The sequence below is a fragment of the Leucobacter chromiisoli genome, from assembly GCF_016522505.1.
Taxonomy (GTDB): domain Bacteria; phylum Actinomycetota; class Actinomycetes; order Actinomycetales; family Microbacteriaceae; genus Leucobacter; species Leucobacter chromiisoli.
The window spans coordinates 1-55,480 of record NZ_JAEHOH010000017.1 but is presented as its reverse complement, the minus strand read 5'-3'; the positions used below and the strand labels follow the sequence as shown (position 1 = coordinate 55,480).

Below are 55,480 nucleotides of genomic sequence, written 5' to 3'. Positions count from 1 at the left end.
GCGCAGGCGCTCGATGGCCTCCTCCACCCGGCCGCCCATGATGAGCGCGCGCGCCAGCACCGTCTCCGAGGTGAGGGTGCGGTACTCGGCGGGAATGCGGTCGAGCCAGTGCAGCACGGTGCTCGGGTCAGATCCCAGCGCCAGCTGCGCGGCCCGCACGAGGGTCTCGGCCTCGTCGGCGGTGACGTCGGGCGCCAGCTGCGCGAGGTGCTCGGCCCGCTCGAAGAGCTCCGCGTGCTCCAGCTGCGCCGCCCTCCGGTGGGCGAGCGCGCGCCGATCCGCCGGCGTGTTCTGGTAGACGCTGTAGCGGATCACGGGGTGCAGGGACTCGTGAGCGCTCGTGCTCAGCAGCCCCCGCTCGGAGAGCTCGGAGGTCGCGGCGTCGAATTCGGCGGGTGTGATGTCGGCCACCTCGATGACGGTCTCGACGGGGCTCGAGCCGCCGAGCACCGCGAGCGTCTCGAGTGCGCGGCGCGAGGGCTCGGAGAGCGTGGCCATGTCGTCGGCGACCGCGGCGCTGAGCACCGCCGTCTGGCTGCCTTCGGCGAGTCGCAGCACCTCTTCCACCTGCTCGGCTCCGGCGTGCCTGCGGAACGCCGCCGTGGCCGTGTGGGCGAACAGCGGGTTGCCCTTCGCCGCCTCGACGACCGCCTCCGTCTGCCGCTCGGAGAGCCCGGAGGCGATGGCCCGGATCGCGCCCGCCGGGAGCGCCTCGAGGGAGAGGTGGTCGTGCATCGCGCCGCAGCGGCGCGCAGCGGCGATGAGGCGATCGGGATCCTGTCCCACGCGGTGCACCAGGATGAGGGTCAGCGGACCGGCCGCCGGTGCCTGCATGAGCGAGATCAGGAATCTGGTCGAGGCGTCGCCGAGCCAGTGCGCGTCGTCGACGGCGACGATCGCTGGCCTCCCGGCGAGCGCCTCGGCGCATCGGACGGCCAGGACCGAGGGGGTGGCCTCGTCGAGGAGCCGCTCCAGTTCGTCGCCGAGCAGCTCCTCGATGAGGGCCCGGTGCGCCGTCAGCGGCGAGTCGGCGTTGAAGGAGTCGCCCTGCGCGAGGAACAGCCTCGGAGCCGACGCCCCGCCGGACGCCCCCGCCTCAGTCGCCCGTGCGTCGGCTCGCGTCTTCATCCGGGAGAGCACGGCCGCGAGCAGCGCGCTCTTGCCGACGCCGATGGCGCCGTCGATCTGGATCAGCCGCAGCTGCCCGTCGGAGAGCGGGGCGCGATCGAGCAGTTCGACGATCGTCGCGGCATCGTCCTCGCGTCCCACCAGCACAAGTCTGCACTCCCCCGTTGTGTCCCCCGTGCGCCGACGGTGAGCCGGCCTTCGCTCACAGAGTGCTCTTCAGCCTAACCGGCGGGGAATGGGAGGGATTGCGTAGGAGGCGAAGCGGAGAAGTTTGCGTAAAAAGATGAGTAAGCGGGCCGTCGTCGCAGAGCAGGCGGGCGAGGCGCCGCTCTCGGCTGCTCGATCCTCCCGCTCCGATCGGGTTCAATGGACGCATGCCGACCTCTCTCGTCCTGCTCGCCGACACCCACCTGCCGAAGCGGGCGAAGGCGCTGCCCGAGGCGGCGTGGGAGGCGATCGAGGCCGCCGACGTCGTCGTCCACGCGGGGGACTGGGTCGACGAGCCGACGCTCGACGCGCTCGAGACCCGTTCCCGACGGCTGATCGGAGTCTGGGGCAACAACGACGGGCCGGGGCTGCGGGCCCGCCTGCCCGAGATCGCCCGGGCGGAGATCGAGGGGCTCCGCTTCGCCGTCATCCACGAGACCGGCGCCGCCCAGGGGCGGGAGAGGCGCATGGACGCCCGGTTCGAGGACGTCGACGTGCTGATCTTCGGCCACAGCCACATCCCCTGGGACACGACGACGCCGAACGGGGTGCGGCTGCTCAATCCCGGTTCCCCGACCGACCGGCGCCGGCAGCCGGTCTGCACCTTCATGACCGCCGTCGCCGATGCGGGGGCTCTGCGAGAGGTGACCGTGGTGCCGGTGCGCCGCTGATCCGCCCCCCGGAATTCCTCGCCCAGAACGTGCGAAGGCGTGTAGGCTACTTACCTCAGCTCTACGCCGCCACCCCGATGCTGCGGAATCGCAGTTCCTTGCGCACGGGTGCTCCGGTTCCGTCTCAGGCGGAACGTCTCCGACGACGTGCATGAGCGCTCCGTTTTTGCGGCGCTCCTCGTTCGTCGCCGTGAGACCGCTCGGAGAGCCCGCACGACCATCACCGCTTCGGCGCTGCTCGCAGCGCTTCGTCTCAGGAAGATCCATGTCTACCACCGAAACCGGATCGACACCGATCCCCACCGGCAGCGCCCAGCCCGGCAGCGCCCAGATCCCCGCCGACGGCATGCGCGTGATCTGGCTGCTGCTCGTCGCCGCATTCGTCGCGATCCTCAACGAGACGACGATGACGATCGCGATCCCGCACCTCAACCACGACCTCGGCATCCCTCCCGAGCAGGGGCAGTGGATGACCAGTGCGTTCATGCTGACGATGGCGGTCGTGATCCCGATCACGGGCTTCCTGCTGCAGCGGCTGACGACCCGCGCCGTGTTCCTCACCGCGATGACGCTGTTCACCGTCGGCACGCTCGTCTGCCTGCTCGCTCCCGGCTTCCTCGTGCTGCTCACGGGCCGCGTCGTGCAGGCCGCCGGCACGGCGATCACGCTCCCGCTGCTCATGACCACCATGATGAACGTCGTCCCGCCGCAGTCGCGCGGCCGCATGATGGGGCGCGTCGGCATGGTCATCTCGCTCGCGCCGGCCATCGGCCCGACCCTCTCGGGCATCGTCCTCGACCAGCTGCACTGGCGCTGGATCTTCGGCATCGTGCTGCCCATCGCCCTCGTCTCGCTCGCCCTCGGCGCGAAGTGGATGCTGAACCTCGGCGAGACCAGGCGCGCGCCCCTCGACGTCTCGTCGGTCGTGCTGTCGGCGCTCGGCTTCGGCAGCATCGTGTTCGGGCTGAGCCAGCTCAGCGGCGAGGGCGAGAGCGGCGCCTCCACGACGACCGTCGTGGTGCTGCTCGTCGTCGGCGCGCTCTCGATCGGGCTCTTCGTGTGGCGGCAGCTCCGGCTGCAACGGTCCGACGAGGCGCTGCTCGACCTGCGGGTGTTCCTCAGCCGCAACTTCACCGCCTCCGTCGCGGTGATGACCGTCGTCGCCCTCGCCATGTTCGGCACGCTCACCCTGCTGCCGCTCTACCTGCAGGACGTCGTCGGCCTCGAGGCGACCGAGACCGGCCTCATCATCCTGCCGGGCTCGGTGGCGATGGGCCTGCTGGCTCCGATCATCGGCCGCATCTACGACCGCGCGGGGCCGAGGGCGCTGCTCGTGCCGGGCACCATCGCGGTCAGCGCCGTGCTGTGGTTCTACTCGACCGTGAGCGAAGACACCTCCTGGGTGCTGCTGATGGTCGCGCAGACGGTGATGTCGATCGGCATGGCCCTGTCGTTCACGCCGCTGTTCTCCGCGTCGCTCGGCTCCCTCGAGAAGCGTTTCTACTCGCACGGCTCCGCGATCCTGAACACGCTGCAGCAGGTGGCCGGGGCCGCGGGCGTCGCGATCCTCATCACCACGATGTCCTCGGTCGCCGTGCATACGACGGGCGTCTCCGAGACGGCGGCCGGCGCCGCGGGCACGCGCGCGGCGTTCCTCATCGGAGCGATCATCTCGCTCGTGGCGATCGTGGGAGCCTTCTTCGTGCGCAAGCCCGCCGACCAGGAGGTGGGCGCCGCGCACTGACCGCGGTTCCAGGTCTCCGAACCCCGGCTCCGGCGCCTGCCCGGAGCCGGGGTTCGTCATAAGCGCCGCCGAGAGTCAAGCCCCGCCCGGCGCCCGGTCGGCGGTGATAGCGTCGGCCTCGGAAGCGCTTCCGATCCGCGCACGCGGCGCGGGAGCGGTGAGGGAAGCGGAAGAGCGAGAAGAACGAGCGGCTGGCAGCGCGCGGGGAGGCGGATCGTGAGCAGGTTCGAGGTCGGGGATCACGTCGGTTGGAACTCCGAGGCCGGGCAGGTCAGCGGCCGGATCGTGCGCGTCCACACGTCGGATTTCGACTACCAGGGGCACACGCACCGCGCGAGCGACGACGATCCGCAGTACGAGATCAAGAGTGACAAGACGGATCACGTCGCGGCGCACAAGGGCGGCGCGCTGAGGCGCCTCTCGGACTGATCCCGGCGAGACGCAGATGACGGAGCGCATCCTCACGGTCGGGCACTCGACGCACCCGTTCGACGAGTTCGTCGAGCTGCTGCGCGGCGCCGACGCGGGCGCGGTCGTCGACGTGCGGAGGCTTCCCGGCTCGAACCGTTTCCCGCAGTTCGACCGGGACGCGCTCGAGGCGGCGCTCCCCGCGCACGGGATCTCCTACCGGCGCATCGCCGAGCTCGGGGGCCGGAGGTCGGCGCAGCGCGAGGTGCCCGAGGCGGTGAACGCGCTCTGGCGCAACCGCAGCTTCCACAACTACGCGGACTACGCGCTCACGGAGCCGTTCGACATCGGGCTTGCAGAACTGCTCGCCCTCGCGCAGGACGAGCAGGCGGCCGTCATGTGCTCGGAGGCCGTGTGGTGGCGCTGTCACCGGCGCATCATCGCCGACCACCTCCTCGCCCGGGGCGAGGTCGTCGCGCACCTCATGCCGGATGGCAGGCTGTCACCGGCGGAGCTGATGCCCGGCGCCGTGGTGGCGGGCGACTCGGTGACGTACCCCGCGACGGAGTGCCGGAGAGAGCTGGAATCAGAACCGGAACCAGGAGAAGAAGGAGGACGCAGATGAGCACCGAAGAGAACACCGGGAACGACGAGGAGCGGCTCGACGATCGGAGCCCCGACGACGTCGAGACGGTGGCGACGATCATGGTCGAGGTCAGGGACACCGCCGGAGCGGCGGCCCCGCGAGACGAGGTCGAGGAGATGATCCGCACGCGCCTCGACCGGGCGGGGATCGACCTGCCGGAGTCCGAGATCGCCGACCTCGCGACGCAGCTCGTGGAGGGAACCGACTGAGGCGACGCGGTTCGGGATCGCCCCGCGCTTGACCCTGACACCGTGACAGGCGCTGGAATGGCGGTCGGAGGTCTTCACCATGACATCGACCGATCGTCTCGCGGATCAGGGTGCGCCGGGGCTCGGGCGCGCGCTCGAGAACCCGAACCCGTCCTCGAGGCTGCGGGCGGCGCTCGCCGCCGGCACGCACCCGGAGCCGGGCGACGTGCCCGTGCTGATCAGGCGCTGCGGCACCGAGCCCGACTTCTTCGTCCGCGACAGGCTGACATGGGCGCTCACCCGCCATCCGGCGGACACGACGGTGCCGCTGCTGCTCGAGGCGCTCCAGCCGGACTCCGCGCCCCAGGCCCGGGCCCAGGCGCTGCATACCCTGTCGAAGGTCGGCGACGATCGCGCCCGGGGCCCGTCGCATCCGCGGCCCTCGCCGCCCGGCTCGCGGATGCCGACGCCGAGGTCGCCGACCGTGCCGCGCTCATCCTCGGCGGGCGCCGGGCGTCGGACATGCCGGACGCGGAGGAGCACACGTCGGAACTGCGCGGACGGCTGATGGCCATGATCGTCTCGGGATCCCGAGACGTCGAAGCGGCCGAGACGCTGGGCGCCCTCGCCGCCCGATCCTCCGAGGCGGAGCGCAGCATCGTCGGCGCGCTCGCCGAGGGGCTGGAGGGGGCTCGATCCGTGACGTTCGCGAGCGGAGCCCGGAGCCGGCTCGCCCAGGCGCTCGGCGAGATCCCCGGCTCCGCAGCCCCCGCGCTGCTCCGCCGCCTCGCGGGCGATCCGGACCCGGCCGTCGCGCGGGTGGCGACATACCTCGTCGGCCTGCGCGGAGCCGGGAATATCGAGGAGCCCGGCGGAAAGCGATCAGGAACCGAGAAGCCGGATGCGCCTCCCCGCGACTAGCCTGGCAGCGAGGGCGATCGCGAACGGAGCGCGCCCCGCGATGGGGAGGGGCGGGCGATGGCCGAGAGGACCGCGGTCGGATTCGAGGGGCGTGCGCAGCTGATCGGCGACCGCCTCATCGTGCGGCTGCCCGACGACGCGAGCGCGGCGCTGCCCTCGCGGGGCCAGGTCGCCGTCGATGGCGCCGCGAACGGGCGTGCATTCGCGACCGTCGTCGAGCCGGACGGCATGCGCGGCCACTGGATCTCGATCGACGTTGAGCTGCGGGCGGCCCTGGGAGTCGGCGACGGCGACGCGGTGGCGTTCGAGATCGAGCCGAGCGGCGAGTGGCCCGAGCCGGAGCTGCCGGACGACTTCCGTGCAGCGCTCGCCGACGCCCCCGACCTCTCCGACACCTGGAAGAGCCTCACGCCGATGGCGCGCTGGGAGTGGGTGCGCTGGATCGACGCGACCAGGAACCCCCAGACGCGGGATCGGCGGGTGCACGTCAGCATCTCGAAGCTGCGGGCGGGCAAGCGCCGGCCCTGCTGCTTCGACCTCTCCGCATGCACGGATCCGGAGCTGGCCAAGAGCGGCAAGCTCGCGGGCTTCCGGTAGCCGGTCACGACGATCTGCACGTGACGCTGTTCTCGCCGAGCCATACATCGACATAGGCCTGCATCTGCGCGCCGACGGCGGTGTACCCGCTGGGCAGCGTGCAACTCGCGTCGAGCCTCAGTTCGCTCGCAGACCAGAGGTCGGTCTTCATTTGCAGCAGTTGCCCCGCCGGGAGTTCTGAGGCCAGCACCACCCGACACGACTGGATCCCCGGTCGCTCCACCCAGCCGATGGCGGGTGAGATCTCCAGATTGAAGGAGCCGCTCCTCCTGCTCAGCGTGATGTCGATGGTCGTCCCCGCGGGGACCGGGTGCGCCTGGGAGGCTTGAAGGAGGAATCCGAGCGGCAACCGGCAGTCGCCCAGGAGTATGAACGCCCCGGCCTCGCCGCCGCCGGTGGCGGCCACAGCGGGCGCGGCGACCGCCGCCGCGATCACCGGCATCGTCCATGCGGCACCCTGCAGGATGCTGCGCCGCGATATGCGTCCGTTCGGTTCGGTCATCGTCTTCCTCGCTCCCAATGACCTGGTGGTCATTTTCAATATACTACTTCAATATTGAATATTGATACATATTTAACTTCGGGCTACGCTGATGCCAGCACGGGCCGGGCGGTCCGCGGAATCTGCACTCCGATCGACGCCCGTGGCAGGGATCGGCGTAGAAGGAGACCACCATGGGAATCGCGGCAGAGCAGCAGAGCCGGGTGCGGGCCGCACGGGGCGAGAGCGCACCCCCGCAGCGGGCGGCCAGGCCCGCCTGGGCCCGCTGGGGCGGTGCCGGTGTGCTGACGGGAGGCGTGCTCCTCCTGCTCGCGACACTGGTCGAGGTGGCGCTTGCAGAGGAACGCGCGCCTGCACTCCTGGCGCTGTTCTCCGTCCTCTTCCTCGGCAGCACCCTCGTCCACGCTGCCGCGACCGTGGCCCTCGCCGGAGGAAGGAGCGGGGCGGACGGGATCGCCGGGAGGAGCGCGCTCGGCCGCCTCGCCCTGCTCGCCTTCGGCGCGGTCTTCATGACCAATCAATTCGTGTACTACACCGTCAGCTACGCGCTCCCGCCCGTGGACGACTACTCGGGCGCGTTCCTGCTGACCGGGGGGCTGGGCATCGCCCAGTTCGTGCTGATGCTGACCGGATCCGTGGGTATCGTCCGCGGAGGAGCCGTCTCAGGGGTGGCGCGCTGGGCGTTCCCGGCACTCACCGTCGTCGCGCTGGGCACGGGGATGATCGCGACATTCACCGACAGCTTCGCCGTGGCGACGGCGGCGCTGCTGGCATCCACGGTGGCGCAGATCGTGGTGGGCGCAGTCCTGTTCACCGCCCGCTCCAGGCGGTGATAGCGTCGAAGCATGGCGCGCACGTATCGTTCTCCTCGTCGTGAGGCCGAGGCGGCCGCGACCCGTGCGAGCATCATCGCCGCGGCCGAGAAGCTCTTCGTCCGAGATGGCTACGCGGCGACCTCGCTGAAAGCGATCGCCGCCGAGGCCGGGGTCTCCGCGCCGACGGTGCAGCTGCAGGGGCCGAAGCACACGCTGCTGATCGCGGCGTTCGAGGTGGCGTTCGCGGGAGACGAGGGATCCCACTCCCTCGCCGAGCGGCCCGTCGTCGCCGAGATCATGGCCGAGCCCGACGACGAGCGGGCCATCGAGCGATACGTCTCGTTTCTGGACGAGGCCAATCAGCGGGCGGCCGGGATCGTGCGCGCGATGGCCGCCGCCGCAGACGCCGACCCCGGGGCCCGCGCCGCCTACCAGGGGCTCGAGACGCGCCGTCGGCGCGATCTGGCCATCGCGGCCGGGTGGTTCGTCGAGCGCGGCCGGATCGCGGAGGAGCAGCGCGCGGTCGCGGCCGACATCCTCGGCTACATCCTGAGCGTCGACGCCTACCTCCACTTCACGCGCGGCCGCGAGTGGACGCGCGAGCAGTGGAAGCAGTGGACGATCCACCAGCTCAGGCACCTCGAAGAGGGGATCCCGCCGCTGAGCGCCTTCTCCTGAGTCCCGGGCGTCCTCCACCTCGAGCCGTCGAACCCCGGCCCGTCGAACCGCCGGGCTCGGTCGAGATCCGGGCTCTCCCGCGAGCGTCGCGATCAGGGCCCTCCGCGCAGCGCCTCCTCGACGTCGTGGACGAGGCCGGGAGCCCCTGACGAGGCCGCGATCGAGCGCCCGATCCGCCGGCTCGTCGCCGCGTATCCCGGTTCGCGCAGCACCGCGTTCACGGCCGTTCGCACCGCCTCGGGTGTGGGGCGTCCGGTCCGCAGGCTGACGCCCGCACCCGACCACTGAACCCTCGCCGAGGTCTCGACCTTGTCCTCCGAGTCGCCCGCGATCACGATCGGCACCCCGTGGCGCATCGCGTGATGCAGCCCGCCGTAGCCGCCGTTGGTGACGAACGCGCTCGTGCGCGGCAGCAGCAGCTCGTAGTCCAGGAAGGGCGCCGCGAACGTATTGGCGGGCAGGGGCGGCAGCGCCGACAGGTCGGCACCGCCCGCCGTGACCACAACGCGCACGTCCTCGTCGGCGAGCGCGGTGAGGGTGGGCTCGACCAGCTCCGAGAAGTCGGTGTTCGCGACCGTTCCCTGGGTGACGTGCACGACCGGTACGTCAGGGCGCAGCTCGTCCCACCAGGGCGGAGCCCCCAGAGCCCGCGAGGGCGGCGCGGTCATCGGGCCGTAGAAGCGCAGCTCGGGGCCGTCGCTCCGCGGGTACTCGAACTCCGGCACCGTGAACTGGGCCAGAATGTCGCTGCGGTCGAGCACGTCCATGAAGAACGCTCCGCCCAGCGGGGGAGCGCCCAGGCGCTCGAGGCAGTCGTCGAGAGCGCGGTGCGCGGGGCCCAGTACCATCCGGGCCGAGCGGTTCAGCGCCGCGTCGCGCAGACGCCCCCACCAGCGGTGGCGCGAGGGGACGATCCCCATGCCGTAGGGCGGGCGGTCCCGGCTCGAGAACCCCGCGGGCCCGATCCCGCACATCACCGTCAACGGCCGTTCCTCCCGCGGCCGCGAGAAGAGCGTCTGCACCCCGAGGAAGGTCATGTCGTGGAAGACGACGTCGGCGGGCTCCTCGGCCAGGAGCTCCTCGACCCGCGCTGCGGCCGGCAGTGCGGGTCGGATGAAGGCCTCCTCGACGCCGCGGTTGATGGTCGCGAGGCCGCGATTGCGCTCGTCCGCGCCCACGTCGTCGAGGGTGTCGGCCTCCGGGGGCAGCGCCGCGAACTCCAGCCCTGCACTCTCGACCTGCTGCCGGTACCGCCGGCCCGTGAGCAGACGCACTCGCCAGCCCCGCCGGGCCAGCTCGCGCCCCACGACCGTCATGGGGCCGACGTGGCCCACCGCCGGCATGCTGCACAGCAGCGCCGACCTCTGCGTTTTGATCCCCACGCTCGCCCCCATTCGTTATGGAGTCATAATAGCGAAATTATGGCGTCCGGCACAGGGCGCCGGCGTCGCCGTCGCGGGGGAGGGTCGATATCGCATCCGGCGAGGAGCCGCAAGCACCTGTCGCGGCCCGGATCGGCCGCCGGATGATGGGGGCAGGGCTCACCCACGATCGACGGAGGTCATCAATGAACGACGACACGGCAGAGTTCTCGGTCGACGACGAGGTCGTTGCGCCGGGCGGTGCTCGGGGCGTGGTCTGCGACGTCAGGGAGATGACGAACGGCGAGCGCGTCTACGGGGTGCACGACATGAACGGCTCCGTGCGGTACTACACGGCGGAGGGGATCAAACGTCTGCTGCAGTGAGCCCCGCGGCGCCCCCGGGCGACCGGGATCCCGCGCGGCTTGCCAGCGCTCGGGACGAGGCGTAGCATAGGTGCTCGCTGCCTGCGGGGAGCGATGAGAAACAGTAGGTGTGCCGGGAAGTCTGGTCGGCGGAGAGACGTGCTGACGATGGAGGACAACCGATGAGCAGACAGGTGCTGAGGCGCGGCGACCCGCTGCCCCAGATGACCTTTCCCCCAGTGCAGAACAGTGAAGGCGCAGATCCGGAGCGGCCGTTCGGCCTGCTCTGGGGTCTCGACCTCACCGACTGCAAGACGAGGAAGCAGGCGAAGCAGGATTGGCGCCGCGCCGTCGACGGGGTCAAGGCCGCGCTCGACCGCTACCCGAGCATCCGCCGGGTGTGCCTGACGTGCCTCCGCCCGCGGGCGTTCCCGGGGTCGGTGACGACGAAGGTGCCCGGTGGGCTCTCGCTGCAGCTCCACAACGATCTCGAGCGCGACCGCGGGCGCTACGTCCAGACACTCGTGCTGGACGCCACCGCGTGTCACGATCCCGCCGCACTGGGCGACAGGATCGAGGAGGTGTTCGAGGAGGGCTGCGACGGCTGGTCCGAGCTCACCCTCTCCTGGGACGAAGTGGCCGAGGACAGCATTCGCGAGGTCTGGGAGTCGCAGAACTTCTAGCCCTGCCGTCCGCGTTCACGCGGCTGCCGGGTGCGCTTCAAGCCAGGCGAGCACCTGCTGCGCGTGGGTGTTCGGCGGGAAGATCGGGTAGAAGGCGTGCTCGACGCGGCCGTCGCGCACGACGAGGGTGAGACGGCTGTACAGCCGGTCGTGCCCGGGTGCAGCGAAGGTGGGCAGCCGCAGCGCGTCGCCCAGGGCGAACGATTCGTCGGAGATCATCGTGAACGGCAGGTGCAGGCGCTCCACCACCTCGGCCTGATAGGCCGGATCCTGGCTCGACATGCCGTAGACCGCCTGTACGCCGGCGCTCTGCAGCTCGGTGAAGTGATCTCGGAAGTCGCAGGCCTCCGTCGAGCATCCGCGCGCGCCCGGTATCGAGTCCCAGCCCTCGGGGAGATCGACGCCCGGGCGTCCGGTCAGGGGGTAGAGGTAGATCACGGCCCGCCCGGGGCCGAGGTTCGCCAGGTCGGCCGTTCCGCCGTCGCTCGTGGGCAGCTCGACGGGCGGCATCTCGAGCCCCGGCAGGTGAGCGGCCGCGCCGTCGTCCTCGGGAACTGGTAGGTCGTCGGGCAGCCGGGTGTAGTCGGTCACGGGGCTCTTCCTCTCGGGTCGGGTGTGCGCGGTGGATCCGGCGCGTTCGGTGCGGGCGGTGCTGTCGGGGCGCTCGGTGCTGTGGTCGTGGTCGGCGCACGCTGTGGGCCCGGTGGCCTCGGCGGGACGCGCGGCACTCTGCTCGAGCCGCTCCTGCAGCGCCTCGCGGTGCGCGGTCAGCGACGCGATCACACGGTCGAGCTCGGCGATCGTGTCCCGGTAGGCCACGAGCGAGCTGACGCACTCGTCGCTGTGCTCGTGGCCGGCGTCGAGGCAGTCGATGAACGGGGCGGCCCGGCTCGGGGCGATGCCGAGGCCGCTCAGCTCGCGGATCTCCCGCACGGCCCGCACGTGCCGTTCCTCGAACTCGCGGTAGCCGTTCTCGCTGCGCCCCGGCGCGATCAGGCCGATCCGCTCGTAGTACCGGACCGCCTTCACCGAGACACCTGCTCGCGCGGCCAGCTCGCCGATGCGCATCTCCCACCTCCGAGAAACACGGTAGACCCTCCCCTCGGGGGCAGGGTCAAGTCCGAGGCACGAGCTGTGGCGATCTCGCTCATCGTCGCCGCGGCCCACTTCTCGCCGCTCGCCGCGCTCCCCGCAGCCGTGTTCTGGGTCTGGCACTACCTCTCCGGTGCGCTCTTCGCGATGATCATGGGGCGCCGACCCGTCACCGACGAGGGGTCGCGGCGCCCTCGGCGCTCAGCCGGAGATGCGCTCCGCCAGGAGCGCGCCGTGGGGGCGGGCCCCCGAGTCCCTGCGCGCGATCCGCTCCCGCACCGCGAACCCGGCGTTCTCGATCCTCCCGGCGAGGGCGTCTGCCGGCCACCGGTAGGCGGTGACCACCGCGTGAGGGAAGGGCTCGAGCTCGGGCCACTCGAAGAACCCGATCAGCAGCCCGCCGCCCGGGCGCAGGATCCGCGCGAACTCCGCGAGCGCCCGGTCGATCTCGGTCGGGGCCGTGTGGATCAGCGAGTACCAGGCGAGCACTCCGCCGAGCGACCCGTCGGGCGCCCCCGTGTCGACCAGGGTGGCCGAGCGGAACGCGGCCCCGGGAAAGCGCGCCCGCGCCGAATCGAGGAACTCGGGCACCAGGTCGATCCCCTCGACCGTCGACCCCGAGCTTCGCAGCAGGTCGGTCCAGTGACCCGGGCCGCAGCCGGCGTCGAGCAGGGGGCCGCGCTGTTCGCCGGCCCAGCGCAGGATGAGCGAGCGATCCTCCGCGTGCATCGCGTCCACCGATCCGAGCGCGTCGACGTACTCCTCCGCTCTCGCGCCGTAGGCCGTCCGCACCGTCCGATCCGTCTCGCTCGTCATTCGAGAATCCTCTCACGCGGGCCGTTCCCGCCGGCCGTCGCCAGGCCGATGGCGGTCGTGATGAGCCGCTCGATGACGCCGTCCGCCTCCTGCGCCCGCCCCCTCGCGAGTGCTCCGCTCGTCGCCCGGTCTTGGCGGTCCGGGTATCCGGTGATAGGGTTCGGCTGGCAGCAGCCACCCGTGCCGACCCGCTCCCGCGGCGGCCGACACGCGTTCCAGCACGACCCCCGCACCCGGGCGGCGTGCGCCCCGAGCGAAGCGAGGTGAGTATTCCGATGACGAGTGACAGTTGCAGTCATGAGCCGGAAACCGCGCTCGCCGCATCGCCCGCCCGCAGCTGACGGCGGCCCATGCACGCGCGCGGCGCGTCCGGCGGTCGAATCAGTAATCCGCGGGCAGCCCGCCGCGCAGCTCCTGTCACGGCGCGCGATCGGGATCGAGCCCGCACGGCGCGGAGGCCTTCGCCATCCGGCGATCCCGCGCGCCCCGAGGCGAAGGAGCGACGCCATGACCATCAACCAGAACCACGATCTCACCGCCGTGATCGACACGATCACCCAGGATCTCTCCGACAAGGATCTCGTGTCGTTGACGCAGACCCTGACCCCGCTGTCGGTCCCCGAGCTCGTGAGGACCTTCGAGCGTCTCGGTCTGCGTCAGCGCGCCGTCATCTTCCGGCTCCTCTCGAAGCAGCGGGCCCTGGAGGTGTTCGAGGAGCTTCCGCCCGCTCTGCAGGGAGACCTGCTCGACGGGCTGCAGGACGCCGAGGTCGCGAGGCTCTTCGCCGAGCTCGACCCCGACGACCGGATGTGGCTGCTCGACGAGGTCCCCTCGGCGCTCGCCCCGCGGCTCCTGCGCGGCCTGCCCGAGGCCGAGCGGCAGCTCGCCGCCGAGATGCTCGGGTACCCGCAGGGCTGCGTCGGGCGGAGGATGACTCCCGAGTACGTCTCGACCCGGTTCAACTTCACGGTCGGCCAGACGCTGGCTCGGGTGCGCGAGCGACTCGACGAGGCGGAGACGGTCTACACGCTGCCCGTGCTCGACGGCAGCCGTCAGGTGGTCGGGGTGGTGAGCCTGCGCGATCTGCTCGGCGCCGACGAGAGCGCGGCGATCGAGGCCATCATGCAACCGGCGCACACCGCGGAGGCCACCGACGAGGCCGAGTTCGCCGCGCGGCGGTGCGCCGATCTCGGCCTGCTCGCGCTGCCCATCGTCGACAGCGAGTCGAGGCTGGTCGGCATGTTCACCATCGACGACGCGGTCCGCATCCTCGAGCACGAGGAGAGCGAGGACGCGGCCAGGCAGGGCGGCGTGGAGCCGCTGCGGCGCCCCTACCTCTCGACGCCCGTGCTCACGCTCGTGCGTTCGCGTGTGGTGTGGCTGCTGGTGCTCGCCGTGGGCGCGACGCTCACGGTGCGCGTGCTGTCGGCCTTCGAGGCGACCCTCGAGCAGGTGACCGTGCTGGCCCTGTTCGTGCCCCTCCTCATCGGAACGGGCGGCAACACCGGCAATCAGGCGGCGACCACCGTGACTCGCGCGCTCGCGCTGGGGGATGTGAAGCCCCGCGACATCCTGAAGGTGCTGAGCCGCGAGCTGCGCACCGGCTGCGCGCTCGGGCTGCTGCTCGGGGCGCTCGGCTTCGCCGTCGCGGGGCTCGTGTACTCGCCGCTGATCGGGCTCGTGATCGGCCTCACCCTGCTCGCGGTGTGCGCGGCCGCCGCGACGGTGGGGGGAGCGATGCCGCTCGTGGCGCGCGCGATCCGCGTCGACCCGGCGGTGTTCTCCAACCCGTTCATCACGACCTTCGTGGATGCGACGGGCCTCGTCATCTACTTCCTGATCGCGCGCGCCGTCCTGCAGCTCTGAGGGGTGCTCCCCGCTCGGATGCCCGCGTGCCTTCCGTGGAGGCATCGGGATCCGAGCGGGTTATCCACAGGAGGATACGGGCGGCGTGATCGGCCTCATCAGGGGAATTACACCGATGTGATTACAGCTGCGTAATTCTGCTCACAGGCGGCGCGGAGACGGAGGCGGCGCTCAGGCGGCCGTGTTGCGCAGGAAGCGCTCGCGCAGGTTCTGCGCCTGCACGATGTCGTTCTCCCAGCTCTCGATCGACTCGCGATCGGGCGAGCTCTGGCCGCGCTCGCGAGCGATCCTCGCCCGGGTGTCTTCGACTTCCCGCTCCAGGCCGGCGATCACGATGGTCTGAACCGCGGTGGGCAATGCGCTGAATCCGGTGGATGTCATTGCTCCAGGCTATAAGCCCTCAGGGGGTGAACGCCAATAACAGACCGTTTCGAAGTCCGCGGAGGACGTTATCGAATCGTGAGGAATCCACGCATCCCGGGTGGTGCTGAGTGTTTCCTGAGTGGCCCGAGCGGGGTGGCGGAGCTGCGCCCGGCGGCACCGCGCACCGCTGTCGGCTCGCGCTGTCACCCCTTGGGGACGGGCGGTCCCAGCCAGAGCAGCACCGTGAAGACCGCGGCCACGGCGACCAGGATCGCGACGACCGAGAGCAGCGGGTGGCGCAGGATCCACGCCTGCACCCGCTCGGGGAGGCCTCGGGGCTCCTCGCCGCCGGGCGCGAGCCTCCAGCCGCCGGCGAGTCCGCCCCGGCGATCGAGCACGATCTCGAACGGCACTGTGGCGAACGGCACGATCGAGAGCAGCAGGCCGGCGACCCCGGTTCCGGCGTTCCAGCGCTGGTTCACCCAGACGAACACCGTGCTCACGCAGTACGAGAGGAAGATGAAGCCGTGGATCCCGCCCGCGATCGGCACCGCGGCCGCGGTGACGCCGGCTCCCCGCAGGATCAGCGCCGCGATGAGTCCGGCCCAGGTGATCGCCTCGGCGGTCGCGAACATGCGGAACAGGAGGCGGGGCGTCATGCGGATCCTTGCGGTCGGGGCGGGCGCTCGGGGTCGCGCCGGGGCAACCGGCGGCGGGCTCCGGCGCACTGCGCCAGGAGCGACGTCTTCGAACCGGCATCCACGCTACCCGGTCGCCGTGGGAGTACGCCGAGGGCGGGCGCCTTCGCGATGAAGACGCCCGCCCTGTGCTCGGTTCCGGTTAGCGGTCGTCGGAGACGACGACCTTGTCGGTGAGGCGCAGGCGCTCGCCGATGAAGCCGCCGAGCGCGGTGAGCAGCGAGATCACGATGAGGATGATCACGCCGGGCAGCGAGGTCGGCACGTCGGAGAGGCCGATCAGCCAGGTGGCGATGAAGGGGAGGAAGCCCGACAGCGCGCCGGCGATCTGGTAGCCGAGGCTGACGCCGCTGTAGCGCAGGCTGGCGGGGAACAGCTCGGTGAGCAGCGCGCCGGTCACCGCGTAGGTGATCGTGAGCAGCCCGATGCCGCTCGCCACCGCGAGGGTGATCGCCCAGGCCGATCCCGAGTCGATGAGCCAGAAGAGCGGGAACGCGGCGGCAGCGGTCGCGATGCCACCGATCAGCGTCACCCGGCCCGGGCCGATCTTCTCGGCGACGCGGCCGAAGAGCAGGATCACGATGATCTGCACCACCGCGGCGACGAGGGTCGCGTTCACCACGACCTGGCGATCCACGCCGAGGGTGTTCGTGGCGTAGCTGACCACGAAGGTGTTCATCACGTAGAAGCCGCCGACGCCGAGCAGCGCCGCGCAGATGGCCACGACGAGGCGGCCGAAGGCCTTGCGGAAGACCTGCAGCGCCGGCACCTTCTCGGTCTCGTCCATCTCGAGGAGCTGGTGGAAGACGGGCGACTCCTCGACCTTGAGCCGGATCCAGAGCGCGATGAGCAGCATGGGGAACGCGGCGAGGAAGGGCAGGCGCCAGCCCCAGGAGTCGAAGCTCTCGGGCGGGAGCAGCACGACGAGCGCGAACGCGCCCGAGGAGAGCAGCGTGCCCACGGGCGAACCGACCTGCACGAGCGCCGCGTAGCGGGCCCGCTTCTGCGGCGGCGCGTGCTCGATCGCGATGGTTGTCGCGCCGCCCCACTCGCCGCCGACCGCGAGGCCCTGCAGCAGGCGCAGGATCACGAGGAAGACCGGCGCCATGAGGCCGACGCTCGCGTACGTCGGCAGCACGCCGATCACGCCGGTCGCGACGCCGATCGCCACGATCGTGATGAGCAGCGTGGGCCGGCGGCCGATGCGGTCGCCGAGGATGCCGAAGAAGAACGCGCCGATCGGCCGGGCCGCGAAGCCGACCCCGAAGGTCGCGAGCGAGGCCAGCAGCGCCGCGGTCGCGTTCTCCTGGCTGAAGAACAGGCGGTTGAACACCAGCGCGGCGGCGGTGCCGAAGAGGAAGTAGTCGTACCACTCGAGTGCGGTGCCGACGAACGCCGCACGGGCGATCTTCGCGACATCGCCCGAGCTGACCTGCAGCATCGGTTTCTGAGTGCCGCCGCTTGCGCTGCTCATATTTCTCCTTTGAATCCGAATGGGGCCGACGGTCGCGCGAGTCGTGGGAACGGCGCGCTCGCAGGGCAGTGCCTCCCCATCGTCGCAGGCGATGCGGCGACGACCAATGGGAATGTGACCTCCGCGAAACCGGGAGCATTGGGTAAATGCACAACGTGGTGCCGCGCACGGAGCGCCCGCGGCGCGCACGGAGCGCGTCAGCCCGCCGGCTCCGACTCGGGGTCTGGCTCGCCCGCGAGCAGCACGTACGCCAGCGCGGCCTGGGCGGGGATCATCGGATCGAGGCCGGTCTCGGCGTGGAACAGCTTGAGGCGGTTCACGACGGTGTTGCGGTGGCAGCCGACGCGCACCGAGGTCTCCTTCACCGAGCCCGAGCCGAGGAACACCCTGACGGTGCGGAGCACGCGGTCGCGCTCCTCGGCGGTGAGCCCGTCGAGCCCGTCGAGGATCGAGCGGAAGTACCCGGGGATCAGCGAGTCGAGGTGCTCGGCCGCACCGAGGGCCCAGAGCTCCTCGATGTCGGTGAGCCGCTGCACCTCGGGCGCGAGCGAGTGCAGCTCGATCGCCGCCCGGGCCGCCGCCGGCACGGACCCCAGCCCCTCGACCCGGTGGACGTAGCAGGCGGGGATATCGGCGAGCTCCTTCGGCCAGCTCGACAGCGTCCCGGTGCGCACCCGGAAGAAGAGCAGCCACCCGCGGTACACGTAGCCGAACGTCTCGCGCTCGGCGAGCCGCAGCCCCACCTCGCGCCGCCGCTGCTCGGGAGCCGACCCCGGTCGCACGAGTATCACCTCGAACGCGCTGTCGGGTTCGACTCCGAGGCCGGCGGAGACCTCGCCCAGCAGCGCCTGGCTCAGCCGCGTCGCGTTGAACAGCTTCGAGATGTGCTGCTCGGTGGCGAGCCGCGAGTCGCGCTGCAGAATGGCGACCTCCGCCAGGAAGGCCTGCTGCACGTCGTTCACGTAGTCGTCGAGGGTCGTCATCAGGAACTCGAAGTGCTGCACCAGCACCGACGTGCGATCGGGCTCTGCGAGCTCGAGCAGCATGCGCCAGATGATGCGCAGGTCGAGCCGGATCGCCTCGATCAGCCGGTCGAGCGGCACGCCCTGGCGGGCCCGGCGCTTGCCGAGCCGCTCGGAGAACTCCGCGAACGCGTCGGAGGAACCGCCGTGCAGCCGCGCGATCACCAGCCGCATCGTCTCGGCCGCGGTGCGCAGGATGTCCTCCTCGGCCACCACGTCCGTGTCGTAGAGCGCGCGGCCGAGCAGCTCGTCCACGAATGTGCGCGCGAAATCGGGGATCCGCTCCTCGAGTTCGTCGAGCAGCTGCAGCCAGTCCTCGTGCACCATGCCTGCTAGTGTCGCGCGCGATGGGCATATGCACAATCCCGCTCCGTCCGCGGCGACGGAATGGGGATTGCACCGACCGGGGAACGGCGATTGTATGAGGGGGACAGGCGAAGGAGCGGCATGCGAATCGATCTCATCATCGAGCGGGCGAGAATCTGGACCGGCGACCCCGGGCGACCGCGGGCCGGCAGGGTCGGGGTGTGGGGCGGGCGCGTCTTCGGACTCGACGAGCAGCTCGACGGCGTGAGCGCGGACCTCGTGCTCGACGCCGGCGGGGCCTTCCTCGCCCCGGGCTTCAACGACGTGCACGCGCACTCGGTCTGGTTCGGGCAGACCCTGCTCGAGCTCGACCTCTCGGGCGCCGCGTCGGCCGAGGAGATGCTGCAGCGGATCGCCGGGCACGCGGCATCGCTGCCCGAGGGCGCCTGGGTCGTGGCCTCGAACTTCAACCCGCTTGGGATCCGGGGTTCCGCGGCCTCGCGCGACGACCTCGACCGGGCGACGGGCGGCAGGCCGCTCTGGGTGAAGCACGCCTCCGGCCACGCCTACACGCTCAACGGGGCAGGCCTCGCCGCCGTCGGCATCGCCGATCACCCGAGCGGGCACATCGACGGCGGGCGGATCGTCACCGACGCCTCGGGCCGGGCGACCGGGCTGATCGAGGAGAACGCGATGTCGATCGTGCAGCGCTACCACCTCCCGGATTCCCGCTCCGACATCGTGAAGGCGCTGCGCGCGGCCACCGAGCGGTACGTGAGCGAGGGGCTGACCTCGGTCACCGACGCCGGGGTGGCCGGCGGGTGGATCGGGCACAGCCCGCAGGAGTTCGGCGCGTACCAGCTCGCGCGCGAGCAGGGTGCGCTGCGCACCCGCATGCAGCCGATGATCGCGCTCGACGCGCTGCACGATCTCGCGGGGCACGACGACGATCCCGTCGCGTCCGGGCTCGACGCCGGCCTGCGCACGGGGCTCGGCGACGAGTGGCTGCAGCTGGGGCCGGTGAAGGTCTTCACCGACGGCTCGCTGCTCGGCTCCACCGCGGCGATGACCGAGGACTACGAGCAGTGCCCCGGCAACCACGGCTACCTGCTCGGCGAGCCCGAGGAGCTGCGCGAGAAGGTGCTGCGCGCGGCATCGGCCGGCTGGTCGCTCGCGCTGCACGCCATAGGCGATCGCGCCGTCGACTTCGCGATCGAGACCATCGCGGAGGCGCAGCGCCGCTCCGGCGCCCCGGCGATCCCGAACCGCATCGAGCACGGCGGCGTGGTGCGCGACGATCAGCTGCCGCTCCTGGCCGAGCACCGCATCGCGCTCGCACCGCAGCCGTTCTTCATCACGACCTTCGGTGACGGCATGGCTGCGAAGCTCGGCTCCGGCCGGATCGAGCGCTCGTACCCCGCGGCGAGCCTCCTGCGGCACGGGGCGATGCTGCCCGGCAGCTCGGATCGCCCCGTCGCCCCCGGCGCCCCCCTCGGCGTGATCCAGGCCTTCGTCGAGCGTCTGACCGAGAGCGGGGCGCCCTACGGGCCGAACGAGCGCATCAGCGCCGAGCAGGCGCTCGCCGCCTACACGCGCGGGTCCGCGGAGGCCACGGGCTGGGCGGGCCGCAAGGGCGTGCTCGCCCCCGGCATGCTCGCCGACATGGTCGTGCTCTCCGACGATCTCACCGCCGTGCCGAGCGAGCGCATCTCGCAGCTGGACGTGCTCGCCACCGTGGTCGGCGGCGAGCTGCGGCACGGCTCGCTGGACGAGCGGGGCTGACCGGACCGATCCCGGCCTTCCCGGGGCCGAGCCCCATCCCGGCCGGGCCCGTCCCGATCCCCACCGCGACACCGCCCCCGATCCCGACACCGAACACCGAGAGAACCGAGGACCGCGCATGAGCACACCGTCTTCTTCCGATCCCGCAGCCGCCTTCCTCGCCGACTGGGCCGAGCACACCCGCTTCGGCGCCGTCGAGGGGACGAACGGCGTCGAGCGGCAGGCCGCGAGCGAGGCGGACGGCGAGCAGCGCAAGTGGTTCGCCGCGCTGCTCGAGTCGCACGGCTTCACGGTTCACCGCGACGCCATCGGCAACCAGTTCGGCCTGCTCGAGCTCGTGCCCGGAGCGCCCTACGTGCTCACCGGCTCCCATATGGACTCGCAGCCCACGGCCGGCCGGTTCGACGGCGCCTACGGCGTGATGGCCTCGGCGCACGCCTGCTTCCGCGTGGCGGACGAGCTGCGGGCCGATCCGTCGCGGGCGCGCTGCAACCTCGCGATCGTGAACTGGTTCAACGAGGAGGGCTCCCGCTTCAAGCCCTCGATGATGGGCAGCTCGGTGTTCACCGGCAAGCTGCCCCTCGCCGACGCCCTCGCCACCCGCGATCCGCGCGGCGTCTCGGTCGAGAGCGCGCTCGACGCGCTCGGCGAACGCGGCGACTTCGCGGGGCTCGACGTGGCCTCGTACGCGGAGATCCACGTGCAGCAGGGCCGCAGCATGGAGGAGGAGGGGGTCACGATCGGCCTCGTGAACGCGACCTGGGCCGCGCACAAGTTCGAGTTCAGGGTGCGGGGCGCGCAGGCCCACAGCGGCGCCACCGCGATGCCGGATCGCCGCGACGCCATGCTCGGAGCCGCCAGGCTGGTCGTGGCGGCGCGGGAGCTCGTCGACGAGTTCGAGCCCGGCGCGCTGCACACGGCGTGCGGGGAGCTGAACGCCTACCCCAACTCGCCCGTCGTCGTCGCCAGCGAGGTGCAGCTGCTGCTTGACCTGCGCTCGCCGAGCGCCGAGGTGATCCGGGCGGCGCACGCGTCGCTCATGAGCACGGTCGAGCGGGTGCAGCGCGAGGATCGCGTGGACATCGAGATCGTGGCCGAGCACAGCTGGGACCAGAACCCGTACCCCGAGGCCGGGCTCGAGCTCGCGCGCGAGGTCGCCGCTGAGCTGGGGCTCCCGCACGACCGGGTGATGACCGTGGCGGGCCACGACTCGACGAACATGAAGGACGCCGTGCCGACCGTGATGCTCTTCGTGCCGAGCGTCGACGGCATCTCCCACAACCTCGACGAGTTCACGCGCGACGAGGATCTGGTGGCCGGGCTGCAGCAGATGACGGGTGTGGTGCGCCGCCTCGCCGCCGGTGCGCTGGCAGCGTCCGGCGCCACGGCCTGAGACGCAGCAGGGGCCGGGGCCGTCATCGGACGGCCCCGGCCCCTGCTCGGCGAGGCGGCTACTCGGTGAGCAGGCCCTCGAAGGCGTCGGGGTTCTCCTCGATCCAGGCGTCGACGGCGCCCTCGGGATCGTCGGCGTACTCGTCGCTCGTGACGAGCTCCTCGAGCGCGCCGTAGGCGTCGTCGTCGAGCTGCAGCGACGCCATGAACTCGGCGGCCTCGGGGAACTCGTCGGCGAAGCCGCTCTTGCCGAGGAAGTGCAGTCCCTCGGGCTCGCCCATCGCGCCCTTCGGATCCTCGAGATCCTTGACGGGGAACGCGGCGTTCGCCCAGAAGGGGCGCCACAGCGTGACGACGATGTCGTCCTCGTTCTCGACCGCCTCCTGCAGCGTGGCGAGCATGGTCGCGGTCGACGAGGTGACGAGCTCGTACTCGCCATCGAGCTCGTACTCGGGCATCGCGACGTCCTGCGTCTGACCGGTGAGGCCGGCGCCCGGCTCGATGCCGATGATCTCGCCGCCGAAGCGGTCGGCCTGGCCCTTCAGGTCCTCGATCGAGTTCACGTCGTCCATGTACTCGGGCACCGCGAGGGTGAGCACCGCGCCCTCGTAGTAGGTGCCGATGTCCTCGATGTCGGCGCCGAACTCGTCCATGTAGTCGGCGTGGGTCACCTCGGGCCAGGCCGAGGGGAACATGTCGAAGTCGCCGTTCGACAGGCCCGCGTAGATGACGCCGGCGTCGGTGAGCTCCTCCATCTCGACGTCGTAGCCCATCTTCCCGAGCTGATCCTCGAGCAGGTAGGCCATGCTCTGTCCGTCGGTCCAGCTGGGGAGGAATCCGAAGGTGATGGTGCCCTTGTCACCGCCCTCCTCGCCGGCGCCCCCGGCGTCGCCCGAGCAGCCGGCGAGCGCGAGGCTGACCGCTGCGCCGAGGGCGAGCATTCCTGTGAGTCGCTTCTTCATGGGTGTCTTCCTTTCTTCTCGCGCGGATCCGCACGAGGGGTGGGGATGGTGTCGAACAGGTCTGGGTGGATCCTCGGCGCCGATCCCGCGATCAGAGGCCGGAGAGGCCTCCGGTCGCGGGCCGCAGCGACTGCTTCTCCCGCTCCGCGTCCTGCTGGGCGCTCTCGGCGCCGTCCTGCGGGGTGGAGGCGTGGGGGTCGGTGCTCGCCGGTCGTGAGGCGGCGCGCTTCTTGCGCAGCATGCCGAGCAGAGAGTGCCTGTAGTCGCTCGGGTTGCCGAGGGCGGCGGTGACGCGGTCCAGGAACACCGCGAGGATCACGACGCCGAGGCCCGCCTCGACGCCCTGGCCGATGTTCAGCGTCGATATGGCGGCGACGACCTCCTTGCCGAGGCCGTTCGCGCCGGCCATGCCGGCCACGACCGCCATCGACAGCGCGAGCATGATGACCTGGTTGATGCCGGCCATGATCGTCGGCGTCGCGAGCGGCAGCTGGATGCCGCGCAGGATCTTGCCGGGGGTGGCGCCGAAGGCGTAGCCGGCCTCGACGGTCTCCGCGTCGACGCCGCGGATCCCGAGCTCGGTGAAGCGCACGCCCGGGGGCAGCGAGAACAGCACGGTGGCGAACACGCCGGGCACGAAGCCGATGCTGAAGAAGAGCACGGCGGGGATCAGGTAGACGAACGCCGGCATCGTCTGCATGAAGTCGAGCACCGGCTTGATGACCGCGCTGAAGGTGTCGTTGCGCGCGGCGAGGATGCCGAGCGGCACGGCGATGACCACGGCGATCAGGGCCGCGATGAGCACGAGCGCGAGCGTCAGCATCGCGTTCTCCCACTGGCCCATGCCGACGACGAGCAGCATCGTCAGGGCCGTGCCCAGCGCGAGCTGCCACGAGCGCACGAGCCAGCCGATCAGGGCGAACACCAGGATCAGCGCCGGGAAGGGGATGGCGACGAGGATGTCGGCGAGGCCCTCCACCAGCCACTTCACGACGAGCGTGATGAAGTCGAGGAGCCACCGGAAGGTGTCCTTGAACCAGTCGAGGCCGTCGTCAGCCCAGGTCCCGACGGGAATGCGGAATCCGTCCATCAGCGAACCTCCTCGCTCTCGTCGGCGAACGCTCCGACGGCGCCCTCCGGGGCGCTGCCGTTGAGCGTGGCGGTGATCATCGCAGCGGGCACGTCGGGCGTCGGCTCGATGACCGGGATCTCGGTCGTCACGGCGGGCAGGTCCGCGAGCGCGGCGAGGAGCGTGACGCGCGGCACGACGCCGATCAGGCGATCCCGGCTGTCGGTGACCGCGATCGGGAGCGGGCTCTCGACCGCGTACTCGAAGAGCTCGGCGATCAGCTGATCGGGCTGCACGACGGACGGGGTGGGGCGCAGGCGCGCGGCGAGGTCGGTGTCGCCCTCGCGCACCTGGCGCAGCACGTCCTTGTCGCGCACCACGCCGAGCAGCCGCCGGTCGCCCGAGGTGACGAAGCAGGCCGAGGTCTGCAGGTCGCGCATGGTCTTGAGGGCCGTGCGGGGGCCCGCGGAGGCGGGGACCACCGCGTGCGGAGGCTCCATCACGTCGGCGGCCGTGAGCACCCGGGCGCGGTCCACGTCCTGCACGAACTGCGCGACGTAGTCGTTGGCGGGGTCGGTGAGGATGTCGTTCGGCGTGCCCACCTGCACGATGCGGCCGTCGCGCATCACGGCGATCCGGTCGCCCAGGAACATGGCCTCGTTGAGATCGTGGGTGATGAAGACGATGGTCTTGCCGAGCTCCTGCTGCAGCTCGACGATCTGCTCCTGCATCTCGCGTCGGATCAGCGGGTCGAGCGCCGAGAAGGCCTCGTCCATGAGCAGGATGTCGGTCTCGGCCGCGAAGGCGCGGGCGATGCCGACGCGCTGCTGCATGCCGCCCGAGAGCTCGCTCGGGTAGCTGTTCTCGCGACCGGCCAGGCCCACGCGCTCCAGCCACCGGGCGGCGCGCTCCTGACGCTCCGCGGGGGAGACGCCCTGCAGCTCGAGGCCGTAGGCGACGTTGTCGAGCACGGTCCGGTGCGGCAGGAGGGCGAAGTGCTGGAACACCATCGACATGCGGTCACGGCGCAGCTCGCGGAGCTCGGCCGCGCTGCGGCCCACGACCTCGGAGCCGAAGACCTTGATCGAGCCGTCGGTCGTCGGGTTGAGACCGTTGAGCATGCGGATGAGCGTCGACTTGCCCGAGCCCGAGAGGCCCATGACCACGAAGATCTCACCGGGCTTCACGTCGAAGCTGGCGTCGATCACCGCGGCGTTGCCGATGGCCTGCAGCTGCTCGCGGGAGGCTCCCGAGCGGAGGCGCTTCACCACCTCCTTCGGCCGCTTGCCGAAGACCTTGTAGACGTGGGACACCTCGATCGCGGGCGTATCGGCGGGGTCGCTCCTCTGCTCGGTGGCAGGGGCGAGGGGGGAACTGGTCACGATGCACTCCTTGCGGGCACGCTGAGGGTGCCCGGGCAGTGGTCCGGGTTCGCGGTGCGGGGACACTCGCGGCCCTGATCATCGGGGCCGGCGTCTTACCCACTGGGCGGCCATCGGGACCCCCCAATCACGGCGAACCATACGCCCCTCGCCTTCCGCTTCGGAAGCTCGTGCGATGGCCGCGGTCCGTGTGTTCGAGCGTTGTACGCTACCTCACGACGCTAACAACGCTTCGGTGAGCCGTGCAAGGCGAGACCCCTCGATTTCGTGTGAGGGTGGAGGGTTGGTTATGCGCTGACCTGGGGTTTTCTTCGATACACCATTGTTACCTACCCGGGCGGCGTCGCGCCTGGTTTCCGCTCCTGCCCCGCGGGAAGCGCCGCCCCGGGCGCTACAGGAGCCCGAGCTCGGAGGCGCGGCGAACCGCCTCCTCGCGACGGGCGACGCTCTGCTCAGGGGTTCGAGCAGGCGACCCTGCTCAGCAGGGCGAACTCCTAGGCGTTCACACCCAGATCCTGCTTGATCTTGGTCGTCGAGACACCCTCGGTGCGATCCAGATAGATCAGCTCGCAGTGATCGCGCAGCACCTCGAAGCGAGGATCGCCCTCCCAGTCGCCGCCCATCACCACGGTGTCGATCTCGTAGCGCTGCACGTCGCCGACCTTCTGCTCCCAGTCGTTCTCGGGGATCACGAGGTCGACGTAGCGCACCGCCTCGAGCATCATCTTGCGCGTCTCGAAGTCGTGATAGGTCTTCTTGCCCTTGCCGGCGTTGAACTCCTCGGTCGAGAGGGCCACGACCAGGTAGTCGCCCAGGGCGCGAGCGCGCTGGAGCAGGCGGATGTGCCCCCAGTGGAGGAGGTCGAAGGTGCCGTAGGTCAGGATGCGCTTCACGGCTCCATCCTATGCACAGCCTCGGAGCGCCGACCTCGACGCGGTGGGCGGCGGCTTCCCTCCCCGCGCGAAGCGGCGTACCCTCGCAGTAAGGGGGCGCCCTCGGGGTCGCGGGGCGCCGCGGGCCGAAGGAGGACGCCATGCGTGTGGAAGACAAGCGCGAGTTCCACGATCACGAGTCGGATCCGGCGCACAACGACGAGCTCGGGCACGAGTGGGTCGACGAGGGCGGTGCGTCGCACCTCGGCCCCGCCACCCACCTCGGATCCGGGCGTCCGGAGCGCGAGGAGGAGGAAGAGGCCGAGTAGCCGCGCAGCCGTTCGACATAGGCTGAGGCCATGACCGAGCCGCGCCACATCGTACGCAAATGGGTGAAGCCCGAAGACCTCAACCAGCACGGGGCCCTGTTCGGCGGGAGGCTCCTGCAGTGGGTGGATGAGGAGGGCGCCATCGTCGCCGTCACGCAGCTCGGCACGACCGACGTCGTGACGAGGCACATGTCGGCCGTCGGCTTCGTCTCGCGCGCCGACCGCGGCGACCTGCTCGAGCTCGAGTACGGGGTGCGCCGCTTCGGCCGCACCTCCGTGACGCTGAGCTGCCGCGTGGAGAACGCGGTGACGGGTGAGGAGGTGCTGACGCTCGAGAGCATCGTGTACGTCTCCGTCGATCCCGACGGCACCCCCGTCGCCCACGGCCGCACCGTCGCGACGGGCGGCACGGAGCGCCTGCGCGAGTAGGCGCGGGATCCGTCCGGCGATCCGGCGCCGGTGGGCTGCCCCGGTGGCGCTGGTCTGCCGCCCCGGTGGCACCCGGCACCGCGCGGGTGCATGATGGGGGAAACACCACTCATGCAGAAGGAGCAACCATGGCATCCACCGAACCCACGCTGCACCAGCGAGCGGTCGACGGCATGCGGACGGCACTCGGCGTCGGCGGCCTCGTCGCGCTCGTCATCGGCGTGCTGATCCTCCTCTTCCCCGTGCAGTCGGGCGGGATCGCGATGGGGGTCGTCGCGGCCATCGTCGCCCTCTACACGCTCGTCGTCGGGGCCGTCTACCTGGGGTCGGCGCTGTTCACCAAGTCGCTGAGCGGGTGGGCTCGCACCGGCAACCTCCTGCTCGGGGCGCTCTACCTCGTCGCCGGCATCGTCGTCATGATCAACCTCGGTGCGGCCGCCGCGTTCCTCGGCATCTTCCTCGGCGTGCTCGTCGGCGTGATGTGGCTGATCGAGGGCGTCATCGCCCTCACCGCTCTGAAGCAGAGCCCGAACCGCGTGTGGACGATCGTCTACGGCGCGGTGAGCATCATCGCCGGCCTGGTGCTGGTCATCGCACCGCTCATGGGCGCCGTGACGCTGTGGCTGCTGCTCGGGATCTCGATGGTCGTCATGGGCGCGATCCAGATGGGCCGCGCCTTCTCGCTGCGGGCGCACTAGGCTCCGGCCGTCGGCGCCGCGCGCCCGACCCCGCGCGCCCGGGTCGCGACTCAGCGCATGCTCTGCAGCAGCTCGGGCGTGATCTCCTCGTCGCCGGCCGCGAGCGCGACGTACTTGCGCAGCACGACGAGCGACGAAGGCGAGGCCTTGTCGATCTCGGCGGCCACGAAGCGGTCGGTGCCGATCAGCTTCAGCGCCTCGCTCGCCGGCATCATCGCGCCCTTGACCTGGTCCGCCCGGGTGTCGGTCACGGCCGCGCGCAGCTTCGCCATCGACGTGAACAGGGGCAGCACGAGCTGACCCTTCGTCGAGCGGATGGTGCGGATCCTCGTCCCCTTCTTGCGCCCCTTGGCGGGTGCGCCCGTGACGTCGACGACGAGGTAGCCGCTCCTCAGCGCCGTGAGGAACGCCGCGAGGTGCTCGTGATCGGGGGTCGCCTGGAGGGCCTCGAGCGCCTCGAGCGCGGCGACGTTCTCGTAATCGGCCGAGAGGTCCTCCGGAACGCCGGGGGCCGGAGCATCCGGCGACTCCGCGCCGTGCGTTGCGTCCGCGCCGTTCGGATGGTCCGCCTTGTTCGATGCGTTCGCGCCGTTCGCCTGAGCCATGCGTCCCAGCCTAGCCAGTCGCCCGCGGGGACCGAGCCGGCGGCGCCTCCTCCTCGCCGATGCCGCGCGCCTGCAGCGCCGCCCCCGTCTGCTGCGCGTGGGCCACGGTGCGCAGCACCAGGGGCACGATGTAGGCCCGAGGACTGCGTTCGAGCCCGCGTGCGCGCGCGGCGGCGCGGGTCTCCGCCGCGATCCCGAGCACCGAGGGGATCGCCCGGATCACGAGCGAGAAAGCGAGAGCCACACGGTCGGGATCGGCGCCGAAGCGTCGCAGGGGGTGCAGCGCCCAGGTGATCGTGTCGGTCACGTCGGAGGTCGCGGTCGTGGCGGTGAAGGCGCTCGCCGCGAGGATCAGCGCGAGCAGGGTGCCGACGACGGCGAAGCCCCGCTCCCACCCGCTCTGCCATGCCTGGAAGGCGAACAGCGGCACCGCGACCCAGGCGAACCCGCGGGCGACCCTGCCGAACTCGCGCGGGCGGAGCCCCGCGGTCGCGGCGAGGGCGACGGCGATGACGAGGGCGGCGACCGTGCTCGGGACGCTGCGCAGGGCGATGGCCGCGGTCGCGAAGACGAAGAGGCCGACCAGTTTCGCCCCGGGGCGGAGGCGGTGCAGGAGCGTGTCGCCGGGCAGGTAGGAGCCGAGCGGGGAGCGCATCACGGCCTCGCGCTCATCTCGGTGTAGAAGTCGACGGCGTCGCGCGGGTCGCCGTCGAACACGACGCGCGCGTCGTCGACGACGAGCGTGCGGTCGGCCCGTGCTGCGAGCCCGAGGTCGTGCGTCACCACCACGAGCTGCTGGGGCAGGCCCATGAGCAGGTCGCCGATCATCCGGCTGTTGCGCAGGTCGAGCAGTGTCGTCGGCTCGTCGGCGACGAGGATCGCGGGGTCGGTCGCGAGGACGCTCGCGATGGCCAGCAGCTGCCGCTGGCCTCCCGAGAGCGTGTGGACGGAGCGGTCCGCGAGGTGCGACAGCCCGAAGCGGTCGAGCGTCTCGACGGCGGCGGCGCGGCGCTCCCTCTTGCCCTTGACCGTGCGGCGCAGCGACAGCGCGACGTCCTCCGCGGCGGTCGGCATCACGAGCTGGGCACCGGGATCCGTGAACACGAAGCCCACCAGGCGGCGCACGGCGGGGCCGTCGTGCACGGTGTCGAGCCACGGCGCCTCCGCATCGGCCCGAACCCGCACCGAGCCCGCGGTCGGCTCGACGAGTCCGTTCAGCAGTCGCGCGAGCGTCGACTTGCCCGAACCGTTCGCCCCGATCACCGAGATGCGACGCTCCGAGAGGGAGAGCGTGGTCGGGGAGAGGATCGTCGCGCCCTCGCTGCCGGCATCGGTGCTCGCGGCGCCTGCGGCTGCGGCTGCGGCTGCGGCTGGGCCCGCGGTTGTGCCGGGGCGGGTGGCCGCGCGGGTGCGATCGCCGCCCGTGCGCGTGCTTGCTGCGTCGGCGGACGGTACGACGACGGCTGCATCGTGCAATTCGATCACTCGGGGAATCCTACGGGAGAGGGAACGGGGGGTGTGTGGTGCTCGCTGGAGGAGGTGCTGGGCTGCGGAGGGGCGGCGAGGTGTTGCGGAGGGGCTGGGGTGCGCCGCGAAGGGGCAGCGGCGCGAGGCTAGCGCCGCCGGGGGAGCAGGGCCGGGAACGCGCGGTGCACGGCGGTGGCCACGATCCCGACGAGCAGGTTCTTGACGACGTCGCCGGGCCAGAACGCGAGGTCGGCGATGAACGCCTGCTGCAGGGTGAGCCCGCCCAGCCACGACATGCCGAGTGCGCCGAGCGGATGGATGAACACGATGCTGCTGACGAACCCCGCGGCGAAGACGAGCGGCACGCTCGCCGCGACCTTCGTGCGGGGCAGGCGCTCGACGATGAAGCCGCAGAGCAGCGCCGCGAGCGGCATCGCGACGAGGTAGCCGGCCGAGGGGCCGGCGAAGGGGGCGAGGCCGGCCGATCCTCCGGCGAAGACCGGGAGGCCGATCGCGCCGACGGCGAGGTAGAGCAGCACGGCGAGGAAGCCCCGCCGCGCGCCGAGCACCGCGCCGGCGAGGATCACGCCGAAGGTCTGCAGGGTGATCGGCACGAGACCGCCGACGCTGATGGCCGGCAGGATCGCGCAGACCGCGATCAGCGCCGCGAAGGTCGCGATGAGCGCGATGTCGGTCGCCGTGCTGCGGCGACGAGGGCGCGTGCCGGGCGCGGCCTCCTCGGCTGCCGGGCCTGCGGCCGACGAGCCTGAGGTCCCTGCGGCCGACGGGCCTGCGGTCGCTGAGGCCTCGGGCGCAGTGGCGGGATCGTGCTGGGTCATGGTGTCGAGCTCCCGGGAGGTGGGTTCAGGTTCGAGGAGGACCTGAACAGTGTTCAACTGAATGGTGTTCAGGTTAGCGATAGGATGGAGTCATGCGCAACTCCCGCTCAGACGTCGTCTCCGCGGCGCTGCGCGTACTCGACACCCAGGGACTCGAGAACTGCTCGATGCGCCGAGTCGCGACCGAGCTCGGCGTGCAGCCGAGCGCGCTCTACCACCACGTGCGCGACAAGCAGACGCTGCTCGCCCTGATGGCCGACGAGATCGTCAGCGGCATAGGTGCGGGTGTCGCCCTGGATGTGGGCACCGGAGCCGGAGCCGGTGCCGGCACCGGCACCGGAGCCGGCACCGGCACCGAGGCGGGCGCGGCGGGCGAGACCGGCGCGAGGGAGGCTGCGCGGCTCCTCTGCCGAGACCTTCGCGAGGCGATGCTCGCGGTGCGCGACGGCGCCGATGTCGTGGCGACGGCCTCGGCCTTCCGGCTCGGGGCGTCGAGCGTCGAGACCCGGTTGGGCGCGCTCGTCGGCGACGACGGCGCCCGCACGCTGCTGCTCTACACCTTCGGACACGCGCAGTCGACGCAGACCCACCGCCAGGCGGCGGAGTTCGGCGCGCTCACGGGAGGAGCGGGAGATCCCGCCGAGGGCGCCGGAGCGGCCGGCGATCTCGACGCCTCCTTCGACCGGGGCCTCGACATCATCCTCGCCGGCCTCGCGGCCTCCTGATCCGGGCGCCTCGACCGCTCGGGAAGCAGCCGGGCGCCGCAGCGGTCGCCCGGGCGCTGCGCAGGCGACCGGACGAGCGCACTACGCGGAGCACGCCAGCAGCAGCCGTTCCTCGCTCAGCTCGGCGCGCGGGATCTCGGTGGCGAGAGTGCCGTCGATCATCACGACCACCCGGTGGCAGAGTTCGACCAGCTGCTCGTGGTCGCCGGAGACGAGGATCACGGCCGCCCCGGCCTCGGCGCGTGCCACGATGCGATCCATCAGCTCGCGCCCCGCCGAGGGGTCGACGCCCTGCGTGGGCTCGTGCAGCACGAAGACGCTCGGCTCGAGCTGATCCCACTTCGCGAACATCACCTTCTGCTGGTTGCCTCCGCTGAATGAGGTCATGGCGCGCTCGGGCTCCGCCGGATGCAGTCGCACCGTGTCGAGGAGTCCGGCCGCGTACCGAGACTCCGCGCTCCGCCGCAGCCATCCCCCGCGGAAGAACCGCGACAGCACGGGAAGGGTGAGGTTCTCCCGGGCGCTTCCCTCGACCCAGCATCCTTCGCGCAGACGGTCCGCCGTGATCCTGCCGATCCCCGCGGCGATGCCGTCGGCCGGATGCCGGAGGACGACGGGCCTTCCGTCGATCTCCACGCTCCCCGAATCGGGGCGCCGATCTCCTGTCAGCAGGGCGGGAACGGCCTCGTGCCCCATCCCGAGCAGGCCGGTGATGCCGACGATCTCGCCCGATCCGACGGAGAGCGAGAACTCCCGCACCGGCCCCCCGCTGAGCTCCGAGATACGGACCCTCGTCTCGTCCGACCCGAGTTCCGGCGGGTCGGGGAAGAAGCTCCCCACCCGCTGCCCCAGCATGTGCTGCACCACCGAGTTGTGGTCGAGCTCAGCGATGGGGCCGGAGTGCACGACCCTGCCGTCGCGCAGGACCGTGGCGCGATCGCAGACCGAGAAGACCTCCCGGAGGCGGTGTCCGATGAAGATCACGCCGGCTCCGCTCGCGGCGATACGACGCATGAGGCCCAGCACCACCTCGGCCTCCGCTCGTCCCAGGGTCGCGGTCGGCTCGTCGAGCACGAACAGCCGGCCTCCGTGCTCGCTGTCGAGCACGTGCAGGGCGCGCACCACGGCCAGCATCGCGACATCGGCGGCGCTCAGGTCGGCGATCTTGGCGTGGAGCGGGATGTCGAGCCCGAGATCGTCGAGAAGGGCGCGATAGACCTCTGTTTCGCGGGCGACTCTGACAGGGGACAGCAGCCCCGCTCCGTAGCCGGTGCTGGCCCCCAGGTTCTCCAGCACGGTCATCTCCGGTACGAAGCCGGTGTCCTGGTGCACGACCGCGATCCCGTGCGCGGCCGCGTCGCGCACGGGCAGGGGAAGGTGGTGGCCGAAGACCTCGACTTGTCCGGCGACCGGGGCGTACACCCCGGTGAGGCACTTCACCAGGGTGCTCTTGCCCGAGCCGTTCAGGCCGAGCAGCGCGTGGATCTCGCCCCGTCCCACCTCGAGATCGACGTCGTCGAGCACGGTGACGCCGTCGAACGCCATCTCGAGCCCACGGACGCGAAGCGCGGCTTCCGCATCGGTCATCGCACCCGCCTCCTCCGGTCGGCGATCTTCGCGGCCGTCACCGCGATGATCAGGGCGAGACCGTAGAACACGTTGGTCACCCAGGTCTGAGCGCCGAGCACCTGCAGACCGGTGATGCCGACGACCAGCAGGTAGACGGCGATCACCGTGCCGAGTGCGTTGAACCGACCCAGCACCACCGCCGTCGTGCCGAGGAAGGCCGCGGCCAGCGGCTGCAGCATGAACTGCGAGCCGACGCCGGGATCCACGGCGCCGAACCAGCCGAGGAACACGAGACCGACGAGCGCGGCGAGCAGACCCGAGACCAGGTAGGCCCCGATCCGGATCCGATCGACGCGGATGCCGGCCAGGCGAGCAGACGCGGGATTGCCGCCGATGAAGAGGAGGTACCGGCCCAAGGGCGTCTTCTCGTAGACGTACCAGAGGATCAGCGCGAGGAGCCACGCGAACCAGGTGGCGGCCGGGATGCCGAGGATCGGAGCGCGGACGACGCCCACCAACTCCTGCGGGGCGCCCGACACGATGCTGGAGCCCGTGACGAAATAGCAGAGACCGGCGAGCGCCGAATAGGAGCCCAGCGTCGTCACGAACGAGTCGACACCGACCTTCACCACCAGCAGGGCGTTGATCAGCCCGACCACCGCCCCGAGGCCGAGAGCCGCCGATACGCTGACGAGCAGCGGCACCCCGGCCTTCGAAAGCACGATCGTGATCGCCGCGCTCGCGACCATGGTCTGGGAGATCGACAGGTCGAAACCTCCGCTGCGCAGCACGACGGTGGCGACGAGCGCGAGCAGCAGGATCAGCGACTGCGAGTTCAGCATGCCCGCGATGAGGCCCCAGGAACGGAACTGCGGGATGGCGATCATGCACAGCAGGAAGAGACCTGCCAGGATCAGGACCAACACCCAGTTGGCGCCGATGAAGCGGGGCGCCCTGCTCCGGAGCGCGGCCCCGGTCTCGGGGGGCGGGGTCGTCGGCCCTGCGGTCGAGGCGACTTCTGCAACCATGGCGGTTCTCTTCCTTCCCTGCTCGGCGATGCGATGCGGACTACTGCGACCAGGCCTCGGTGAAGGCCGACTGGAAATCGACGTACTCGGGCGACACGTCGGCGATGCTCCCGTCTCCGACGTTCTCCTCGGTGATGAGGCGCGTCGGGATCACGTAGCCGGGGCTCTCCTCGCCGAGGATCGCGCGCGCCACCTCGTCGAACGCAGCCCAGCCGATCCACGTCGGCGGCGCCATCGCCAGGGTTCCCTGCTGATCCTGCCCCGACGCGATCAACTCGAGGCTCTCCGAGATGCCGTCGTGCGCGAACACCGTGATCGGCCGACCGGCCGTGGCGACGACGGGCGCCACGAGCGGGATCGCGCTGTCCCACACGGGGACGACGTAGTCCACATCCGGCGAGGTCTGCAGAGCGGTCTGCAGCTGATTGCCGAGGTCGTTCGCGATGTTCGCGGGATCGAGGTCGATCACCTCGACCGAGCAGTCCTCGGGGCAGAGCTCCTTCGTCGCGGCCTCGAAGCCCTTGGCCGCGAGGTCCCAGACGTGCACGGGACTCGACTGGACCACCACGGATTTCGAGGTGCATCCCGAGTCGTTCAGCACCCACTGGGCCATCAGCTCGCCGTCGGCCGTGTAGTCCGCGGTGAAGTTGCCGAAGGTGCCGGGCTCGACCGGTTCGGTCGGATCGCCGTTCAGCGTGCTGAGGACCTGGACACCGGCGGCCTCCGCCGCCTTCAGATCCTCGGCCACCACCGAGGGCTGGATCGCCATCAGGATGATGCCGTCCGCTCCCTGGGCGACCGCCTGGTTGATCCCCTCGCTGTAGCGGCTCGTGGAGTTCTGGCCGTCGAAGACGGTGATCTTCACTCCGGCTTCTTCGCCGGCCTCCTGGACTCCCGACGCCATCTCCGTCGAGAACTGGTTGTGGCTGTTGGTGATGTACCAGATGCTCTTCCCGCTGAGCGCGGCGAGATCGAGCGGAGCGCTCGGCGCGACGAGCGGGCTCGGGGCGAGCCCCTCCTCGACCGCGCTCGCCACCGCCGCGATGCACTCCTCGCTTCCGCCGGCGGACGCCTCGCCGCTCTCCGCATCGGCCGCGCCGCCCGCGCAGCCGCTGAGCGCCAGGACGATCGCCGCCGTTCCCGCGCATGCGCCGAGCAGACGCCTTCGATCATTCAGAACCATCATCGCTCCCTACCTCCGACTCCCTCGTCCGAAACCCTGCGCCTCTCGGGCCGCATTCCCTTGAGTGAACCCCGACCGCGCGGCGGAGGGAATGCAGAGGCCCAAAAATCAGCCGAAGGTATGACGCGCATCTCATCCCATCGGGTCGCCGAAGGGCGGATGTGCGGCAGATGGAATCGATCGACGATGGTTGCGAGCCCGCACCGCCGCGGCACGGCGACTGCCGGGCTCGTCGCAAGAGCCGGGACCACGGGAATCGGCACAGTACGAGACGGAAGCGAGGACCATACATGGCATACCGGGTTTCTGTGGATACGGGCGGTACCTTCACCGACGTCGTCGTCGCCGACGACCACGGCGCCCTCCACATCGGGAAAGCACTCACCACCTATCGCCGCGCCTACGAGGGGATCGAGCAGGCGCTCACCCAGATCGCGGCGGAGCTGGATCTGGGCGTCGGGGAATTGCTTGCGCAGTCGTCGCACTTCGCCTACGGAACGACGCGCTCCACCAACGCGATCGTCGAGGGCAAGACGGCGCGCACCGCGTTCTTCACGACCGAGGGCTTCCCCGACACGCTGCTGCTGCGCGAGGGCGGGCGGCTCGGAGGCGCCTTCTCGCCGCGCGAGTTCACCCCGCCGTACGTACCGAGATACCTCACCTTCGAGATCGCCGGCCGCATCGACAGCGACGGCGACGTCTTCGCCGCGCTCGACGAGCGCAGCGCGATCGAGGCGATCGCCGCGGCGAAGGAGCAGGGCGTCGAGTCGATCGGGGTGAGCCTCCTGTGGTCCACGGTCAACCCGTCGCACGAGCTGCGGGTCGCCGAGCTCATCGAGGAGCACTTCCCCGAGGCCACGTACACCCTCAGCCACCAGCTGAACCCCATCGTGCGCGAGTACCGGCGCGCGTCGTCGACGGTGATCGACGCGTCGCTCAAGCCGCTCATGCAGCGATTCCTCGGCGAGCTGGCCTCGGATCTCCAGGAGGCGGGGTTCGCCGGGAAGCTGCTGCTCTCGACGAGCTTCGGCGGATCGTGGCCGCTGGCCCGCATGATCGAGCGTCCGATCTACAGCGTCGGATCGGGGCCCTCAATGGCTCCCATCGCGGCGTTCGAGGCCGGGAGAACGTCCCTCGGAGACGAGCGCCCCGACCTCATCGTCTGCGACACGGGCGGCACGACGTTCGACGTCGGCCTGGTCAGCGCGGGGGAGATCCACTACAGCGTCGACACCTGGCTCGGAGAGAAGTGGACCGGCCACATCACCGGCACCAAGTCGGTGGACGTCCGGTCGATCGGGGCGGGCGGGGGATCGATCGTCTCGGTGGACGACGGCGGGCTCGTGCACGTCGGACCGGAGAGCGCCGGAGCCGATCCCGGGCCGGCGTGCTACGGGCGCGGCGGAACGCTGCCGACCGTCACCGACGCGGCGCTGATCCTCGGCTACTTCGACCCGGAGGGGTTCATCGGCGGCAAGCTCGCGCTCGATCTCGATGCTGCGCGCAGCGCGATGGCCCCCGTGGCCGATCGCCTGGGCATCTCGATCGAGCAGGCCGCCAAGGGCGCGCTCGTCATCGCGACGCAGAACATCGTCTCCGCGATCCGCGAGATGACCATCTCGCAGGGCCTCGATCCCCGGGATCTCACGATCGTCGCCGGGGGCGGGGCGAGCGGCGTGAACGCCGTGCAGATCGCCCGCGAGCTCGGCGTGGGCCGGGTCGTCCTCCCGCGCACGGCGGGCGCGCTGTCGGCGGCGGGTGCACTGAACGCCGACGTCATCAGCGACTTCGCTGCGAGCTGCTTCACCCAGGCGTCGGCCTTCGACTACGCGGGCGTCCGCGAGGCGCTCGCCGACCTCGACGCGCAGGGCGACGCCTTCGTCGCCGAGACCGCGACCCTCGACCCCCTCGCGGTGCGCAGGCAGTACTCGGTCGACGCCCGCTATCCGGGTCAGGTCTGGGAGCTCGAGGTGGCGGTCGAGGGCGACGGCGTCGGCGATGAGGCCGCGCTCCAGCGGCTGGAGCAGGCGTTCCACGCGGAGCACCTGCGGGTGTTCCAGGTGAACGATCCGTCGCAGCGGCCGGAGTTCCTGGTGTGGAAGCAGCGCGTGACCGCGGTGCTCGACCACCCGAGGGAACCGGTGCTCGAGAGCGGAACCGCGGGGGCCTCGCCCGTGCGCACGAGGACCGTCGGTTTCGCGCTGGAGGAGGTCGAGGAGACGCCCATCTACCGCGGCGACGACCTGGTACCGGGGACGGAGCTGTCCGGTCCGGGGATCATCCTCGAGCCCACGACGACCCTCGTGCTCGATCCCGGCGCGGAGCTCGTCGTGGCCCGCAGCGGGGACTACATCATCTCAGTTGGAGTGAACGCGACCGCGAGCGAACTCGTCGGCGCTAAGGAGGCACAGCGATGAGCACCGATCCGATCCTGATGGCCGTCATCTCGAACCGGCTGGACAGCATCGTCCGCGAAATGGAGAACACGCTGCTGCGAACCGGCCGCAGCGGGGTTCTCAACATGGCGAGGGACTTTTCCTGCGCCATCACCACGGGCCAGAACGAACTGCTCTCCTCCGCCGAGGGGCTGCCGTGCCACATCTTCGGCGCGCATCTGATGACGGAGGCCATGACATCACTGCACCCGGATCTCGCCGACGGCGACGCGTTCCTGCACAACGACCCCTATCGGGGGAACTCCCACGCCGCCGACCACACGATCCTGGTCCCCGTCCTCTTCGAGGGCGAGCACATGTTCACGGCGCTCGCGAAGGCGCACCAGGCCGACATCGGCAACTCCGAGCCCACCACCTACATGCCCTTCGCGAAGGACGTCTATCAGGAGGGCGCCCTCATCTTCCCCTGCGTGCGCATCCAGCAGGAACGCCGGGACGTCGACGACATCATCCGCATGTGCCGCTCGCGCATCCGTGTGCCCGACCAGTGGTACGGCGACTACCTCGCGATGGTGGGAGCCGCACGGGTCGCCGAGGCCCGGTTGAAGGAGCTGTGCGAGCGCTACGGCCGCGATCTCGTGAAGGGGTTCATCCGGGACTGGCTCGACTACTCCGAGCAGCGGATGATCCAGGCGATCGCGGAGCTGCCGAGCGGATCCGCCGTCGGAGTGGGACACCACGACCCCGTGGAGGGCATCCTTCCGGACGGCATCGAGATCACCGTGAAGGTCGACGTGGAGGCCTCGGAGGGCCGGATCGCGGTCGATCTGACCGAGAACATCGACTGCATTCCCGCGGGTGTGAACGAGTCGGAAGCGTGCACGGTCAGCAACGTCATGGCCGGTGTCTTCAACTCGCTGCGTCCCGGTGTCCCGGCGAACTCGGGCGCGTTCCGACGCATCGACCTGCGGCTCCGGGAGAACTGCATCGTCGGGAGGCCCCGCTTCCCCCACTCGACGTCCGTGGCGACCACGAACGTCGGCGACCGGCTGACCGTCACGACGCAGAAGGCCATTGCGGACGCCTGGGCCGGTTTCGGCGCCGCCGAGGGGGCGACGGGGCTCGGACCCGGCTTCGCGGTCGTATCGGGAACGGATCGCAGGCTCGACGGCGAACCGTACGTGAACCAGGTCTTCCTCGGGTCTCAGGGCGGTCCCGCTCACGCCGACATCGACGGCTGGGTCACCTACGGCCTCGCGGTGGCCGCCGGTCTGATGTTCCGCGACAGCATCGAGCTCGCCGAGCTCAAGTACCCGTTCCGCGTGAGCGAGCTGCGCATCCGCGCGGACTCGGAGGGGGCGGGGCGCCGTCGAGGCGCACCGGGGGCCTCGGTGCGCTTCGGCCCGAAGTGGGATCCGATGGAGGCCGCCTATGTCACCGACTGCGTGGTGTTCCCGCCGCGAGGCACGCAGGGCGGGGGCGACGCGGCCGGGAGCGTGGCCTACATGCGCGACCGGGACGGGGCCGACCACGACATCCCGCCCCTGGGGTCGTTGCTGCTGCAGCCGGGCGAGGAGATCGGCCAGCACTCGACCGGCGGCGGCGGATACGGCGCGCCGCTGGAGCGCGAGCCGGAGCGCGTGCTCGCCGACGTGCTCGCCGGGTTCGTCTCGTTCGAGCGCGCCCGCGACGTCTACGGAGTCGTCTTCGACGGGGACGGCGCCCGGGCGGATCTGCGGGTCGACGCCGACGCGACCGCCCGACTGCGCTCCGGGCGAGGCGACGGATAACGATCGAGAAGTTCCCCGGGGGTGCGCACCCCCGGGGAACTACTATGTATGAGGTGGAACGGGTGTTCAACGACGACAATCTCGATCTCGCGCGTTCGGTGCTGAATCAGCTCGCGACGCCCGTCGCCGTCTTCGCGTGGGCCGCTGACGAGCCTGAACCGCTGCGGTTCCTCGCCGGCAACCGCGGCTTCTCCGAGCTGTTCTCCCGGCAGGAGCCGGAGATCGACCGGGCCATCTCGCGGCTCTCGGAGGGCATGGCCAGGGTGATCCGGGGCATGGGTCCCGACGACGACACCGTGCACACCGTCGTCGTGCCAGACGAGACCGGGACCGGGCACCTCAGGATCATGCTGCAGTTCGCGGGCTGCGCCCCCGACCATCCGGCACGGGTGATCGCGGAGTTCCAGCGGCTGAGCGACCACGAGAACGACACCCAGAACCTCCGCTCGCGCGTCAGGCAGCTCCAGGACCTCGCCGACAACTCGACCGCGCTGATGTACGTGAAGAACCCGGCGGGGCAGTACACCATCGTCAACCACTACTTCGCCCGGCAGTTCGGTCGAACACCGGAGGAGATCCTCGGGAAGACGGACCACGACCTCTTCGACACGACGAGCGCGGACGTCTACCAGGAGAACGATCGCCGGGTGCTCGAGAGCGAGCGCGCGGAGGAGGTCGAGGAGCCGTTCTCCCAGATCGGAGGCCTCACCGACCCCGACGAGGATCGGCGCTGGCTCTCGATCAAGTTCCCGCTCCTCGACGACTCGGGGGTGCCCTACGCCCTCGGGGCGATCTCGACCGACATCACGGCGCGGAAGCGGGCGGAGTCAGCTGCGCGTCAGGCGATGCACGAGGCCGAACGCGCGAATCAGTCGAAGAGCCTGTTCCTCTCGCGCATGAGCCACGAACTCCGAACACCGCTGAACGCGGTGCTCGGGTTCGCCGAGCTGCTCCGCGACCCCGATGCCGACCTCGAGCACCAGGAGTCGGTGCACCACATCCTCGAAGCCGGGCGGCACCTGCTCACCCTCGTCAACGACGTGCTCGACATCAGCTGGATCGAGAGCGGAGCTCCGGGAATCGAGCCCGAGCTGGTGCCGGCGAGCGTTCCGATCCATCAGGCGCTCGAGATCGTCCGTCCGCTCGCGAAGCAGCACGGGATCGAGATCGCGAGCGATCTGCACGGGGCGGTGGGCGTGGACATCCGGGTCGATCCCCACCGGCTGCGGCAGGTCTTCTTCAACGTCCTCGGCAATGCCATCAAGTTCAACCGACCCAGCGGCGCGATCCACGTCGGGACGAAGATCCAGGGGTCCGCGCTCCGGTACCTCGTCACCGACACGGGCAACGGCATCGGCCCCGAGGAGATCGGCCGGCTCTTCTCCCCGTTCGAGCGGCTGAGCAACGCGGACGGCATCGAGGGCTCCGGCCTCGGCCTCGCGCTCAGCCGCGGCCTGATCGATGAGATGGGCGGCCGGCTGGGGGTGCTCCACACCGCTCCGGGGGAGGGGACCACCTTCTACATCGACATCCCGATCGCTGAGGCGGGCGGCGAGGCCGGCCTGCTCAGCGCCGTCGAGCTGCCGGATCCCGCCTCCGCGGAGGTGCTGGTGGAGGCGACGGTGGTGCAGATCGAGGACACCGTGGTGAACCAGCTCCTGCTGCAGCGGGTGCTGGGCCGCATGGGAGTCGGCCGCCTCCGGAGCGCGAGCAGCGGAGCCGAGGGCATCGCCCTCGTCCGGTCGCTCCTCCCCGACGTGGTGCTGCTCGATCTCAACCTGAAGGACATCTCGGGGGTCGAGGTGCTCGCACAGCTGCAGCGGGACGAGGCGCTCAGCGATATCCCGGTGGTGATCCTCTCGGCGGATGCCACTCCCGCCCGGATCTCCGAGCTGCAGTCCCGAGGCGCCTTCGCCTACCTGACCAAGCCGTTCGACCCGGGGACGCTCCAGGCCATCCTCGTCAGCGCCGTGCAGGTGCGATCATGAGACGGCATCGTGTGGTCGTCGCGGACGACCATCCGGTCTACCGCGACGGTCTGGTCCGCCACTGGGCCGATTCCGATCGGATCGAGGTCGTCGGTTCGAGCGGAGACGGGGTGCAGGCGCTCGAGCTGATCCTCCGAGAGCGTCCGGACGTCGCCGTGCTCGACCTCCGCCTCCCCGGCATGGACGGCCTGTCGGTGCTCGGGCAGCTGCGGGACCGGGGCAGCCGGACGCGCGTGCTGATCCTCACCGCGTATGTGGACAGCTCCACGGTGTTCCGCGCGTTCTCGCTCGGAGCTCGGGGGTTCATGGAGAAGGTCGCGTCCTTCGAGGAGATCGCGGACGCCGTGACCATCATCGCCGAGGGGCGCACGGTCATGGCCTCGGTGGCGCAGGACATCATCGCCGACGAGCTGCGCGAGCGTGAGGGCCGGGAAGCGCGGCCGTCGCTCACGACTCGCGAGATCGAGATCCTCCGGCTCGCGGCGGAGGGCAACTCCTCGCAGCAGATCGCGGTCGGCCTGCACATCTCGATCGCCACGGTCAAGACGCATCTGCAGCACATCTACGAGAAGCTCGGGGTGGGGGATCGCGCCGCGGCGGTCGCGCAGGCGCTGCGCAGCGGCATCCTGTCCTGAGCGCGGCCGGCGATCCTGCGTCGGAAGCCCGTCAGGGGCGCCCGCTGGGCAAGCCCGCCACCCGTCGCGAGCTCCCAGCCCGTCGCGGTCCGGCCCCGCACCGCTCAGAACAGCGTGTTCTTGTCCTCCATACCGCGCATCGCGTCGTAGTCGAGCACGAGGCAGCGGATCCCGCGGTCCTCGGCCAGCGTGCGCGCCTGCGGCTTGATCTCCTGCGCGGCGAACACGCCCTGCACGGGCGCCAGCACGGGATCCCGGTTCATGAGCTCGAGGTATCTCGTCAACTGCTCGACGCCGTCGACGCCCCCGCGACGCTTGATCTCGATCGCGACCGAAGCGCCCCGCTCGTCCTTGGCGAGGATGTCGACCGGGCCGATCGCCGTCATGTACTCGCGGCGCACGAGGGTGTGCCCCTCGCCCACGAGCTCGATCTGCTCGGCGAGCAGCTCCTGCAGGTGCGCCTCGACGCCGTCCTTGATGAGGCCCGGGTCGATGCCCAGCTCGTGCGAGGTGTCGTGCAGGATCTCGAACAGCGACACGACGAGCTTGTCGGCGGTCTTCGCGTGCGTCACCTGCCACGCCTCGACGATGCCGGCCTCCCGCTGCTCCTCGCTCAGCTCCACGGCCGAGAGGGCGCAGGGCGGGCTCATCCAGTTCAGCGGCTTGTAGGAGCCGCCGTCGGAGTGCACCAGGATGCTGCCGTCGTTCTTCAGCATCAGCACGCGCCGCGCGCGGGGCAGGTGGGCCGAGAGACGGCCGGCATAGTCAACAGAGCAGTCGGCTACCACGATTCGCACCGTGACAGCCTACCGGGTGCCGACGGTCAGCGCGCCGACCGCTCCGGCTCCCGCGCCGCGCCCGCGAGGAGCGCGCTGAGGAGGGCGACCGCCGCGAGCACCCAGAACGAGGTGAGCAGGCCGATGTGCTCGCCGAGGAACCCGAAGGCCATGGGCCCGAGGAGCAGCGCCGTGTAGGCGATGGAGGCCACGGCGGCGACGTCGCGCACGGCCGTCGCCGGCTTGTCGGCGGCCGCCGAGATGGCCACCGGGAAACCGAGCGCGCAGCCGATGCCCCAGCACAGGGTTCCCGCCACGATGCCCCAGGTGACGGGTGCGAGGATCACGATGACGACGCCGATCCCGCAGAGCACGGCGCCGCCGCGCAGCACGGCCACGCGCCCGAAGCGGCTCAGGATCGGCGATCCGGCGAGGCGGGTGAGCGTCATCGCCACGAAGAAGGTGCCGAGGATCAGCGCGCCGACCTCGTTGGCGACGCCCCGCCCGTCGGCGAGCGCGAGGGGGAGCCAGTCGGCCGAGGTCCCCTCGGCGAGGCTCATGCTCATCGCGATGAGACCGATGAGCAGGATCCGCGGGTCGCGCCACGGGCTGCGCGCCGGCTGCCGAGCGGCTCCTCCGCCGGCCGCCGCATCCTCGGCACCCGCCGACGATCCCGCGACGACCGGGATCGCCCCGGTGATGGTCGGGACCGACCCCGTGACGACGGGGACCGACCCCGTGACGGTCGGGATCGGGCCCGTCTTCGTGGAGTGAGCGGCGGGGCCCGGCTCGTCGGGGCGCTCGTCCGGAGCCTGTTCCTCGCGCGGCACGAGACGCAGCGAGAGCAGCCCAGCCACTGCGATCGCGCCGAACACGATCGCGAGGTGCGCGGGCACGGGCAGGCCGAGCGACTCCGCCGCCGCGCCCGCGCCCATCGCGCTGACGCTGCCGAGGCTGAAGCCCGCGTGCAGCATCGGCATCCGGGGTCGCCCGAGCGCCCGCTCGGCGGAGGCGCCGCTGACGTTCATCGCGACGTCGGAGGTGCTGAACACGAAGCCGAAGCAGAAGAGCACGGCGAGGCCGGGCACGAGCAGGCCTCCCCAGATGAGCAGGGCGGCCGAGGGCATCGCGAGAGCCTGCACGACGATGCCGGCGGCGAGCGTTCGGCGCGGCCCGAGCCGGGAGACGGTGCGGCCCGAGAAGAGCAGACCCGTCACCGATCCGAGCGCCAGGCAGAGGCCGTAGACGCTCATCTCGAGGGTCGTCGCGCCCAGGTGGTCGCGAATGGCGGGCAGGCGCGAGAGCCAGCTGCCGAAGCCGAAACCGAGCAGCGCGAAGACGGTCAGGATCGCGAAGACCCAGCGGCGCACGCGGCGCTCCTCTGCGTGGGTGCGGTCGGTCACGGCTCTCCAATATCGGCGGGTCGAGTCGGCCGCGGCCGACGTCTCAGCCTATCAACGGGCCTGCCGTGGGGCGTCCGGCCTCACGCGCCGAGGACCACCCAGCGATCGCCGCGGGCGCGGATCCCGAGCGTCACGGCCCGCGCCAGCATGAACGCGATCGCGAACGCCGCCGTGAGCGCCACGAGCGCCAGCGTGCGGCCCGCCCCCTCGGAGCCCGCGCCGGGCCCGGGGGTCGCCGCGGTGATCGCCCACAGCACCGGCAGATAGACGGCGAGGTTCACGAGGCTCGTCCACGCGAGGTATCGGGCGTCGCCCGCTCCCATCAGCACTCCGTCGAGCACGAAGACGAACCCGCCGAGCGGCAGGGAGATCCCGAGCACCACGAGCGCCGGGGGCAGGATCGCCAGGACCGCCTCGTCCCCCGTGAACACCCGCCCGAGCACCGGGCTCGCCGTGACGAGCAGCAGCCCGATGCCGCCCCCGCACACCAGCCCCCAGAACACCGTGCGGCGCAGCACGAAGCGGGCCCGGTCGGCGTCGCGCGCGCCGAGGGCGTCGCCCACGAGCGCCTGCGCCGCGATCGCGAGCGCGTCGAGGGCGAAGGCCGCCGTCGAGAAGATCGTGAACACCACCTGGTAGCCGGCCGTCGCGACGGTGCCGTGGCTCGCGGCCGCCGCCACCGTGAGCAGCAGCGCCGCACGCAGGCCCGCCGTGCGGATGAACAGCCACCACCCGCTGCGGCCCGCCTGCGCGAGGCCGTCGCGATGCGGCAGGAACCCGGCCCCCACCCGTGCGGCGTGACGCCGCACGACGAGGAGGTAGACGAGCACCATGCCCCACTGCGCGATGACGGTGCCCCAGGCGCTGCCCGCGATCCCGAGCCCCAGGCCGTAGATGAGCAGCCAGTTGAGGAGCGCGTTCGCCGCGAAGCCGACTCCGGCGACCGCGAGGGGCGTGCGGGTGTCTTGCAGGCCGCGCAGCAGACCCGTGGCGGCGAAGACGACGAGCATGGCGGGCAGTCCGAGGCAGGAGATGGAGAGATAGGTGCGGGCGGCCTCCGCGGCCGCCGGGTCGACGCCGAAGAGGGCCACCGCGGGGAGGTGCCCCGCCCACAGCGCCAGGGCGAGCAGGATCCCGATCCCGAGCGCCAGCCAGAGGCCGTCGATGCCCGCCTGCACCGCGCCGCGCATCTGCCCGGCCCCGCGCCTGCGCGCCACGAGCGGCGTGGTCGAGTAAGCGAGGAAGACCATGAGGCCGACCGCGGTCTGCAGGATCGCGCTGGCGATCGCGAGGCCCGCGAGCGGTCCGGCGCCCAGGTGGCCGACCATCGCCGAGTCGACGACCAGGAACAGCGGCTCCGCGACGAGCGCCCCGAGCGCCGGGATCGCGAGGTGCGCGACCCTGCGGTCGATGTCGCGGCGGGCCGCGCGTCGCGTCGCCCGCTGCACTGCGTTCTGATCGGTCTGCGGCGCGGCGGGCTGGCCAGCGCGTTGCGCCGCTGCGTGCTGATCGGGGCTGGAATCCGGCATGCCGACCACGTTAGCGGTGGCCTCCGACGCTCGTGGTCCTCGGCGGGTGCGATGCACGCAGACCGACGACTCACGGGTGAAGTTCGGAGTGAGATGCCTGTTGCGCACCGAGCGTGCTCAATGTGCTCGCCCAGGCCGAGGAGGCGTAGCCCGGCAGGCCAAGTCGGGGGCGCTTCCGTGCGCTTCGCCGCGCTTTGCCGTGCCGAAGCGACCCCGAATGTGCCGATGCGGCCCCGCAGAACCATGTCGGAAGCCGCCGATAGGGTGGTCGCATGAGCAACGCAGCACCCGTTTCGGGTATCGACACCGCAGAACTCGACCCGGCGATCCGCCCGCAGGACGATCTGTTCCGCCACGTCAACGGCAGGTGGATCGAGCGCACCGAGATCCCCGCCGACAAGGCCCGCTACGGATCCTTCGCCGTGCTCGCCGAGAACGCGGAGGAGGCGGTGCGCGACATCATCATGAGCACCGAGGCCCCCGCCGCCGGCCTCATCGAGGGCGGGGCCGACGCCGAGGCCGACAAGGTGGCGGCGCTCTACGCGAGCTTCATGGACGTCGAGTGCGTGGACGCCCTCGGCGCTCAGCCCGTCGCGGCCGACATCGAGCGGGCGCTCGCCGTCGGCTCGGTGCCCGAGCTGGTGGCGCTGGTCGCGGAGCTCGAGCGTCAGGGCCTCGGCGGCTTCTTCGGCATGGGCGTCGACAACGACCCCGGCGACCCCTCCCGCTACATCGTCTTCGTCATGCAGGGCGGCATCGGCCTGCCCGACGAGTCCTACTACCGCGAAGAGCAGTTCGCCGAGCTGCGCGAGCAGTACCGGGCCCACATCGCGCGCATGCTCGGCCTCGTCGGCATCGCCGAGGGCGAGGCCGAGCACCTCTCCGCCCTCGCCTACGACCTCGAGAGCCGCATCGCCTCGCACCACTGGGACAACGTGGCGAGCCGCGACATCCAGAAGCTCTACAACCTGCGCACGTTCACCGAGCTGCAGCAGATCACCCCGGCCCTCGACTGGAAGGCGTACCTCTCGGCGATGGGCGCCCCGGAGGCCGCCTTCGCCGAGGTCGTCGCCGGGCAGCCGGACGCGCTCGAGGGGCTCGCCTCCCTGCTCGTCGACGATGAGCTGGAGGCGTGGCGAGCCTGGCTGGTGTGGAGCATCGTCCGCGGCTCCGCCGCGCTGCTCTCCCAGCAGATCTCGCGCGCCAACTTCGACTTCTACGGCACCGCGCTCACCGGCGCCACCGAGCAGCGGGACCGCTGGCGCCGCGGCGTCTCCTTCGTCGAGGGCGCGATGGGGGAGGCCGTCGGCCGCCTCTACGTCGAGCGGCACTTCGACGAGACCGCGAAGACCGAGATGGACGGCCTGGTCGAGCACCTCATCGAGGCGTACCGCGAGTCGATCGAGCGCCTCGACTGGATGGGGGAGGAGACGAAGCGCCGCGCCCTCGAGAAGCTCGATCGCTTCACCCCCAAGATCGGCTACCCCGTGAAGTGGCGCGACTACTCGGCGCTCGCCGTCGACGCGGGCGATCTCGTCGGCAACTCGCGCCGCGTCGCCGAAGTCGAGTTCGGGCGCGAGCTCGGCAAGGTGGGCAAGCCCATCGACCGCGACGAGTGGTTCATGACCCCGCAGACCGTGAACGCCTACTACAACCCCGGCTTCAACGAGATCGTCTTCCCCGCCGCGATCCTGCAGCCCCCGTTCTTCGACAAGCGCGCAGACGCCGCCGCGAACTTCGGGGCGATCGGCGCGGTCATCGGGCACGAGATCGGCCACGGCTTCGACGATCAGGGGTCGCGCTACGACGGCGAGGGCAGGCTCACCGACTGGTGGACCGAGGCCGACCGCGCGGCCTTCGAGCAGCGCACGAAGGCGCTCATCGGCCAGTACAACGCGCTCTCGCCCGAGGGCGCCGACGGCCAGACGGTCAACGGCGAGCTCACGATCGGCGAGAACATCGGCGACCTCTCCGGCCTCGAGATCGCCTGGAAGGCGTACCTGCGCTCGCTCGGCGGCGCGGAGTCGCCCGTCATCGACGGGCTCACCGGCGCCGAGCGGTTCTTCCTCTCCTGGGCCCAGGCCTGGCAGCAGAAGTCGCGGCCCGCCGAGGTGGTGCGGCTGCTGACCATCGACCCGCACTCGCCGAACGAGTTCCGCTGCAACCAGATCGTGCGCAACCTCGCGGCGTTCCACGAGGCCTACGGCACGAAGCCGGGAGACGAGCTGTGGCTCGATCCCGAGCAGCGCGTCAGCATCTGGTAGTCGTCCCGGTGCGGTCGGCGCCGCCTGAGCGTTCGGTGCGGTCGGCGCACCGCGCCGTTCCGAGCGTCGGGAATAGCGGCCCCGGGCCCGCGGTTGCAGCCCGTGCCGCACGCTTTCGATTTCAGAATGTGTAACATTCACGATCTTTGCAAGCGGCGCGGAGGAGAATGGAGCATCATGACGGCAGATTCACGGGCGACCGAAGCCCCTCCCCAGCTGGATGAGATGGCCGAGGCCGCGCACGAGGCGTGGCACCGCGCGCGCGAGGCCGAGGTGGCTTCGGCGACCGGCAACCTGAGCCTGACGCTCACGAGATGGTTCCCCGCCGGCACCCCGGAGGACGCAGCGCGGGCCGCGGTCGAGGCCGAGCTCGCCGAGCGGCGCGAGGATGCCGAGCGGCACGGTCGTCCGGCCGACAGCGTCGTCGTCACGGCGCTCGAGCGGAAGAACATCGACACGGGCGAGCCCGAGCGGGGGCTGCGCGTCTGGGACGCGCACTCGCCGGCCATCGAGGCCTTCGAGGGGATCGACGCGTTCCCCTACGACCCGGAGTGGGTCATCGAGGCGGAGTTCGTGCCCGCGGGCGCCGGGCGCACCCTCGCGTTCGAGCACATCAGGGACGCGGGGGCCACCCGCGAACTCGTGGCGCCCGGAGACATCGTCTTCGAGCGCGACGGGCGGCGCTTCGAGCTGTCGGCCTACGACAGCAGCGGTCGGCTGCTGCTCGTCTTCGGCGATCTCACCAACGGCGACGGCGAGGAGGGGAGCTACGCCCCCGGTCGCTTCCTCGCGGTGGATCGGGATCCCGCGCTCTTCGGCGAGGGCGGCCCCGTCACGCTCGACTTCAACCGCGCCTTCGTGCCGCCATGCGGCTTCTCGGCGCAGTACAACTGCCCCATGCCGCCGCCGCAGAACCGCCTGCCCTGGGCGGTCCGCGCCGGCGAGAGGCAGCCCCGCTTCCGCGACGGCTTCGACCTCTACGCGCTCTGACACGCTCCACGCGGTGCCACGCCCCGCACCACGCGCCGAGCGTCACGCGACGCCAAGCTCCACGCCCCCGCCCCGCCGAGACCCGAAGGAACAGCAGAACACACCATGAAGAAGAGAACCCTCTGGGCCGCGAGCGCCGTCGTCGCGGCGGCGCTCGCGCTGACCTCCTGCGCCTCCTCGGGCGGGGCCGGCACCGGCGACGGGGGCCCCGACGCGACGATCTCGATCGGCTCGCTCTACGAGCCCGTGAACCTCAGCAACATCGCGGGCGGCGGCCAGGGCGTCACCGAGGCGTTGACCGGCAACGTCTACGAGGGCCTGTTCCGCCTCGATGACGACGGCGAGGTCGAGCCGGTGCTCGCGGCCGAGCACGAGGTGAGCGACGACGGGCTGACCTACACCTTCACGCTGCGCGACGGCGTGACCTTCCACTCGGGCAAGGAGCTCACCTCGGCCGACGTCAAGGCGAGCATCGAGGCGGTCATCGGCCCCGACTCGCAGTCGGCCCGCAAGTCGAGCCTCGAGGTCATCGATCGGGTCGAGGCCCCCGACGAGCGCACGGTGGTCGTCACCCTGCAGCAGCGGTCGATCTCGTTCGTCTACCTGCTCTCCTACGTCTGGATCGTGAACGCCGACGCCACCGACCTCGAGACGACGGCAGACGGCACCGGCCCGTACACGTTCGGCGAGTGGAAGCGCGGCAGCACGCTCACGCTCGAGCGCTGGGACGACTACTGGGGCGAGCCCGCGAAGAACGGCGGCATCGTCTTCACCTACTTCACCGACGCCAACGCCGAGGCGACGGCCCTGCAGAGCGGGCGCGTCGACCTCATCACGAGCGCCCAGAACCCCGACTCGCTGCCGCAGTTCGAGGACAGCGGCGAGTTCACCATCAACGACGGCCAGTCGACGACCAAGGAGCTGCTCGCCTTCAACGACCGCGTCGAGCCCTTCGACGATCCCCGCGTGCGCCAGGCGATCTACTCGGCGATCGATCGCGAGAAGCTGCTGAACGCCATCTGGGGCGACTACGGCACGGTCATCGGCTCGATGGTGCCCCCGAGCGATCCGTGGTACGAGGATCTGAACGATCTCAACCCCTACGACCCCGACCGCTCCGAGCAGCTGCTCGAGGAGGCCGGGCTCCCCGACGGGTTCTCGTTCACGCTCGACACCCCGAGCTACGACCCCCACCCCGCGGTCGCGGAGTTCCTGCAGTCCGAGCTCGGCAAGATCGGCGTGGACGTGCAGATCAACACCATCAGCGCCGACGAGTGGTACACGAAGGTGTTCCAGGAGCACGACTTCGAGGCGACGCTGCAGGAGCACGTGAACGACCGCGACGTCGTCTGGTACGGCAACCCCGACTTCTACTGGGGCTACGACAACCCGCAGGTGTCCGCCTGGATCGAGCAGGCCGAGCAGGCCTCGTCCGAGGAGGAGCAGACCGAGCTGCTCAAGCAGGCGAACCGGCAGATCGCGGGCGACGCCGCGAGCGCGTGGCTGTACCTGTACCCGCAGGTGGTCGTCGCGTCGAACAGCGTGTCGGGGTACCCGGTGAACGGCCTCAACTCGCAGTTCTTCGCGTATAACATCGTCAAGGAATGACCGGGCGGGATCCCGCCGCCGCCACGGCGCGGCTCCGGGATCCCCCGCACGATCCGAGAGGCCCATGCTCCGCTACCTCGTCCGCCGCAGCGCCCTGCTCCTGGGCTCCCTCGCACTCGCGATGATCGTGATCTTCGTGCTGCTGCGCCTGCTGCCGGGCGATCCCGCGAACGCGCTGCTCTCGGTGAACGCGACGCCCGAGCAGATCGCGGCGGCGCGGGCGCAGGTCGGCTCGGATCGTCGGATCCTGGTCCAGTTCTTCGCCTGGGCCGGCGACATGCTCCGCCTCGACCTGGGCACCTCGCTGCTGAGCAGCACCGAGGTCGGCCCGGAGGTCGCCGCCCGGCTGCAGGTGACCCTCCCGCTCACCCTGCTCGCCTTCCTGATCGCGCTCGCGCTCGCCTGCGCCGCCGGCGTGACGAGCGCCCTGCGCGCGGACCGCTGGTACGGGATCCTGCTGTCGGGCTTCGCGCAGCTCGGCATCGCGGTGCCGGTGTTCTGGGTCGGCATCATCCTGGTGTGGATCTTCGGCCTGCGGCTCGGGTGGTTCCCGACGGGCGGCTTCCCCGTCGGATCCTGGGGCGATCCCGCGGGGGCCGTCTCGTCGCTCGTGCTGCCCGCCGTCGCCATCGCGATCGTGATGGGCGCGTCGCTCACGCGCTACGTGCGCTCGGCGACCCTCGACGTGCTCGGCAGCGACTACCTGCGCACCGCCCGCGCCCACGGCTCGGGCTTCGGCGAGGCGCTGTGGCGGCACGGCGTGCGCAACGGCTCGGTGCCGGTGATCGCGGTGCTCGGCATCGAGCTCTCGACGGCGCTGCTGGGCGCCGTGGTCGTCGAGAGCGTCTACGCGCTCCCCGGCCTCGGCAGCTACCTGGTCGACGGGATCGCGCGACACGACTTCGCCGCGATCCAGGGCGTGCTCGTGGTGACGACCCTGATCGTGCTGCTCGTCGGCTTCGCCGCCGACATCGTGCAGCGACTCGTGGATCCGCGGCTGCGCCGCAGCGTGGGGGTGGACCGATGAGGCGGAGGATCGGGCGCCGCAGCGTCACCCTGACCGTGGGCCTCGCGCTGACGGGGATCGTCGTGCTCGTCGCGATCGTCTCGCTCTTCTGGCTGCCCTACTCGCTCTCGGACACCTCCGGCGGGCGCCTGTCCCCGCCCGGCGCGGAGCACCTGCTCGGCACCGACCGCCTCGGCCGCGACCTGCTGAGCCAGCTGATGGTCGGCGCGCGCATCGCCCTCACCGTCGGGATCGGGTCCGTCGCCATCGCGGCCGCCATCGGGGTCACGGTCGGGCTGGTCGCGGCCTTCGCGGCGCCGTGGCTCGACGACGCCATCTCGGCGATGCTCGACGTGGCGATCGCGTTCCCCGTGCTGCTCACGGCGATGCTCATCGTCGCGCTGCAGCCGGCCTCGCTCGGCTCGGCGATCCTCGCGATCGGGCTCGCGCTCTCCGCGGTGGTCGCCCGCATCTCGCGGATCCTCGCGAAGCGGGTCGTGAACGCCCAGTACGTCACGGCCGCGCGCACGAGCGGCACGAGCACGCTCGGGATCGTGCGGCGGCACGTGATCCCGAACATCGCCCCCACCCTCGGCGTCGCGCTCGCCCTGCAGTTCGGCGCCGCCGTGCTCGCGGAGGCGAGCCTGTCGTACCTCGGACTCGGCGCTCCGCCGCCGAACGCGTCGTGGGGGCGCCTGCTGCAGGAGGCGCAGGGCACGGTCATGACCGCTCCCGTGGGGGCGATCGCCCCCGGCATCGCGCTCGTGGTGCTGGTGCTGGGCGTCAACTTCATCGCGGACGGGCTGCGCGACGCGGCCGATCCGACTCGACGGGGGAGGGGGACGCGATGACGGCCGAGGCGCTGCTCGAGGTGCGCGGGCTGGGCATCGCGGTCGCGGACGGTCGCGGTGCCGCAGAGGGGGCGGGATCGCCGCCCGCCGCCCGTGAAGCGGGATCGCCGCCCGAGCGTGCTCACCGCCCCCTCGTGCGCGATCTCTCCTTCTCCGTGGCCCCCGGCGAGCGGGTCGGCCTCATCGGCGAGTCGGGCTCCGGCAAGTCGTTGAGCTCGCTCGCGATCCAGGGCCTGCTGCCCGCGGGCCTGGAGGCGAGCGGCTCGGTGAGGCTCGCCGGCGTGGAGACGGTCGGCGCGCCCGACGCGCGGCTGCGCCCGCTGCGGGGACCGGTCGCCGGGATGGTGTTCCAGGAGCCGATGACGGCGCTCGACCCCCTCATGCGGGTCGGCAGGCAGGTCGGGGAACCGCTGCGCCGCCACCTCGGGCTGCGCGGCGCCGAGCTGGCGCGATCCGTCGCCGAGGTGCTCGCCGAGGTGCGGCTCGAGGATCCCCGGCTCGCCCGCGCCTACCCCCACGAGCTCTCGGGCGGCCAGCGGCAGCGCGTCGCGATCGCCGTCGCCATCGCCGCGCGGCCGAGGCTGCTCATCGCCGACGAGCCGACCACCGCGCTCGACGTCACCGTGCAGTCGGAGATCCTCGACCTGCTCGACCGGCTCGTCGCGGAGCGCGGCACCGGCCTGCTCTTCATCAGCCACGATCTCGCGGTCGTCTCGCGCATGACGGACCGGGTGCACGTGCTGCGCGGCGGAGCCTGCGTCGAGGAGGGGCCGGTCGACGCGATCCTGCGCGAACCGCGCGACCCCTACACGGCGCAGCTCGTCGCGCATGCGCGGGCGCTCGACGCGGCGCTCGACGGCGACGGTCCGCGCGGTCCCCGCGGCGACGGGACCGGTGCGCGCGGGTCGGACGGGGCGGTGGGCCCCCTCGCGGAGGCCGATACGGACGAGGGGGAGCGATGACGGTGCTCGAGGCGCGGGGCGTCGACTTCTCGTACGGCAGGCGACGGATCCTGGAGGGCGTCTCGCTCGAGGTCGGTGCGGGGGAGTCGGTCGGGATCGTCGGCGAATCCGGGGCGGGCAAGTCGACGCTGCTGAACCTGCTGCTCGGCCTCGAACGGCCGTCGGCGGGCGAGGTGCGCTTCGACGGGAGCCCGCTGGCGGTGCGCGATCGTGCCCTGATGCGCGGCTTCCGCGGCAGCGTGCAGGCGGTGTTCCAGGATCCCTACTCGTCGCTCGACCCGAGACAGCGCATCGGCGCGATCGTGTCCGAGCCGCTCGAGTCGCTGGGGCTCGCGCGCGGCGCGGACGCTCGCTCGCGGGTGGGCGAAGCGCTCGCGGCCGTCGGCCTCGACGGCGACGCGGCCGAGCGCTACCCGCACGAGTTCTCGGGGGGCCAGCGGCAGCGCATCGCCATCGCGCGCGCCGTCGTCGTGCGCCCCCGGGTGCTCGTCGCCGATGAACCCGTGAGCGCGCTCGACGTGAGCACGCGCACCCAGGTGATCGAGCTCGTGAACGAGCTGCGGCGCACGACCGGCCTCGCCCTCCTCATGGTCTCGCACGATCTCAGCGCCGTGGCGGCGGCCTGCGAGCGCACCGCCGTGCTCGAGCGGGGCCGGATCGTCGAGCAGGGCCCGACGGCGGCCGTGCTGGCCGAGCCGCGCGACCCCTACACGCGCCGCCTGATCTCGGCGATCCCGCGCCTCCCCGCATAGGGCGGGATCGCCCCGCGCGTCTACGCGTCAAGCGGCACGGGCTCGACGCGTCGGGCTTCAGCGCTTGGGGCCGCGGGCGACGTAGCGCCCGATCGGGTCGCCCACGACCTCGCCGTCGGCCAGCACGCGGTGGCCGCGCACGAAGGTGTCGGTCACAAGCGCGTCGAGTGTGAAGCCGTCGAAGGGCGTGTACTCCTGCGTCGACTCCGAGTCCTGCGGGCGGATCACGGTCGAGCCGGTCGGGTCCACGAGGGCGATGTCGGCGTCGTAGCCGACCGCGATGTCGCCCTTGCCCTCGAGGCCGTAGCGGCGCGCCGGGTTCCAGGCCGCGAGCTGGGCGATGCGCTGCTCGCTGAGGCCGCGTTTGAGGCCGGCGCCGACCAGGCCGGGCAGCAGGTACTCGGCTCCGCCGAAGCCCGACTTCGCCATGAACACGTCGTCCCGGTGCTCGCCCTCGCCGAACTTCATCTCGTCCTTGCAGCAGGCGTGGTCGCTGACGACCCAGTCGATGTCGCCGGCGATCAGATGCTCCCAGAGCGCCTCCACGTCTTCCGGGGACCGCAGCGGCGGGTTCACCTTGCCGCCGATGTTCGCCGCGTTCGTGTAGTCCGCGAGCAGGTGCCCGATGGTGACCTCGCGGCGGAAGTTGATGTGCGGGAAGGCCTTCGCCATCGTGAGTGCCGCCTCCAGCGCCTTCGCGGAGGTGAGGTGCAGCAGGTTGATGTTCGGCAGCGTCGTCTCGTGCGCGAGGTAGGAGGCGATCGTGATCGCGAGACCCTCGGAGTGGGGCGGGCGTGCAGCGCTGTACGCCTCGAGCCCGCTGAGCCTGCCCTCCGACTGCACGATCTGCGTGTAGGCCCGCATGATCTCGGCGGTCTCGCAGTGCAGCGACAGCGAGATCTCGTCGGCGTACTCGGGCAGCTCCTCGCGCAGCTTCTGCACACCGCGCATCACGAACTCGAAGTGGGCGATGTCGTAGTTCTCGTCCTCCGGCAGCATGAGGAACTCGCGCTGGCTCGACGACGCCCCGTGCAGGCCGAAGCCGCCGTAGAACATGTAGATCTTGAACGAGGTGACGCCGAACTCCTGGGCCAGCGCGGGCAGCTCGTCGATGTGCTGCTTCGACATGGGCGCCACGTGGAACGCGTAGTCGATGTGGGCGCGGCCCTCGCACGCGCCGAGCACCTTGGGCATGAACTCCTCGTAGGGGCCGCCCTCGTTCAGGTAGTACTGACCGGTGCGGGTGTAGTTGATGCCGGTGGTCACGCCGCCCTGCGCGGAGGCGCGCGACTCCGAGACGGCGTCCTCGCTCAGGTGGTTGTAGATGCCCCAGTGCTGGTGCGCGTCGATCGCGCCCGGGAAGGCGAGCCTGCCGTCGCCCTCGACGACCTCCGTCGCGCGATCGGCGTCGATGGAGGCGGAGATCTCGGCGATCCGGCCGTCCTTCACGGCGATGTCGCCCGTGACCGGGTCGTCGTTCGCGCTGATGACGCGGACGTTCTTGATGAGGAGATCGAACTCAGACATGTGTGCTCCTTCGAATGCTGTCTCAGTTGGTCATGGAGGGGAGGAGGCCGTCGGGGGCGCGCGCGGCCCCGGCGGGGAGGGGCGCGCCGCCCACGGGGGGGTGGGCGATGCGGGGCCGGGG

General features: G+C 71.2%; 54 protein-coding genes (1 of these 54 cut by a window edge). 30 read left to right on the top strand and 24 right to left on the bottom strand.

All coding sequences use genetic code 11. From position 1 onward, the window contains the following. Positions 1-1,269, bottom strand: partial view of a LuxR C-terminal-related transcriptional regulator gene (locus JD276_RS12435; RefSeq protein ID WP_200115979.1) — the 5' end (the start) only. The gene continues 1,362 nt to the left of window position 1, outside the view; only the first 1,269 of its 2,631 coding nucleotides appear in the window; the start codon lies at positions 1,267-1,269; the stop codon falls past the left edge of the window. A 233-nt stretch (positions 1,270-1,502) separates the two neighbouring features. On the opposite strand from JD276_RS12435, the gene JD276_RS12430 reads away from it, so the two are divergent. The 8 genes from JD276_RS12430 (at position 1,503) to JD276_RS12395 (ending at position 6,510) form a co-directional block, all read left to right on the top strand. Then, positions 1,503-2,006, top strand: coding sequence for a metallophosphoesterase family protein (locus tag JD276_RS12430; protein WP_200115978.1), 504 nt, complete (start codon positions 1,503-1,505; stop codon positions 2,004-2,006). A gap of 265 nt (positions 2,007-2,271) precedes the next feature. After that, positions 2,272-3,750, top strand: a complete 1,479-nt coding sequence (locus JD276_RS12425; RefSeq protein ID WP_200115977.1) for an MDR family MFS transporter — start codon at positions 2,272-2,274, stop codon at positions 3,748-3,750. Between the two features lie 213 nt (positions 3,751-3,963). Beyond that, positions 3,964-4,179, top strand: a complete 216-nt coding sequence (locus tag JD276_RS12420; RefSeq protein ID WP_200116003.1) for a hypervirulence associated TUDOR domain-containing protein — start codon at positions 3,964-3,966, stop codon at positions 4,177-4,179. Between the two features lie 16 nt (positions 4,180-4,195). Continuing rightward, positions 4,196-4,783 (top strand): DUF488 domain-containing protein, encoded by a 588-nt coding sequence (locus JD276_RS12415; protein WP_200115976.1) that lies wholly within the window; start codon positions 4,196-4,198, stop codon positions 4,781-4,783. Then, positions 4,780-5,013, top strand: a complete 234-nt coding sequence (locus JD276_RS12410) for a hypothetical protein (RefSeq protein ID WP_200115975.1) — start codon at positions 4,780-4,782, stop codon at positions 5,011-5,013. The genes JD276_RS12415 and JD276_RS12410 overlap by 4 nt, the downstream gene beginning before the upstream one ends. 79 nt (positions 5,014-5,092) lie before the next feature. After that, the gene (locus JD276_RS12405; protein ID WP_200115974.1) at positions 5,093-5,560 is read left to right on the top strand and encodes a HEAT repeat domain-containing protein; all 468 of its coding nucleotides are present in this window, start codon (positions 5,093-5,095) and stop codon (positions 5,558-5,560) included. Beyond that, on the top strand, positions 5,560-5,913 hold the full coding sequence (locus JD276_RS12400) for a hypothetical protein (RefSeq protein ID WP_200115973.1): 354 nt from the start codon (positions 5,560-5,562) through the stop codon (positions 5,911-5,913). The genes JD276_RS12405 and JD276_RS12400 overlap by 1 nt, the downstream gene beginning before the upstream one ends. Positions 5,914-5,970: 57 nt before the next feature. Continuing rightward, the gene (locus JD276_RS12395; RefSeq protein WP_200115972.1) at positions 5,971-6,510 is read left to right on the top strand and encodes a YdeI/OmpD-associated family protein; all 540 of its coding nucleotides are present in this window, start codon (positions 5,971-5,973) and stop codon (positions 6,508-6,510) included. A gap of 4 nt (positions 6,511-6,514) precedes the next feature. Here the strand turns inward: JD276_RS12395 and JD276_RS12390 are convergent, their stop codons facing one another. After that, positions 6,515-7,012: a hypothetical protein gene (locus tag JD276_RS12390; protein WP_200115971.1), complete on the bottom strand. Its 498-nt coding sequence runs from the start codon at positions 7,010-7,012 to the stop codon at positions 6,515-6,517. Positions 7,013-7,185: 173 nt separating this feature from the next. On the opposite strand from JD276_RS12390, the gene JD276_RS12385 reads away from it, so the two are divergent. Beyond that, a complete protein-coding gene (locus JD276_RS12385) occupies positions 7,186-7,845 on the top strand; it encodes a hypothetical protein (RefSeq protein WP_200115970.1) in 660 nt (219 codons plus the stop codon). Positions 7,846-7,857: 12 nt separating this feature from the next. After that, complete coding sequence (locus JD276_RS12380) at positions 7,858-8,505, top strand: TetR/AcrR family transcriptional regulator (protein WP_200115969.1); 648 nt, start codon at positions 7,858-7,860, stop codon at positions 8,503-8,505. A gap of 92 nt (positions 8,506-8,597) precedes the next feature. Here JD276_RS12380 and JD276_RS12375 read toward each other — a convergent pair whose 3' ends face one another. Then, the gene (locus JD276_RS12375) at positions 8,598-9,887 is read right to left on the bottom strand and encodes a glycosyltransferase (RefSeq protein WP_200115968.1); all 1,290 of its coding nucleotides are present in this window, start codon (positions 9,885-9,887) and stop codon (positions 8,598-8,600) included. A 185-nt stretch (positions 9,888-10,072) separates the two neighbouring features. Here JD276_RS12375 and JD276_RS12370 point away from each other — a divergent pair, with 185 nt between their 5' ends. Further along, positions 10,073-10,252, top strand: coding sequence for a hypothetical protein (locus JD276_RS12370; RefSeq protein WP_200115967.1), 180 nt, complete (start codon positions 10,073-10,075; stop codon positions 10,250-10,252). Between the two features lie 161 nt (positions 10,253-10,413). Then, complete coding sequence (locus JD276_RS12365; protein WP_200115966.1) at positions 10,414-10,914, top strand: hypothetical protein; 501 nt, start codon at positions 10,414-10,416, stop codon at positions 10,912-10,914. A gap of 15 nt (positions 10,915-10,929) precedes the next feature. On the opposite strand, the gene JD276_RS16205 is transcribed toward JD276_RS12365, so the two are convergent. Continuing rightward, positions 10,930-11,982: a MerR family DNA-binding transcriptional regulator gene (locus JD276_RS16205; protein ID WP_200115965.1), complete on the bottom strand. Its 1,053-nt coding sequence runs from the start codon at positions 11,980-11,982 to the stop codon at positions 10,930-10,932. A gap of 225 nt (positions 11,983-12,207) precedes the next feature. Then, on the bottom strand, positions 12,208-12,822 hold the full coding sequence (locus JD276_RS12355; protein ID WP_200115964.1) for a class I SAM-dependent DNA methyltransferase: 615 nt from the start codon (positions 12,820-12,822) through the stop codon (positions 12,208-12,210). Positions 12,823-13,329: 507 nt separating this feature from the next. Here JD276_RS12355 and mgtE point away from each other — a divergent pair. Beyond that, the gene (mgtE, locus tag JD276_RS12350; protein WP_200115963.1) at positions 13,330-14,688 is read left to right on the top strand and encodes a magnesium transporter; all 1,359 of its coding nucleotides are present in this window, start codon (positions 13,330-13,332) and stop codon (positions 14,686-14,688) included. Between the two features lie 171 nt (positions 14,689-14,859). Here the strand turns inward: mgtE and JD276_RS12345 are convergent, their stop codons facing one another. From JD276_RS12345 to JD276_RS12330, 4 genes are all read right to left on the bottom strand, one after another. Then, complete coding sequence (locus tag JD276_RS12345) at positions 14,860-15,069, bottom strand: hypothetical protein (protein ID WP_200115962.1); 210 nt, start codon at positions 15,067-15,069, stop codon at positions 14,860-14,862. Positions 15,070-15,254: 185 nt separating this feature from the next. After that, the gene (locus JD276_RS12340) at positions 15,255-15,710 is read right to left on the bottom strand and encodes a DUF3817 domain-containing protein (RefSeq protein ID WP_200115961.1); all 456 of its coding nucleotides are present in this window, start codon (positions 15,708-15,710) and stop codon (positions 15,255-15,257) included. A gap of 181 nt (positions 15,711-15,891) precedes the next feature. Continuing rightward, positions 15,892-17,223 (bottom strand): MFS transporter, encoded by a 1,332-nt coding sequence (locus tag JD276_RS12335; protein ID WP_200115960.1) that lies wholly within the window; start codon positions 17,221-17,223, stop codon positions 15,892-15,894. Between the two features lie 197 nt (positions 17,224-17,420). Next, the gene (locus JD276_RS12330; protein WP_200115959.1) at positions 17,421-18,572 is read right to left on the bottom strand and encodes an RsbRD N-terminal domain-containing protein; all 1,152 of its coding nucleotides are present in this window, start codon (positions 18,570-18,572) and stop codon (positions 17,421-17,423) included. 120 nt (positions 18,573-18,692) lie between these two features. Here JD276_RS12330 and JD276_RS12325 point away from each other — a divergent pair, with 120 nt between their 5' ends. Then, positions 18,693-20,333, top strand: coding sequence for an amidohydrolase (locus JD276_RS12325; RefSeq protein WP_200115958.1), 1,641 nt, complete (start codon positions 18,693-18,695; stop codon positions 20,331-20,333). Between the two features lie 118 nt (positions 20,334-20,451). Beyond that, positions 20,452-21,726 (top strand): M20 family metallo-hydrolase, encoded by a 1,275-nt coding sequence (locus JD276_RS12320; RefSeq protein ID WP_200115957.1) that lies wholly within the window; start codon positions 20,452-20,454, stop codon positions 21,724-21,726. 58 nt (positions 21,727-21,784) lie between these two features. Here JD276_RS12320 and JD276_RS12315 read toward each other — a convergent pair whose 3' ends face one another. The 4 genes from JD276_RS12315 to tagD form a co-directional block, all read right to left on the bottom strand. After that, on the bottom strand, positions 21,785-22,687 hold the full coding sequence (locus JD276_RS12315) for a glycine betaine ABC transporter substrate-binding protein (protein WP_200115956.1): 903 nt from the start codon (positions 22,685-22,687) through the stop codon (positions 21,785-21,787). Positions 22,688-22,778: 91 nt separating this feature from the next. Beyond that, positions 22,779-23,777 (bottom strand): ABC transporter permease, encoded by a 999-nt coding sequence (locus JD276_RS12310; protein ID WP_200115955.1) that lies wholly within the window; start codon positions 23,775-23,777, stop codon positions 22,779-22,781. After that, positions 23,777-25,138 (bottom strand): quaternary amine ABC transporter ATP-binding protein, encoded by a 1,362-nt coding sequence (locus JD276_RS12305; RefSeq protein WP_307866560.1) that lies wholly within the window; start codon positions 25,136-25,138, stop codon positions 23,777-23,779. The genes JD276_RS12310 and JD276_RS12305 overlap by 1 nt, the downstream gene beginning before the upstream one ends. 494 nt (positions 25,139-25,632) lie before the next feature. Next, positions 25,633-26,031: a glycerol-3-phosphate cytidylyltransferase gene (gene tagD, locus JD276_RS12300; RefSeq protein WP_200115954.1), complete on the bottom strand. Its 399-nt coding sequence runs from the start codon at positions 26,029-26,031 to the stop codon at positions 25,633-25,635. A 140-nt stretch (positions 26,032-26,171) separates the two neighbouring features. Between tagD and JD276_RS12295 the strand changes: the two genes are divergently transcribed. The 3 genes from JD276_RS12295 to JD276_RS12285 all read left to right on the top strand — a co-directional run bounded on the left by JD276_RS12295 (position 26,172) and on the right by JD276_RS12285 (position 27,466). Next, a complete protein-coding gene (locus JD276_RS12295) occupies positions 26,172-26,339 on the top strand; it encodes a hypothetical protein (RefSeq protein WP_200115953.1) in 168 nt (55 codons plus the stop codon). Between the two features lie 30 nt (positions 26,340-26,369). Then, a complete protein-coding gene (locus tag JD276_RS12290; protein ID WP_200115952.1) occupies positions 26,370-26,768 on the top strand; it encodes an acyl-CoA thioesterase in 399 nt (132 codons plus the stop codon). 128 nt (positions 26,769-26,896) lie between these two features. Next, positions 26,897-27,466, top strand: a complete 570-nt coding sequence (locus JD276_RS12285; protein WP_200115951.1) for an HdeD family acid-resistance protein — start codon at positions 26,897-26,899, stop codon at positions 27,464-27,466. 50 nt (positions 27,467-27,516) lie between these two features. Here the strand turns inward: JD276_RS12285 and JD276_RS12280 are convergent, their stop codons facing one another. From JD276_RS12280 to JD276_RS12265, 4 genes are all read right to left on the bottom strand, one after another. Continuing rightward, positions 27,517-28,071, bottom strand: coding sequence for an SseB family protein (locus JD276_RS12280; RefSeq protein ID WP_200115950.1), 555 nt, complete (start codon positions 28,069-28,071; stop codon positions 27,517-27,519). Between the two features lie 10 nt (positions 28,072-28,081). Beyond that, on the bottom strand, positions 28,082-28,726 hold the full coding sequence (locus JD276_RS12275; protein WP_200116001.1) for a CbiQ family ECF transporter T component: 645 nt from the start codon (positions 28,724-28,726) through the stop codon (positions 28,082-28,084). Continuing rightward, a complete protein-coding gene (locus tag JD276_RS12270) occupies positions 28,726-29,379 on the bottom strand; it encodes an energy-coupling factor ABC transporter ATP-binding protein (protein WP_307866562.1) in 654 nt (217 codons plus the stop codon). The genes JD276_RS12275 and JD276_RS12270 overlap by 1 nt, the downstream gene beginning before the upstream one ends. Before the next feature lie 305 nt (positions 29,380-29,684). Then, on the bottom strand, positions 29,685-30,377 hold the full coding sequence (locus tag JD276_RS12265; protein WP_200115949.1) for a biotin transporter BioY: 693 nt from the start codon (positions 30,375-30,377) through the stop codon (positions 29,685-29,687). 92 nt (positions 30,378-30,469) lie between these two features. Here JD276_RS12265 and JD276_RS12260 point away from each other — a divergent pair, with 92 nt between their 5' ends. After that, complete coding sequence (locus JD276_RS12260; RefSeq protein WP_200115948.1) at positions 30,470-31,102, top strand: TetR family transcriptional regulator; 633 nt, start codon at positions 30,470-30,472, stop codon at positions 31,100-31,102. Positions 31,103-31,183: 81 nt separating this feature from the next. Here the strand turns inward: JD276_RS12260 and JD276_RS12255 are convergent, their stop codons facing one another. Genes JD276_RS12255 through JD276_RS12245 form a run of 3 tightly spaced genes read right to left on the bottom strand, consistent with a single transcriptional unit; the run spans position 31,184 to position 34,885 of the window. After that, the gene (locus tag JD276_RS12255; protein WP_200115947.1) at positions 31,184-32,689 is read right to left on the bottom strand and encodes a sugar ABC transporter ATP-binding protein; all 1,506 of its coding nucleotides are present in this window, start codon (positions 32,687-32,689) and stop codon (positions 31,184-31,186) included. Further along, positions 32,686-33,699, bottom strand: a complete 1,014-nt coding sequence (locus JD276_RS12250; RefSeq protein ID WP_200115946.1) for an ABC transporter permease — start codon at positions 33,697-33,699, stop codon at positions 32,686-32,688. The genes JD276_RS12255 and JD276_RS12250 overlap by 4 nt, the downstream gene beginning before the upstream one ends. A 40-nt stretch (positions 33,700-33,739) precedes the next feature. Then, the gene (locus tag JD276_RS12245) at positions 33,740-34,885 is read right to left on the bottom strand and encodes a sugar ABC transporter substrate-binding protein (RefSeq protein WP_200115945.1); all 1,146 of its coding nucleotides are present in this window, start codon (positions 34,883-34,885) and stop codon (positions 33,740-33,742) included. Positions 34,886-35,172: 287 nt separating this feature from the next. Between JD276_RS12245 and JD276_RS12240 the strand changes: the two genes are divergently transcribed. The 4 genes from JD276_RS12240 to JD276_RS12225 are packed head-to-tail and all read left to right on the top strand — an operon-like array spanning position 35,173 to position 41,691. After that, entirely contained in the window at positions 35,173-37,299 is a 2,127-nt protein-coding gene (locus JD276_RS12240; RefSeq protein ID WP_200115944.1) for a hydantoinase/oxoprolinase family protein, read from the top strand. After that, positions 37,296-39,068: a hydantoinase B/oxoprolinase family protein gene (locus JD276_RS12235; protein WP_200115943.1), complete on the top strand. Its 1,773-nt coding sequence runs from the start codon at positions 37,296-37,298 to the stop codon at positions 39,066-39,068. Before JD276_RS12240 ends, JD276_RS12235 begins: the two co-directional genes overlap by 4 nt. Positions 39,069-39,112: 44 nt before the next feature. Then, a complete protein-coding gene (locus tag JD276_RS12230; RefSeq protein WP_200115942.1) occupies positions 39,113-41,056 on the top strand; it encodes a hybrid sensor histidine kinase/response regulator in 1,944 nt (647 codons plus the stop codon). Further along, positions 41,053-41,691, top strand: coding sequence for a response regulator (locus tag JD276_RS12225; RefSeq protein WP_200115941.1), 639 nt, complete (start codon positions 41,053-41,055; stop codon positions 41,689-41,691). Before JD276_RS12230 ends, JD276_RS12225 begins: the two co-directional genes overlap by 4 nt. A 104-nt stretch (positions 41,692-41,795) precedes the next feature. Here the strand turns inward: JD276_RS12225 and nucS are convergent, their stop codons facing one another. The 3 genes from nucS to JD276_RS12210 all read right to left on the bottom strand — a co-directional run bounded on the left by nucS (position 41,796) and on the right by JD276_RS12210 (position 45,399). Then, complete coding sequence (nucS, locus tag JD276_RS12220; protein ID WP_200115940.1) at positions 41,796-42,488, bottom strand: endonuclease NucS; 693 nt, start codon at positions 42,486-42,488, stop codon at positions 41,796-41,798. Positions 42,489-42,514: 26 nt separating this feature from the next. Next, positions 42,515-43,870, bottom strand: coding sequence for an MFS transporter (locus JD276_RS16350; RefSeq protein WP_307866559.1), 1,356 nt, complete (start codon positions 43,868-43,870; stop codon positions 42,515-42,517). Positions 43,871-43,950: 80 nt separating this feature from the next. Next, positions 43,951-45,399, bottom strand: a complete 1,449-nt coding sequence (locus tag JD276_RS12210) for an MATE family efflux transporter (RefSeq protein WP_200115939.1) — start codon at positions 45,397-45,399, stop codon at positions 43,951-43,953. A 272-nt stretch (positions 45,400-45,671) separates the two neighbouring features. Between JD276_RS12210 and JD276_RS12205 the strand changes: the two genes are divergently transcribed. The 7 genes from JD276_RS12205 to JD276_RS12175 all read left to right on the top strand — a co-directional run bounded on the left by JD276_RS12205 (position 45,672) and on the right by JD276_RS12175 (position 53,832). Then, the gene (locus JD276_RS12205) at positions 45,672-47,663 is read left to right on the top strand and encodes a M13 family metallopeptidase (protein ID WP_200115938.1); all 1,992 of its coding nucleotides are present in this window, start codon (positions 45,672-45,674) and stop codon (positions 47,661-47,663) included. Positions 47,664-47,840: 177 nt separating this feature from the next. After that, positions 47,841-48,653, top strand: a complete 813-nt coding sequence (locus JD276_RS12200; RefSeq protein WP_200115937.1) for a DUF1684 domain-containing protein — start codon at positions 47,841-47,843, stop codon at positions 48,651-48,653. A 105-nt stretch (positions 48,654-48,758) separates the two neighbouring features. Continuing rightward, entirely contained in the window at positions 48,759-50,261 is a 1,503-nt protein-coding gene (locus JD276_RS12195) for an ABC transporter substrate-binding protein (RefSeq protein WP_200115936.1), read from the top strand. 64 nt (positions 50,262-50,325) lie between these two features. Then, positions 50,326-51,288: an ABC transporter permease gene (locus JD276_RS12190; protein WP_200115935.1), complete on the top strand. Its 963-nt coding sequence runs from the start codon at positions 50,326-50,328 to the stop codon at positions 51,286-51,288. Next, positions 51,285-52,118 (top strand): ABC transporter permease, encoded by an 834-nt coding sequence (locus JD276_RS12185; RefSeq protein WP_200115934.1) that lies wholly within the window; start codon positions 51,285-51,287, stop codon positions 52,116-52,118. Before JD276_RS12190 ends, JD276_RS12185 begins: the two co-directional genes overlap by 4 nt. Continuing rightward, on the top strand, positions 52,115-53,080 hold the full coding sequence (locus JD276_RS12180; protein WP_200115933.1) for an ATP-binding cassette domain-containing protein: 966 nt from the start codon (positions 52,115-52,117) through the stop codon (positions 53,078-53,080). The genes JD276_RS12185 and JD276_RS12180 overlap by 4 nt, the downstream gene beginning before the upstream one ends. Next, on the top strand, positions 53,077-53,832 hold the full coding sequence (locus JD276_RS12175) for an ABC transporter ATP-binding protein (RefSeq protein WP_200115932.1): 756 nt from the start codon (positions 53,077-53,079) through the stop codon (positions 53,830-53,832). Before JD276_RS12180 ends, JD276_RS12175 begins: the two co-directional genes overlap by 4 nt. Positions 53,833-53,889: 57 nt before the next feature. On the opposite strand, the gene JD276_RS12170 is transcribed toward JD276_RS12175, so the two are convergent. Then, the gene (locus JD276_RS12170) at positions 53,890-55,359 is read right to left on the bottom strand and encodes a dihydroorotase (protein WP_200115931.1); all 1,470 of its coding nucleotides are present in this window, start codon (positions 55,357-55,359) and stop codon (positions 53,890-53,892) included. Positions 55,360-55,480: the final 121 nt, after the last annotated feature.

Excerpts from the sequence above, each read along its gene's own strand:
- JD276_RS12430 (WP_200115978.1), top strand. The coding sequence starts at position 1,503 with ATGCCGACCTCTCTCGTCCTGCTCGCCGACACCCACCTGCCGAAGCGG.
- JD276_RS12425 (WP_200115977.1), top strand. The coding sequence starts at position 2,272 with ATGTCTACCACCGAAACCGGATCGACACCGATCCCCACCGGCAGCGCC.
- JD276_RS12415 (WP_200115976.1), top strand. The coding sequence starts at position 4,196 with ATGACGGAGCGCATCCTCACGGTCGGGCACTCGACGCACCCGTTCGAC.
- JD276_RS12410 (WP_200115975.1), top strand. The coding sequence starts at position 4,780 with ATGAGCACCGAAGAGAACACCGGGAACGACGAGGAGCGGCTCGACGAT.
- JD276_RS12405 (WP_200115974.1), top strand. The coding sequence starts at position 5,093 with ATGACATCGACCGATCGTCTCGCGGATCAGGGTGCGCCGGGGCTCGGG.
- JD276_RS12400 (WP_200115973.1), top strand. The coding sequence starts at position 5,560 with ATGGCCATGATCGTCTCGGGATCCCGAGACGTCGAAGCGGCCGAGACG.
- JD276_RS12395 (WP_200115972.1), top strand. The coding sequence starts at position 5,971 with ATGGCCGAGAGGACCGCGGTCGGATTCGAGGGGCGTGCGCAGCTGATC.
- JD276_RS12390 (WP_200115971.1), bottom strand. The coding sequence starts at position 7,012 with ATGACCGAACCGAACGGACGCATATCGCGGCGCAGCATCCTGCAGGGT.
- JD276_RS12385 (WP_200115970.1), top strand. The coding sequence starts at position 7,186 with ATGGGAATCGCGGCAGAGCAGCAGAGCCGGGTGCGGGCCGCACGGGGC.
- JD276_RS12380 (WP_200115969.1), top strand. The coding sequence starts at position 7,858 with ATGGCGCGCACGTATCGTTCTCCTCGTCGTGAGGCCGAGGCGGCCGCG.
- JD276_RS12370 (WP_200115967.1), top strand. The coding sequence starts at position 10,073 with ATGAACGACGACACGGCAGAGTTCTCGGTCGACGACGAGGTCGTTGCG.
- JD276_RS12365 (WP_200115966.1), top strand. The coding sequence starts at position 10,414 with ATGAGCAGACAGGTGCTGAGGCGCGGCGACCCGCTGCCCCAGATGACC.
- JD276_RS16205 (WP_200115965.1), bottom strand. The coding sequence starts at position 11,982 with ATGCGCATCGGCGAGCTGGCCGCGCGAGCAGGTGTCTCGGTGAAGGCG.
- JD276_RS12355 (WP_200115964.1), bottom strand. The coding sequence starts at position 12,822 with ATGACGAGCGAGACGGATCGGACGGTGCGGACGGCCTACGGCGCGAGA.
- mgtE (WP_200115963.1), top strand. The coding sequence starts at position 13,330 with ATGACCATCAACCAGAACCACGATCTCACCGCCGTGATCGACACGATC.
- JD276_RS12345 (WP_200115962.1), bottom strand. The coding sequence starts at position 15,069 with ATGACATCCACCGGATTCAGCGCATTGCCCACCGCGGTTCAGACCATC.
- JD276_RS12340 (WP_200115961.1), bottom strand. The coding sequence starts at position 15,710 with ATGACGCCCCGCCTCCTGTTCCGCATGTTCGCGACCGCCGAGGCGATC.
- JD276_RS12335 (WP_200115960.1), bottom strand. The coding sequence starts at position 17,223 with ATGAGCAGCGCAAGCGGCGGCACTCAGAAACCGATGCTGCAGGTCAGC.
- JD276_RS12330 (WP_200115959.1), bottom strand. The coding sequence starts at position 18,572 with ATGGTGCACGAGGACTGGCTGCAGCTGCTCGACGAACTCGAGGAGCGG.
- JD276_RS12325 (WP_200115958.1), top strand. The coding sequence starts at position 18,693 with ATGCGAATCGATCTCATCATCGAGCGGGCGAGAATCTGGACCGGCGAC.
- JD276_RS12320 (WP_200115957.1), top strand. The coding sequence starts at position 20,452 with ATGAGCACACCGTCTTCTTCCGATCCCGCAGCCGCCTTCCTCGCCGAC.
- JD276_RS12315 (WP_200115956.1), bottom strand. The coding sequence starts at position 22,687 with ATGAAGAAGCGACTCACAGGAATGCTCGCCCTCGGCGCAGCGGTCAGC.
- JD276_RS12310 (WP_200115955.1), bottom strand. The coding sequence starts at position 23,777 with ATGGACGGATTCCGCATTCCCGTCGGGACCTGGGCTGACGACGGCCTC.
- JD276_RS12295 (WP_200115953.1), top strand. The coding sequence starts at position 26,172 with ATGCGTGTGGAAGACAAGCGCGAGTTCCACGATCACGAGTCGGATCCG.
- JD276_RS12290 (WP_200115952.1), top strand. The coding sequence starts at position 26,370 with ATGACCGAGCCGCGCCACATCGTACGCAAATGGGTGAAGCCCGAAGAC.
- JD276_RS12285 (WP_200115951.1), top strand. The coding sequence starts at position 26,897 with ATGGCATCCACCGAACCCACGCTGCACCAGCGAGCGGTCGACGGCATG.
- JD276_RS12280 (WP_200115950.1), bottom strand. The coding sequence starts at position 28,071 with ATGGCTCAGGCGAACGGCGCGAACGCATCGAACAAGGCGGACCATCCG.
- JD276_RS12275 (WP_200116001.1), bottom strand. The coding sequence starts at position 28,726 with ATGCGCTCCCCGCTCGGCTCCTACCTGCCCGGCGACACGCTCCTGCAC.
- JD276_RS12265 (WP_200115949.1), bottom strand. The coding sequence starts at position 30,377 with ATGACCCAGCACGATCCCGCCACTGCGCCCGAGGCCTCAGCGACCGCA.
- JD276_RS12260 (WP_200115948.1), top strand. The coding sequence starts at position 30,470 with ATGCGCAACTCCCGCTCAGACGTCGTCTCCGCGGCGCTGCGCGTACTC.
- JD276_RS12255 (WP_200115947.1), bottom strand. The coding sequence starts at position 32,689 with ATGACCGATGCGGAAGCCGCGCTTCGCGTCCGTGGGCTCGAGATGGCG.
- JD276_RS12250 (WP_200115946.1), bottom strand. The coding sequence starts at position 33,699 with ATGGTTGCAGAAGTCGCCTCGACCGCAGGGCCGACGACCCCGCCCCCC.
- JD276_RS12245 (WP_200115945.1), bottom strand. The coding sequence starts at position 34,885 with ATGATGGTTCTGAATGATCGAAGGCGTCTGCTCGGCGCATGCGCGGGA.
- JD276_RS12240 (WP_200115944.1), top strand. The coding sequence starts at position 35,173 with ATGGCATACCGGGTTTCTGTGGATACGGGCGGTACCTTCACCGACGTC.
- JD276_RS12235 (WP_200115943.1), top strand. The coding sequence starts at position 37,296 with ATGAGCACCGATCCGATCCTGATGGCCGTCATCTCGAACCGGCTGGAC.
- JD276_RS12230 (WP_200115942.1), top strand. The coding sequence starts at position 39,113 with ATGTATGAGGTGGAACGGGTGTTCAACGACGACAATCTCGATCTCGCG.
- JD276_RS12225 (WP_200115941.1), top strand. The coding sequence starts at position 41,053 with ATGAGACGGCATCGTGTGGTCGTCGCGGACGACCATCCGGTCTACCGC.
- JD276_RS12210 (WP_200115939.1), bottom strand. The coding sequence starts at position 45,399 with ATGCCGGATTCCAGCCCCGATCAGCACGCAGCGGCGCAACGCGCTGGC.
- JD276_RS12205 (WP_200115938.1), top strand. The coding sequence starts at position 45,672 with ATGAGCAACGCAGCACCCGTTTCGGGTATCGACACCGCAGAACTCGAC.
- JD276_RS12200 (WP_200115937.1), top strand. The coding sequence starts at position 47,841 with ATGACGGCAGATTCACGGGCGACCGAAGCCCCTCCCCAGCTGGATGAG.
- JD276_RS12195 (WP_200115936.1), top strand. The coding sequence starts at position 48,759 with ATGAAGAAGAGAACCCTCTGGGCCGCGAGCGCCGTCGTCGCGGCGGCG.
- JD276_RS12190 (WP_200115935.1), top strand. The coding sequence starts at position 50,326 with ATGCTCCGCTACCTCGTCCGCCGCAGCGCCCTGCTCCTGGGCTCCCTC.
- JD276_RS12185 (WP_200115934.1), top strand. The coding sequence starts at position 51,285 with ATGAGGCGGAGGATCGGGCGCCGCAGCGTCACCCTGACCGTGGGCCTC.
- JD276_RS12180 (WP_200115933.1), top strand. The coding sequence starts at position 52,115 with ATGACGGCCGAGGCGCTGCTCGAGGTGCGCGGGCTGGGCATCGCGGTC.
- JD276_RS12175 (WP_200115932.1), top strand. The coding sequence starts at position 53,077 with ATGACGGTGCTCGAGGCGCGGGGCGTCGACTTCTCGTACGGCAGGCGA.
- JD276_RS12170 (WP_200115931.1), bottom strand. The coding sequence starts at position 55,359 with ATGTCTGAGTTCGATCTCCTCATCAAGAACGTCCGCGTCATCAGCGCG.